The organism is uncultured Psychrobacillus sp. (genome assembly GCF_938022135.1).
Classification (GTDB): domain Bacteria; phylum Bacillota; class Bacilli; order Bacillales_A; family Planococcaceae; genus Psychrobacillus.
Genome location: NZ_CALIED010000012.1, coordinates 1 through 44,816, shown reverse-complemented (window position 1 = coordinate 44,816; position 44,816 = coordinate 1). Strand labels below are relative to the sequence as shown.

Annotated in this window: 46 protein-coding genes, 1 tRNA gene and 1 riboswitch; of the genes, 19 read left to right on the top strand and 28 right to left on the bottom strand. The window is 37.6% G+C overall.

From position 1 onward, the window contains the following. The first annotated feature begins 66 nt into the window (after nt 1–66). Together Q0371_RS02795 and Q0371_RS02790 are read left to right on the top strand one after the other, a co-directional pair. Nucleotides 67–137, top strand: a tRNA-Gly gene (locus Q0371_RS02795). A gap of 136 nt (nt 138–273) precedes the next feature. Next, on the top strand, nt 274–960 hold the full coding sequence (locus Q0371_RS02790; protein WP_169360065.1) for a hypothetical protein: 687 nt from the start codon (nt 274–276) through the stop codon (nt 958–960). 192 nt (nt 961–1,152) lie between these two features. On the opposite strand, the gene Q0371_RS02785 is transcribed toward Q0371_RS02790, so the two are convergent. After that, nucleotides 1,153–2,151 (bottom strand): Gfo/Idh/MocA family oxidoreductase, encoded by a 999-nt coding sequence (locus tag Q0371_RS02785; protein ID WP_298467978.1) that lies wholly within the window; start codon nt 2,149–2,151, stop codon nt 1,153–1,155. A 164-nt stretch (nt 2,152–2,315) separates the two neighbouring features. Here Q0371_RS02785 and Q0371_RS02780 point away from each other — a divergent pair, with 164 nt between their 5' ends. Further along, on the top strand, nt 2,316–3,191 hold the full coding sequence (locus tag Q0371_RS02780) for a radical SAM/SPASM domain-containing protein (RefSeq protein WP_298467975.1): 876 nt from the start codon (nt 2,316–2,318) through the stop codon (nt 3,189–3,191). 576 nt (nt 3,192–3,767) lie between these two features. Here Q0371_RS02780 and Q0371_RS02775 read toward each other — a convergent pair. Beyond that, entirely contained in the window at nt 3,768–4,130 is a 363-nt protein-coding gene (locus Q0371_RS02775) for a hypothetical protein (protein ID WP_298467972.1), read from the bottom strand. 133 nt (nt 4,131–4,263) lie between these two features. Next, entirely contained in the window at nt 4,264–4,845 is a 582-nt protein-coding gene (locus tag Q0371_RS02770) for a hypothetical protein (RefSeq protein ID WP_298467969.1), read from the bottom strand. Nucleotides 4,846–5,275: 430 nt separating this feature from the next. Here Q0371_RS02770 and Q0371_RS02765 point away from each other — a divergent pair, with 430 nt between their 5' ends. Further along, entirely contained in the window at nt 5,276–5,686 is a 411-nt protein-coding gene (locus Q0371_RS02765; RefSeq protein WP_298467966.1) for a (deoxy)nucleoside triphosphate pyrophosphohydrolase, read from the top strand. A 5-nt stretch (nt 5,687–5,691) separates the two neighbouring features. Beyond that, a complete protein-coding gene (locus Q0371_RS02760) occupies nt 5,692–8,580 on the top strand; it encodes a DEAD/DEAH box helicase (protein ID WP_298467990.1) in 2,889 nt (962 codons plus the stop codon). Nucleotides 8,581–8,658: 78 nt separating this feature from the next. On the opposite strand, the gene Q0371_RS02755 is transcribed toward Q0371_RS02760, so the two are convergent. From Q0371_RS02755 to Q0371_RS02715, 9 genes are all read right to left on the bottom strand, one after another. Further along, nucleotides 8,659–9,009: a hypothetical protein gene (locus tag Q0371_RS02755; protein ID WP_298467963.1), complete on the bottom strand. Its 351-nt coding sequence runs from the start codon at nt 9,007–9,009 to the stop codon at nt 8,659–8,661. 85 nt (nt 9,010–9,094) lie between these two features. Beyond that, complete coding sequence (locus Q0371_RS02750) at nt 9,095–12,256, bottom strand: DEAD/DEAH box helicase (protein ID WP_298467960.1); 3,162 nt, start codon at nt 12,254–12,256, stop codon at nt 9,095–9,097. A 144-nt stretch (nt 12,257–12,400) separates the two neighbouring features. Beyond that, nucleotides 12,401–13,324 carry an ABC transporter substrate-binding protein gene (locus tag Q0371_RS02745; RefSeq protein WP_298467957.1) on the bottom strand — a complete coding sequence of 308 codons (924 nt, stop codon included), beginning with the start codon at nt 13,322–13,324 and terminating at the stop codon, nt 12,401–12,403. A gap of 70 nt (nt 13,325–13,394) precedes the next feature. Next, nucleotides 13,395–14,384 carry an iron ABC transporter permease gene (locus tag Q0371_RS02740; RefSeq protein ID WP_298467987.1) on the bottom strand — a complete coding sequence of 330 codons (990 nt, stop codon included), beginning with the start codon at nt 14,382–14,384 and terminating at the stop codon, nt 13,395–13,397. A 26-nt stretch (nt 14,385–14,410) separates the two neighbouring features. Next, nucleotides 14,411–15,439, bottom strand: coding sequence for an iron ABC transporter permease (locus Q0371_RS02735; protein ID WP_298467984.1), 1,029 nt, complete (start codon nt 15,437–15,439; stop codon nt 14,411–14,413). Next, the gene (locus Q0371_RS02730; RefSeq protein WP_298467954.1) at nt 15,439–16,236 is read right to left on the bottom strand and encodes an ABC transporter ATP-binding protein; all 798 of its coding nucleotides are present in this window, start codon (nt 16,234–16,236) and stop codon (nt 15,439–15,441) included. Before Q0371_RS02730 ends, Q0371_RS02735 begins: the two co-directional genes overlap by 1 nt. A 205-nt stretch (nt 16,237–16,441) precedes the next feature. Then, the gene (locus Q0371_RS02725; protein ID WP_169360074.1) at nt 16,442–16,780 is read right to left on the bottom strand and encodes a DUF2185 domain-containing protein; all 339 of its coding nucleotides are present in this window, start codon (nt 16,778–16,780) and stop codon (nt 16,442–16,444) included. Then, nucleotides 16,773–17,309 (bottom strand): ankyrin repeat domain-containing protein, encoded by a 537-nt coding sequence (locus Q0371_RS02720; RefSeq protein WP_298467952.1) that lies wholly within the window; start codon nt 17,307–17,309, stop codon nt 16,773–16,775. Before Q0371_RS02720 ends, Q0371_RS02725 begins: the two co-directional genes overlap by 8 nt. A 7-nt stretch (nt 17,310–17,316) precedes the next feature. Further along, nucleotides 17,317–18,834, bottom strand: coding sequence for a T7SS effector LXG polymorphic toxin (locus tag Q0371_RS02715; RefSeq protein ID WP_298467949.1), 1,518 nt, complete (start codon nt 18,832–18,834; stop codon nt 17,317–17,319). 518 nt (nt 18,835–19,352) lie between these two features. Between Q0371_RS02715 and Q0371_RS02710 the strand changes: the two genes are divergently transcribed. The 6 genes from Q0371_RS02710 (at nt 19,353) to Q0371_RS02685 (ending at nt 25,041) form a co-directional block, all read left to right on the top strand. Next, the gene (locus Q0371_RS02710) at nt 19,353–20,507 is read left to right on the top strand and encodes an ABC transporter substrate-binding protein (RefSeq protein WP_298467944.1); all 1,155 of its coding nucleotides are present in this window, start codon (nt 19,353–19,355) and stop codon (nt 20,505–20,507) included. 69 nt (nt 20,508–20,576) lie between these two features. Continuing rightward, nucleotides 20,577–21,461 carry a branched-chain amino acid ABC transporter permease gene (locus Q0371_RS02705; RefSeq protein ID WP_169360078.1) on the top strand — a complete coding sequence of 295 codons (885 nt, stop codon included), beginning with the start codon at nt 20,577–20,579 and terminating at the stop codon, nt 21,459–21,461. A 7-nt stretch (nt 21,462–21,468) separates the two neighbouring features. Beyond that, a complete protein-coding gene (locus tag Q0371_RS02700) occupies nt 21,469–22,449 on the top strand; it encodes a branched-chain amino acid ABC transporter permease (RefSeq protein WP_298467940.1) in 981 nt (326 codons plus the stop codon). After that, the gene (locus Q0371_RS02695; RefSeq protein WP_251556410.1) at nt 22,421–23,194 is read left to right on the top strand and encodes an ABC transporter ATP-binding protein; all 774 of its coding nucleotides are present in this window, start codon (nt 22,421–22,423) and stop codon (nt 23,192–23,194) included. The genes Q0371_RS02700 and Q0371_RS02695 overlap by 29 nt, the downstream gene beginning before the upstream one ends. Further along, on the top strand, nt 23,187–23,897 hold the full coding sequence (locus Q0371_RS02690) for an ABC transporter ATP-binding protein (protein WP_169360093.1): 711 nt from the start codon (nt 23,187–23,189) through the stop codon (nt 23,895–23,897). Before Q0371_RS02695 ends, Q0371_RS02690 begins: the two co-directional genes overlap by 8 nt. A gap of 19 nt (nt 23,898–23,916) precedes the next feature. Further along, on the top strand, nt 23,917–25,041 hold the full coding sequence (locus Q0371_RS02685; protein WP_251556409.1) for an alpha-hydroxy-acid oxidizing protein: 1,125 nt from the start codon (nt 23,917–23,919) through the stop codon (nt 25,039–25,041). Nucleotides 25,042–25,269: 228 nt separating this feature from the next. Here the strand turns inward: Q0371_RS02685 and hpaB are convergent, their stop codons facing one another. Beyond that, nucleotides 25,270–26,703 (bottom strand): 4-hydroxyphenylacetate 3-monooxygenase, oxygenase component, encoded by a 1,434-nt coding sequence (gene hpaB, locus Q0371_RS02680; RefSeq protein ID WP_298467932.1) that lies wholly within the window; start codon nt 26,701–26,703, stop codon nt 25,270–25,272. 190 nt (nt 26,704–26,893) lie between these two features. On the opposite strand from hpaB, the gene Q0371_RS02675 reads away from it, so the two are divergent. Further along, nucleotides 26,894–27,232 carry a hypothetical protein gene (locus Q0371_RS02675; protein WP_169360083.1) on the top strand — a complete coding sequence of 113 codons (339 nt, stop codon included), beginning with the start codon at nt 26,894–26,896 and terminating at the stop codon, nt 27,230–27,232. Between the two features lie 79 nt (nt 27,233–27,311). Here Q0371_RS02675 and Q0371_RS02670 read toward each other — a convergent pair whose 3' ends face one another. Both Q0371_RS02670 and Q0371_RS02665 read right to left on the bottom strand, forming a co-directional pair. Further along, nucleotides 27,312–27,938 (bottom strand): hypothetical protein, encoded by a 627-nt coding sequence (locus Q0371_RS02670; RefSeq protein WP_298467929.1) that lies wholly within the window; start codon nt 27,936–27,938, stop codon nt 27,312–27,314. Between the two features lie 171 nt (nt 27,939–28,109). Continuing rightward, complete coding sequence (locus Q0371_RS02665; RefSeq protein ID WP_169360094.1) at nt 28,110–28,994, bottom strand: SDR family oxidoreductase; 885 nt, start codon at nt 28,992–28,994, stop codon at nt 28,110–28,112. A 165-nt stretch (nt 28,995–29,159) separates the two neighbouring features. Here Q0371_RS02665 and Q0371_RS02660 point away from each other — a divergent pair, with 165 nt between their 5' ends. After that, entirely contained in the window at nt 29,160–29,339 is a 180-nt protein-coding gene (locus Q0371_RS02660; RefSeq protein ID WP_240949733.1) for a hypothetical protein, read from the top strand. A gap of 60 nt (nt 29,340–29,399) precedes the next feature. Here the strand turns inward: Q0371_RS02660 and Q0371_RS02655 are convergent, their stop codons facing one another. The 10 genes from Q0371_RS02655 to Q0371_RS02610 all read right to left on the bottom strand — a co-directional run bounded on the left by Q0371_RS02655 (nt 29,400) and on the right by Q0371_RS02610 (nt 38,147). Continuing rightward, nucleotides 29,400–30,221 carry an SDR family oxidoreductase gene (locus tag Q0371_RS02655; RefSeq protein WP_298467926.1) on the bottom strand — a complete coding sequence of 274 codons (822 nt, stop codon included), beginning with the start codon at nt 30,219–30,221 and terminating at the stop codon, nt 29,400–29,402. Nucleotides 30,222–30,232: 11 nt separating this feature from the next. Then, entirely contained in the window at nt 30,233–30,931 is a 699-nt protein-coding gene (locus Q0371_RS02650) for an SGNH/GDSL hydrolase family protein (protein WP_298467923.1), read from the bottom strand. 1 nt (nt 30,932) lies between these two features. Further along, nucleotides 30,933–31,526, bottom strand: coding sequence for a TetR/AcrR family transcriptional regulator (locus tag Q0371_RS02645; protein ID WP_298467920.1), 594 nt, complete (start codon nt 31,524–31,526; stop codon nt 30,933–30,935). 159 nt (nt 31,527–31,685) lie between these two features. Beyond that, the gene (locus Q0371_RS02640) at nt 31,686–32,156 is read right to left on the bottom strand and encodes a GNAT family N-acetyltransferase (protein ID WP_298467917.1); all 471 of its coding nucleotides are present in this window, start codon (nt 32,154–32,156) and stop codon (nt 31,686–31,688) included. Nucleotides 32,157–32,179: 23 nt separating this feature from the next. Further along, nucleotides 32,180–32,524 carry a hypothetical protein gene (locus Q0371_RS02635; RefSeq protein WP_298467914.1) on the bottom strand — a complete coding sequence of 115 codons (345 nt, stop codon included), beginning with the start codon at nt 32,522–32,524 and terminating at the stop codon, nt 32,180–32,182. Between the two features lie 106 nt (nt 32,525–32,630). Further along, nucleotides 32,631–33,110 (bottom strand): hypothetical protein, encoded by a 480-nt coding sequence (locus Q0371_RS02630; protein ID WP_298467912.1) that lies wholly within the window; start codon nt 33,108–33,110, stop codon nt 32,631–32,633. A gap of 448 nt (nt 33,111–33,558) precedes the next feature. Beyond that, nucleotides 33,559–34,752, bottom strand: coding sequence for a glycine betaine/L-proline ABC transporter ATP-binding protein (locus tag Q0371_RS02625; protein WP_298467910.1), 1,194 nt, complete (start codon nt 34,750–34,752; stop codon nt 33,559–33,561). Then, complete coding sequence (locus Q0371_RS02620; protein ID WP_169360910.1) at nt 34,749–35,609, bottom strand: ABC transporter permease subunit; 861 nt, start codon at nt 35,607–35,609, stop codon at nt 34,749–34,751. Before Q0371_RS02620 ends, Q0371_RS02625 begins: the two co-directional genes overlap by 4 nt. 63 nt (nt 35,610–35,672) lie before the next feature. Next, complete coding sequence (locus Q0371_RS02615) at nt 35,673–36,668, bottom strand: ABC transporter substrate-binding protein (protein WP_298467905.1); 996 nt, start codon at nt 36,666–36,668, stop codon at nt 35,673–35,675. A gap of 519 nt (nt 36,669–37,187) precedes the next feature. Then, entirely contained in the window at nt 37,188–38,147 is a 960-nt protein-coding gene (locus tag Q0371_RS02610) for a D-glycerate dehydrogenase (RefSeq protein ID WP_298467902.1), read from the bottom strand. Between the two features lie 153 nt (nt 38,148–38,300). Next, nucleotides 38,301–38,409, top strand: a riboswitch (TPP riboswitch). A 75-nt stretch (nt 38,410–38,484) separates the two neighbouring features. On the opposite strand from Q0371_RS02610, the gene Q0371_RS02605 reads away from it, so the two are divergent. Genes Q0371_RS02605 through Q0371_RS02590 form a run of 4 tightly spaced genes read left to right on the top strand, consistent with a single transcriptional unit; the run spans nt 38,485 to nt 41,751 of the window. Beyond that, nucleotides 38,485–39,075: a YkoF family thiamine/hydroxymethylpyrimidine-binding protein gene (locus tag Q0371_RS02605; RefSeq protein ID WP_169360907.1), complete on the top strand. Its 591-nt coding sequence runs from the start codon at nt 38,485–38,487 to the stop codon at nt 39,073–39,075. Next, nucleotides 39,068–39,649 carry an ECF transporter S component gene (locus Q0371_RS02600; protein ID WP_298467898.1) on the top strand — a complete coding sequence of 194 codons (582 nt, stop codon included), beginning with the start codon at nt 39,068–39,070 and terminating at the stop codon, nt 39,647–39,649. Before Q0371_RS02605 ends, Q0371_RS02600 begins: the two co-directional genes overlap by 8 nt. Then, nucleotides 39,642–41,006: an ABC transporter ATP-binding protein gene (locus Q0371_RS02595; RefSeq protein WP_298467895.1), complete on the top strand. Its 1,365-nt coding sequence runs from the start codon at nt 39,642–39,644 to the stop codon at nt 41,004–41,006. The genes Q0371_RS02600 and Q0371_RS02595 overlap by 8 nt, the downstream gene beginning before the upstream one ends. Beyond that, nucleotides 40,996–41,751, top strand: coding sequence for an energy-coupling factor transporter transmembrane component T (locus Q0371_RS02590; protein WP_298467892.1), 756 nt, complete (start codon nt 40,996–40,998; stop codon nt 41,749–41,751). Before Q0371_RS02595 ends, Q0371_RS02590 begins: the two co-directional genes overlap by 11 nt. Nucleotides 41,752–41,794: 43 nt before the next feature. On the opposite strand, the gene Q0371_RS02585 is transcribed toward Q0371_RS02590, so the two are convergent. The 3 genes from Q0371_RS02585 to Q0371_RS02575 are packed head-to-tail and all read right to left on the bottom strand — an operon-like array spanning nt 41,795 to nt 43,632. Then, complete coding sequence (locus Q0371_RS02585; RefSeq protein ID WP_298467889.1) at nt 41,795–43,093, bottom strand: serine hydrolase; 1,299 nt, start codon at nt 43,091–43,093, stop codon at nt 41,795–41,797. Between the two features lie 9 nt (nt 43,094–43,102). Further along, complete coding sequence (locus Q0371_RS02580; protein WP_298467887.1) at nt 43,103–43,408, bottom strand: hypothetical protein; 306 nt, start codon at nt 43,406–43,408, stop codon at nt 43,103–43,105. Nucleotides 43,409–43,410: 2 nt separating this feature from the next. Beyond that, the gene (locus tag Q0371_RS02575) at nt 43,411–43,632 is read right to left on the bottom strand and encodes a helix-turn-helix transcriptional regulator (protein WP_251555110.1); all 222 of its coding nucleotides are present in this window, start codon (nt 43,630–43,632) and stop codon (nt 43,411–43,413) included. Between the two features lie 139 nt (nt 43,633–43,771). Between Q0371_RS02575 and Q0371_RS02570 the strand changes: the two genes are divergently transcribed. Next, on the top strand, nt 43,772–44,272 hold the full coding sequence (locus Q0371_RS02570) for a DUF1697 domain-containing protein (RefSeq protein WP_298467884.1): 501 nt from the start codon (nt 43,772–43,774) through the stop codon (nt 44,270–44,272). A gap of 105 nt (nt 44,273–44,377) precedes the next feature. Then, nucleotides 44,378–44,746 (top strand): VOC family protein, encoded by a 369-nt coding sequence (locus Q0371_RS02565; RefSeq protein WP_169360900.1) that lies wholly within the window; start codon nt 44,378–44,380, stop codon nt 44,744–44,746. Nucleotides 44,747–44,816 lie beyond the last annotated feature (70 nt).

Genomic DNA, 44,816 nt, shown 5'->3' with positions numbered 1-44,816 from the left:
GCAAAGGACTGAAAATCCTTGTGTCGGCGGTTCGATTCCGTCCTGAGCCACCATTTATATTAATATGCGGGTGTAGTTTAGTGGTAAAACCTCAGCCTTCCAAGCTGATGATGAGAGTTCGATTCTCTTCACCCGCTTCATATGAAAAAGACCTATTGATGCAAAGATCAATAGGTCTTTTTTTGCGCTTTTTTATTCTCTATTCATCCTAGGAATAAAAAGACCAGATTGGGATAAGATAGTAGAAGAATATGATGAGAGGCGGTAATGACTATGACTACAGAATGGTTTGACAGAGTAACAGAGGAACTACAGGATCATTTGAATTCGATCTGCGAGCAATATGACCAAGTCGGCCATATGAATATTAATCGTGCCTCTAAGCATCCTAGAATCGAATTTTTTGTTACTAGTACGGATGAGGAAGAACGAGACTATTTTTGCACTATACTTTTTGACCCTTACAATGAAGAATTTTATGTGGAAAGCTTTGACGTTCAGTTGAACCAGCCAACCAGAATAATGTTAGATGATATTACGGATATAATAGAAGCAGTTCATGAAAGCTTCCACGAGTTTCTGGAAGACGATAGTGATATTGAATGGATCTACATGGATGAGGAAGATGGACTTGACGATTACGTTATCGATGATGAGGATGATGACGATGACGATGATGACGAAATTATGCTAGAGGAAATTGATGTAGAATGGGAAACTCCTGAAATCACTGCATTTTTAATAGATGATAAAATGGAAGTAACATATCAATTCGGAATAGACAGTGCCAATGGTGATGGTGTTCTTCGCAGAAGAAACCGCAGCTGGACTGATACTGAACAAGAGCTAGTGGACGAGAGTACTTTTACATTTACTAAGGATGAGGCAAGTACTATTATAGCTATGATTGCCAGTCATATGGATAAAATGGTCGGATACGATGATATTATAGATATCTAAATTTTATATACATCTTCAATTGGAGCAATCTCTCATTGAAGATGTATTTTTTTTATAACGTCAGGATACGTCTGCATCCCTGCTGATTTTGATTACTTTGTTTATAAGGAAACAGAATGAGTCTTTAAAAAAAGAAGAGCTAAACTCTTACAACTGTTCTAGTAAGAGTTTAGCTTTTCTTTCTGTATTTTGTTAATTTACCATCTGCATAATTTTTCCCGTTTTAATCGACTCCAGGCAGGCCTCCATTACACGCATGTTTCCAATACTAAATTCGCCTGTCACCTCGGGATTTGTATTCGTTAAAATAGCATTGGAGAAATGTTCGACCTCTATTCGATAAAGATCACCAGGAATATTTTCTTCACTTGTCATGTCATCTTGTTGAATCATTATTTTACCTAAGCCGCCGTTTTGGTCAGGACGAAATGCATACAGCACTTTAATCGTTCCTTTAGAACCCACTATTTCATATTCATTTCTCCCAGCCATGTCAAAGCTACAATTAAACGTAGCATGAATACCATTGTCTAGCTGTAAAGTACCGAATGCACTTATGTCAACGTTAGTTTCCTTATCTAGATCTGCCATACAATGCACCCTAACAGGTTCTGCTCCGGTCATATATCGAATGGCATGGATGCAATAACAGCCTACATCGAATAGACTACCCCCACCCATCTCTAGATTCATTCTAAACTCGTTTTGTCTATTTTCCATATAGAACGAGTGGCTGGCAGTTACCAGTTTGATCTCTCCTATAACCCCAGACGAGATGAGCTCTTTCACACGATTATGCTGAGGATGTAGCTGATACATGAAAGCCTCCATGAATTTAACATTTTGTTCCTTACAGACTTCAATAATCTCGATTGCTTCTTGGGACGTAAGCGAAATTGGCTTTTCACAAAGTACGTGCTTTCCTGCCTTGGCTGCTTTAATCACCCATTCCTTATGTAAATGATTAGGTAAGGGAATATAGATTGCATCAATAGTTGGATTGGCGAGAAGCTCTTCATAGCTTTCATAAGCGATATTAATTTCTAATTCCTTTGCAACCTCATGCACTTTACTTCCTCTACTTGCAATAGCCACTAACTCAGCATTTCCAGCTCTTTGGATTGCCGGGATAAGCTGTTCTCTTGCAATTCTCGCCGTGCTTAAAACTCCCCATCGAATCTTTTTTTCCAATAGACACGCCTCCTTTAAAATTATCTCTCATGCTTCATTCGGCAAAATCTGAAGGTTTTCCTTCTACCGTAAAATATACTTTTAGAAAGCTCTCCCCCTAAAATATTTTTCTGTTAAAATGAGTATAGTTGTTTATCAAATAGAACTGGAACGGTGAAGAAAACTTGAAAACTTTTAAAAAGATGTATATAGAAATTACAAGTGTCTGTAATCTTGCTTGTAGTTTTTGTCCACCCACTGCTCGTAAGGCTAACATTATTAAATTAGATGCATTTAATAATATCCTTGACCAAATAAAGGACCATACGAGATATATTTACCTGCATGTAAAAGGAGAGCCACTACTCCACGCTCGTATCGATCAGCTTCTAGATGCTTCTCATGCAAAGGGTTTTAAGGTTAATATCACTACTAACGGAACGTTAATCAAAAAGAATAGAGAGAAATTATTAGGTAAACCAGCACTTCGTCAAATCAACTTCTCTCTTCACAGCTTTGATGGTCATGAAGGATCTGAGAATCGTGAAAAGTACTTAGGAGATATTCTTGAATTCGTACGTGATTCGAGAGAGCATAACACAATTATTTCTTACCGCTTATGGAACCTCCAGCAAGACCAGGTGTCAGACCTAGTACAGCGGAGAAATAGAGAAACATTAGAAATTTTAGAGAATGAATATAACCTAGACTTCAGAATTGAAGAAAAGGTACAACCAGGTAAAGGGATTAAAATCGCTCCAAATGTCTTCTTAAACCAAGATCACGAATTCCAGTGGCCAAGTCTACAGGCTCCAGAGGACGACGGGAAAGGTTTCTGCCATGCTCTTCGAAGTCAAGCTGCTATCCTGGTAGACGGAACTGTAGTGCCCTGCTGTTTAGACGGTGAAGGAGTCATAAACCTAGGTAATATCAACAAAACCCCCTTCTCTGAAATAATTGAAGGTGAACGAGCAAATGCGCTTTACGATGGTTTCACTAGAAGAGAAGCTGTTGAGGAAATGTGTAGAAAATGTGGGTATAGACAGCGGTTTGGGGTCTGATTTAAAAAAAGATATTGGAAAAACTCACTGTAAAAAATGCTCTTAAGATTTATACTTACTCGCTTAATACCTTATCTTATCTAGATAGAGCGCACTTTGGGTAATTAGCAGTCACTTAAAAAAGATGAACTACTTGAAAAGATTTTTGTCCAAACGTATACTAAAAGTAACAACTGCGTACATTAAAAAAGACTGATTGATGTTAGTGCATCAACCAGTCCATTATAATAGTTGGTCCCAAAGGGGATTGGCTTTCATTAGGATTAACCCATCTGAGCTCTCAACTTAAGGATGGGTTATTTTTTATGGTTAAACGACAATATTACAACGACCAATGTTGCAAATGCTACCGCAAACATCAATGCTTCGAATACTGACAAGGCACCACCCCCTCTCTAACGGGAGTGAACCAACCACCCTTGAGCTACCACACTATTATCTCTCTATTACACCACACATATGTTCTATTTTCGTTTTATAAAAAGGTAAAAGAGACCTGTTAAGCGAAAATTCTCTCTTAGCTTTTGTCACTTTTACCTTTACTTTTTTTATATTTTAACAACTCATCCACACAAACTACTCACTAATATAAATCATATAGCTACTGCTAGAGATCTTGGCAAGGTAAATATCCGGATCCTCGTTAATGGAATAGATTTCCGTTCCAGGCGCTAATGCATTGGAGGAAAGATTATTGCTTGGTACAATATCTCGTCCGACATTTTCTTGTACCTCCCCAACCTTCTCTCCAATAGTGAATTCACTACCTGTTGTTTCTCTAACTTCCGTGAATCTATTACCATTTGCTATTAGGATGGAAGGGCTATCTGCATGAACTTGTATTATTTCACTTTGTACGGTCATTTGGTCATACTCTGTACAGCCAGTAATGATTGGTAAAATACAGCATATCAATAAAGCTACCCATGATTTTCGCATTTAAACACCTCTCGCTTAGCTACAAATTACAGCATTTAAAATCTCTGTGTACAGAAGTATAACCAACTTCTTCATTTATATGATTAAATTACCCAATCCTTATTTTTCCACAAATCAATGTAGAATTTAATCTCTAAAAGCCACCATCCTCACCTGGGAAATCTACTGTATCAAATACTTTGTTCGTATCCTCGTCCTTTACATCAATCTTTACTTCATACGTTTCATAATCTTCCCCATTAAAATAATGGTAATAAAGTGTTCTCAATAAAAGACCTAAAAGAGCATAGCCCTGGGCATTGCCGTCTGCTTCATAAAGCTCTCGGTTTACAGTAGCGGTATAGTCATTGTATTCCTTGTTATATTCAATTCCCTTTATCGAGCTAATATCTTCATTCGCTTCTATTTCTTCTACAAACGATTTCAGGTTGCTCTTTAAATCTGCACTGATCTCCTCCTGTGTTCCTCTAGTCATCTCATATTCAACTAGTCGATCTTCCTTATTTATTGTAGTTTTGCTTATCCCAAGTTTGTCCGCCTGTTCAAGTACCTGTTCCTCACTTACGCCATCATAAAAACGAAAAGGAATTGTTACCTGGACCATTTCATCTTTTGATTTTTCATCTTTTGACTTTCCTTCCTTTTTATCAGTCTCATTACTACAAGCTGATAAAAACAAAACAAAAATCATAAGAACTACAGTTAACTTTCTCAATTTAAAATTCCTCCTAATTACATCTATTACTTACTACCCTATTCTACTTAAAAATAACAAAGAGTACCATTTTAGGTGTAAATTCATTACGATTGAACCTAATTCATAATTCCTGCTTTTATAGGCAAACCTAAATAAATCACAGTGCTGTTAACTTACCTGTTTTGTTGATCCCCGAGTCGTTGACTTGTTATAGTCTATACTTAAACGGGCCAAACATTAAATCATAAGTAATAAGTTGACTCAATTAAAACCCATAGTGCTAAAAAAACTTAGCTGTTCTTATTTCTTCATTATTCATGATGTAATTATCTACATTAGCTAAATGACTAGAATAAATAAATTCCCAATCATTTGAAGTAATTTTTTGTTTTATATTTTATAATTAGCTATGAATTTAAATAAAATTAAAATTTAGGATGGATATTTTATGAAAAAATTAATTCATGTCGTAGGAGCAATTATTGAGAACGAAAACGATGAAATTTTTTGTGCATTAAGAAGTTCCAAAATGACACTTCCCAATCTTTGGGAGTTTCCTGGAGGTAAAATTGAGAAAGACGAGACACCAACACAAGCATTATATCGAGAGATACATGAAGAATTTAATTGCACTATTCAAGTAGGTCAAAAAGTTGAAGATACTACATATGAGTATGAAAATTTTATAGTTAGATTAGAAACATATAAAGCAAAATTATTAGATGGTTTTCCAGTTTTATCTGAGCATGCGGATGCAAAATGGATCAAAAGGGAATATTTGCATACACTTAATTTTGCCCCTGCTGATATTCCTGCGGTGAATAAAATTATTAGTGAAAAATTAAATGAAATGATGTGATTATAATAGAACCATTGATTCGTAAGATGAAGAACTCATTGCACAAAGGTTTTATAGATAAGAATAGCCCCGTAACCGGACAATTTAAACCTAAGTTACTTTCAAATAAATCTCATGAAAATGTCTTGTCTACACTTCTTCAAGAAATGAAGACATGCGAAACTTTTATCTTTTCTGTAGCTTTTATTACTGAGGGTGGTTTAGCTACTTTAAAAACTATGCTTTATGATTTACAGCTAAAAGGTATTCAAGGTCGAATTTTAACTTCTACCTTTTTAAATTTTAATCAACCTAAAATGTTTAAAGAGTTATTAAAACTAGAAAATGTAGAAGTTCGGTTGACTGGCGTAAAAGGTTTTCACTCAAAGGGGTACATATTTGAACATAAAGAATATTCCTCTCTAATAGTTGGAAGCTCTAATTTAACCGATAGTGCTTTAAAAGCTAACTATGAGTGGAATGTCTATTTAACATCTCTTGAAGAGGGTGAAATAATTCATCACTTTCGTAATCAATTCGAAGATGCTTGGAATGAATCAATACCTTTAACCTTAGAGTGGATAAACAACTACAATCTGACTTATGTTAACCAGCCTTTTATTAACCATCAAACTACGAATGTACTTCAAGTTAACACTCAATATTTATCAAACCAACTAGCCGATAGCCTTGCAATCCAGCCTAATAAAATGCAAGTAGAAGCACTTGGCCAATTAAGAAATCTTCGTGAAAAAGGGGCTAATAAAGGGTTAATTATTTCTGCTACTGGTACAGGGAAAACCTACCTATCTGCTTTTGATGTTCGAAACTTTGCTCCAAAGAAAATGCTGTTTATCGTGCATAGAGAGCAAATTTTAAAAAAAGCACTACAAGACTATAGAAAGATATTAGGTGGTCACTATGATGACTATGGAATCCTTTCAGGTAATACAAAACAAACGAATGCAAGATACTTATTTGCCACTGTTCAAACTTTGTCATCAACACGTCATTTACAACAATTTTCTAAAGACGATTTTGATTACATTCTAATAGACGAAGTTCATCGTGCAGGGGCAAATTCTTATCAAAGCATTATAAATTACTTTGAACCAGAATTTCTTTTAGGAATGACAGCCACTCCCGAACGTACAGACAACTTCAATATATTTGAACTTTTTGACTACAAAGTAGCATATGAAATTAGACTACAGGCCGCTTTGGAAGAAGAAATGCTTTGTCCATTTCATTATTTTGGGGTAACAGACTATGAAAGAGATGGAGAGATAATTGATGATACTTCTTCTTTACAGCGCTTAGTTTCTGAGGAACGTGTCCAGCATATCTTAGAGAAGATTAATTACTACGGTTATTCTGGAAAGGGAGTACGAGGTTTAATTTTTTGTAGTTCAAAGCAAGAAGCACATGAGCTTTCAAAAGTGTTAAAAACTCATCATATAAGAACAGTTGCTCTTACAGGTGATAATAAACAATCCGAAAGAGAAGATGCTATTAGTAAATTGGAACGCTATGAACTCGATTATATTTTAACCGTGGACATTTTTAATGAGGGTATTGATATTCCATTTTTAAACCAAATTATCATGCTTCGACAAACACAATCTAGCATTATTTTTATTCAACAACTAGGTCGTGGTCTACGCAAACATGACGAGAAAGAATACGTTACTATTATTGACTTTATAGGCAACTATAAAAATAATTATCTTATCCCCATTGCTCTTTCTGGTGATCAGTCTATGAACAAGGATAATGTTCGTCGAAGAACAGTTAACACCAATTACATTCAAGGAGTTTCAACAATTAACTTCGAAGAAATTGCTAAGAAGCGTATCTTTGATGCTATTGATAATAAAAAATTGAAATTGTCTAATATGGAGTTTCTAAAAGCTCCATACTATGAGCTAAAAAATCGTTTAGGTAGGGTTCCTAAGCTAATAGATTTTATTAAAAACAATTCAATAGATCCAGAAGTAATTTTTATGAACAAGAAAAATTACTTTGATTTTTTATCTAGTATTAATGAACCTGTTGTAGAAATAGACGCATATGAACAAGCAGTATTAACAATGTTTTCTCAAGAATTAATAAACGGAAAAAGAATCCATGAAGTTTTATTAATCCAATGTTTGCTGGATCAAAAGGAAATTTCTAAAATAGATTATCTAAAATTATTACAAGATTACGGAACATATATTGATGATGAAACTATTTTTTCAGTAGAAAATTTACTATCTTTAGACTTTTTTGTTACAACAGCACAGAAAAACTATGGTTCAATACCAATTATTTTTATAGAGAATGGTATATATAAACTAAATGAGAAACTACAAAAAAGTATTGAAAAAGATTCATTTAGATCGTTGCTAGAGGATATAATTTTATGTAGTTTTGAAAAAAATAAAAAATACAAAAAATTGAATCCATTTACTTTATATGAGAAATACTCTAGAAAAGATGTATGTAGACTTTTAAACTGGCCTGCTAATGAAGAAGGTACCTTAAACGGCGGACGAGTTAAAATGAATAAATGTCCTATTTTTGTGAATTACCACAAAGCTGACGATGATGAATCAGAAGTTAAATACATGGACGAGTTCTTATCAGCAGATGTTTTTAAGTGGTGTTCAACAAAGAATAGAAAAATTACAGCTAAGGACATCTCTCCCATTGTTAATTCTACCGACTCTAATATAAAGGTTCATCTGTTTGTCAAAAAACATAACGGTGAAGGTAAAGATTTTTACTACCTTGGAGAAGTTGAAGTGGACCCAAAAAGTGCACAAAATGACACCCTTATCGACAAAGGAAAAGAATACAGTGTAGCTACTATGAACATGATTTTAGAACAACCCGTTCAGTATGATATATACCACTATTTAGTAGAAGAATAATAAAAAAAGAGTATCTCTAACTTTTATGTTAAAGATGCTCTTTTTTCATTAATAATTCTTTTACTAATCTCTTATCCTTTATTTCCACCCATAAAACCCTAAAAATTTATCCGGTATTCTTAATTCTAGCTGTTGCTCCAATTCCTTTAAGAAGATATTCATATCTGCTTCATCAAACCATTTCTGACTGTTTTCTAAACTCACATTAGATTTCCCGTAGTTAATAGCACATCCAAAACTGCCTCTATCATAACCTAAAGTAATAATGAAGTATTTGTATGCTTGAAAATCTATCGAGAACGTTTGATGAGGTGTATCCATTAGATTGTAAATTGAAAAATTATCTACTCGATCCCCAAAGTATTCTCTCATTGCTTTCGTAAAGCTTTTTGCTTTGTCCTTTGCGGTTGTTAAATTATCTTTCTGCATACCACATTCCCCCTTCTTCAATTAGTTCTGTAAATCCGCGTTCCTTTTTAAATACTAGTATCTTTTATTACTTTATATTAATAAGTTACTCCCCCATCAAAACCTCTAAAATGTCTTCTTCATTCATTCCAGCTAATATATCTTGTCCGGAATGGATTACTTCTTCTATTAGATTTTGTTTTCTATGCTGGAGCTGTGTAATTTTTTCTTCAATGGTGCCTTTTGCTACCAATCGAATGACTTGGACCTCATTTGTTTGGCCCATGCGGTGAGCACGATCTGCTGCTTGCTGCTCCACTGCTGGGTTCCACCAAAGGTCATATAATATCACTGTATCTGCTCCGGTGAGATTAAGCCCTGTTCCCCCTGCCTTCAATGACACGAGGAATAAGTCACCCTCTCCGTTGTTAAATCGTTCGCATAGACTGACACGATCAACTGGTGGGGTTTGTCCGTCTATATAAAAGTAAGGTGCTCCCTGCTTAATGAGCTGCTTGCGGATGATGGCTAGCATTTGAGTAAACTGAGAAAAGACAAGCACTCGTCTACCAGTCATTCGGCAATCCTCTAGAATCTCCATTAACTGCTCATATTTAGCAGAGCTCCCTTCATAGCCTTCTACAAAGAGGGCTGGGTGACAGCACAATTGTCGTAGTCTAGTTAGCCCAGCGAGAAATTTAATGCGATTCTTCCGAAAGGTTTTTTTCTTTAAATGTTTAAGGGCATCATGCTTAAGCTCTGCTAGGTGTGCGGCATATAGTTTCTTTTGCTCGACCTGCAGTTCGGAATAGATGACCATTTCCGTTTTCTTAGGCAGCTCTTGTAAAACATCCGTTTTCATACGCCGCAATATAAATGGGCGAACTTGTTTGGCGATATGCTCTCTTCTCATCTCACTGAATTCTCTTCTGTTTGGCAATAGACCAGGAAATACAACATAGAAAATAGACCAAAGCTCGTCTAAAGAGTTTTCTATTGGTGTCCCGGTAAGTGCAAATCGATGCTTGGCCTGTAGCATTTTCACTGCCCGAGCTGTTTTTGTCATTGGATTTTTAAAAGCCTGCGCCTCATCAAAAAATACAGTATGAAAGAAAAGATCTCTGTAACACTCTGTGTCCATTCGTAGGGAAGGATAGGAGGTGACGAGGACATCAGCCTCTATCCCAGCTTTCCATGCCGCATTTCTGTCTGCCTTACTGCCATCGATGATTTGTACATCTATATGTGGAGTAAACTTGCCTAGCTCGTTTTTCCAATTATAGAGGAGTGATGCAGGCGTAACGACCAATATGGGCTGTTTTCGAACACGAGATTCTGATAGCACCGATTCAATAAAGGCAATACTTTGAAGTGTTTTCCCTAGCCCCATATCGTCTGCGAGTATACCTCCAAAACCATATGATGCCATCAGTTTAAACCATCTGAAGCCCGACTTTTGGTAGTCTCGTAATACATTTTCTAACCCTAATGGTACATCCTCTTCCAGGTTCTCCGGCTCATTTAGATTCTTAAGGAGCTTAGCAAATCTTTGTCCTGGCTCAAGCAGATCCCCTCGACTTAGTGTCTGTGCAATCTGCATTCCCTTTAAAATAGGAACCTGCATCCCGTCCCGAAAATGTTCACTGCTTACCTCCATGTCCTCCATGAATCTTGCAAGGTCTACAAATTCAGGTGTTTCAAGCGACACTAGATTCCCGTTTGGTATCCGATAAAATCTTCTTTTTTCCTCAATGGCTGTCATCAGCTGTTGAATTTCTTTTTCCTTTATACCGTCTAGCTCAAAGCGAAACTCTAGCCACTCGGTTCTTTCCTTCATCTCAATCCTTATCTTTGGACCTGTATATTCCTTCACTACCCGTAATTTCACAGCAGTAGAAGCGTATACCTGCACCCACTTTTCAACATTTGGCAATACATAATACAGGAAGTTATATTCTTCTTCCTCATCCATTAAGTAAAATCCCCCTGGCGTTTGGGTGAACCCGCAGTCCAACAAGAGCTTCATGATTTCGAGCTCCTTCTCTCTCTGACGCCGTATACCAGGAAAATGGGTGAATGACTCCTCTGTTTCCTCACAGGGATTGACTAGCAGATGGCCGTAATGGAACTCTAAGCCAGCAAGCAGGCGATTTTTCACCCTATCGAGAAACAGCTTCGCCTTTAGAGGAGTTTCTCCCATCCTTTTAGAGATAGGCTCCGCTATGTAGACCTGACCTAGCTTCATCAAGCCTGGTAGAACTGTTTTCATGAATTGGTCGATATTGTTCTCTAGAATGATTAGCTCATGCTTACCAGATTGGTCCAGCATGCTTTTTAGTTCTGCCAGTCTGCTTGTCTCCTCCGGCTGTAGCTTGTATAGCACCCCTTTAGAGAATGCGTAGCCATAGGATCTGTATACGGTCACCATATCGAGACCTTTTACGTTCAACTGATAGTCAGGCTTCTTCGCTTCATCAAATTCAAAACGTATCGGCAGCTCTTGACCAAGCTGAATACCTTCATAGTAAAAATCATCATGTAGAAACTTAACTCTCGGTGCTTTTATGAGTAAAGGGAGAAGTCTATCCCAATCGGTGGCCGACATAAGCAAAATATCATCCTGTATTAATGCCTTACTATTTATGCGCTGACTTTTCATTAATATTTGAAGTACGTCATCCGTTTCCTTTGTAAAGCTAAAGACCTCCGGTGCGTAGGAATAGCCTGGTGAATATTCGAAAGGTCTTCTTCTTTCCATTTCATAGAGAAATTTTGCTACCTGCTTTATTTCTTGAAATGGTTCGGGGCCAACAGCCAACTGTATACCGAATCCGTAAGCCCCTCCCTCCAAAGGAACTGTACAGCACGTGAACTCCATCTCCAGTATCTTTCTTTCATCAAAGTGCAGCTGCTTTCCTGTAGGGGGTGAGGTCTTTTTTTCAAATAGATTTAGCATTCTTTCTGCTAAATAACCATCCATTCGTTGCTTTTCATCGAGTGAGATGAGAGCAGCCGCAATATGCTGACAATAGGTGGAAACAAAACCGACAGGGGGACATGTACAAGAGGCCACAACCTCTCCGACGGAGTCAGCTTTTATAGTGACAATGAAATCCTCTCCTGCCTTTACAGTAGCTTTCATCACCTTTTCATCTTTAGGGCTAGGATGAAGATGCACCTTATCCGCAAGAAAATAAGCCTTACCCTTTTTAAAAGCAGTAATGCCACATAGTTCTTTAATTTTCTTTTCGTTTATCGTACTATTCATCATCTAAAACCCTTTCTCTGTTTCTGTTTCTAGTTAGCTCTATTTTAGCATGATAGGAATGTTTGTGCGCCTTGTGCATTCTTTACGATCAACAGCATAGACAAAAAGAAAAGGACGCCCATTGTTGGACGTCCATCTCTCCTATTATTTAGACTCTAAAATTTCTTGTAAATTTTCTAATGCCAATTTGTTTCCATAAGCTGAATAATCTAACCATGGATTTTCACCTATAACAAATACTTGGTCATTTTTAACAGCATTTAGACTTTGCCAGATAGGATCATTTTGTAGCTCTTCAAAAACTTCCTCACTACCTTCATCAACAGAAGAAACTAGGACAAACATTGTGTCCGCATTGAAATCAGGGAGTACTTCCTTCGAAATATTTTCCCAATTACCATCTATTTGATCTACGCCGTTGGCAGGAGTAAATTTCAAGTCTTCAAATAGGATTGGACCAAGTGGTCGTTCCATCCCATAGACACGAATACCTTTAGCAGATACTCGCACTGCCATTACAGTGCCATCACCAATTTTTTCTTTAGCTAGAGTAGCGACCTTCTCTACTTGAGCATCATAGTCAGCGATAAATTCCTCTGCTGTTTGTTTACGGTCCGTAATTTCAGCGATATTTAGCAGGTGATCCTTCCATCGACCTTCGTCTAGGTTAATCACATGTGTCGTTGCAATTGCTTCGTATTTATCTAAACCATGCTTCTCTGCAAACTCTGCATCGATAAAGATTTCATCAGGTTGCATGGCAATCAAAGCTTCCATATCTGGCTCTTTTGTGAAACCTAGATATTCTGTAGAAGGGAAACGCTCCGGATCAAGTGGTAAGTAATCACTCGTTGTCGTTCCATCTGGAGTAATTCCTAAAGCCATTAAATCTCCCGTTAAAAAGATGGAGATAGAGGCTACTTTTTTATCATATTCATCAGTTGTTACTGTTTCATCAACTGCTGACTCACTTTTTTTATCTGTCGTTGTATCATCTTTTGTCTCTGAACCACATGCGGCTAACAACAATAGCAGCAATGCTGTCATTATAACTAATATTTTTTTCATTGTTCTCTCCTAATCTTTAATTGATAACGATTATCATTATAAATTAGAAAATGCTGAAACACAACGTTTTTTAGTATTTTTTTGCTTTGAATAGCAAGTATAGAAAGTATGGAGCTCCAATCGCCGAGACAATCACTCCTGCAGGAATTGCGCTAGGTTCAAATATAGAGCGGGCTATCGTATCGGATAACACTAAAATTACTACCCCTACCAATCCCGAAATTGGCAATAAATATTCGTGAGCTGGGCCTACTAATCTTCTTGCAATATGAGGTGCCACAAGACCTATGAATCCAATTCCTCCAGTCATCGCCACACTTGCACAAGATAAGGCAACCGCAAGTCCTAACAATTTAATCCGTTCATAATTCACTCTCGTCCCAATACTCATAGCTAAGGAGTCACCTAGAGAAAAGCTATTTAACGTCTTACTTTTCATATATACAATAGGTATAAGCAATATAATCCACGGCAACAGCGCATACACATGAATCCAGTCTCTCCCCCAAATATTACCTAGTAGCCAGCTAGCTGCGAATGAATAAGTTTTTTCATCTAACTGGAGGGATAAATATAAGGTAACTGCATTAAATCCTGCTGCAATTGCTATACCTACTAGCAATAATCTATTAGGCAAAAGGCCTTTCCCTTTTTCATAAGCAAACAACATGATCAACGTGGCTGCCATTATACCCCCTGCAAATGTAAACAAAGGAATCGTAAGAGCAGGCAGTGTATTTAAGGAAGTAAAATATGTCATATAAATCATTAAGCCGACGCCCGCTCCTGCATGTATACCTAAAACACCTGGGTCAGCTAATGGATTTCGGGTAATGCTTTGAAAAATTGCACCTGCTACGCCAAGCCCAAAGCCTGCTAATACTGTTATACAGATTCTCGGTAAACGATAGTCGAATAAAATCATTTCCCATATATCCGTACCTTGTCCAAGCAATGTTTTTATAACATCAAAAGGAGCTATTTTTAAAGAGCCTGTATTCAACCCATATAATATGGTGATCAGAACCACTATCAATAGAACAAATCCAACTTTTCTCATCTTTTGTTTTCTTTTCTGAAACATATTCATAGTCGTCTCTTTTCCCTTCTAGCAATAAATAAAAAGAAAGGAACACCAATCATGGCAACGATAACACCTATAGCAAATTCCTTCGGTGGATCAATGGTTCGTGCAACCAAATCAGCAACTACTAACAAAAAAGCTCCAAGTACTGCGCTCATCGGAAGGACAAATCGATAATCTACCCCGACTAGCTTCCGAGAAATATGTGGAATGACTAATCCTACGAAAGCGATGGAACCAACTGCGGAAACAGAGACTCCGGCCAACAACAAGGCACATAACACAGCAAGCAATCGTATTCTCTTTGTATTTAAGCCTAAATTAGTAGCTATTTCTTCTCCCATAGCCATCAATGATAAAGGCTTACCAAGCAGCATAGAGAACATTAAAACAATAAGCAAAATAGGTGCGATTAATAAAAGCTGCGCCCACTCCACTCCTGCAACTCCACCTGCATACCAAAATGCCAAGTCTTGACTAAGCTCAAAGTAAATAGCTATACCAGAAGTTAAAGAATGAAGCATAGAGGCGATCACGGTGCCAGCCAGTGTGAGCTTAATTGGCGTTAGCCCACCTGGGGAGTTCATACCAAGTAAAAAAATGAGCATGGTCGTACAGGCTGCCCCTAGGAACGAAAGAACCATAAGAGCAGAGAATGGAAGTTGCGGAAAGAAGACAAACGTAAGGGCAACAACAAAGGCTGCTCCAGCGTTAATACCTAGAACTCCGACATCAGCTAAAGGGTTTCTAGTTACTCCTTGCATTAAAGCGCCTGCCACTGCAAAGGCAGCCCCTACTAACGCAGCAGCTAATACTCGAGGAAACCGAACAAACTGAAGAACTTGATAATCTATATTGTCTTGACTACCTTTCCAAAGAGCATTCCAAACCGTTTCCAAGGGCAAGCTTTTTGCACCAAAGGAAAATGCAAACAGCATGCTAACGAGTAACAACAATACACTTATAAAAAAGGTCACATAAAACCTTCTATTGCTTTCCTTACAATAAAGATCCGTTGTTTTATCATCTATCACTTCTCTTCACCTATCACATCCATTGGAATACATATCGGAACCCCTGTTTTTGGTTCAATCCAAATAGTAGCTTCGATTTGAAACACGTCCTTCATAACTTCCTCTGTCACAACCTCGTGGGGATTTCCTTTACTGATCACTTTACCTTCTTTAATACATATAATATGATCTGCAAAACGAGTGGCATGGTTTAAGTCATGTACAACCATCACAATAGTACATTGCTCTTCTCGATTTAGTTTTTGGATAAGCTTTAGAACCTCTAACTGATGACCCATATCTAAAAAAGTCGTGGGTTCGTCTAACAATAAAATATTTGTTTTTTGAGCTAGCGCCAGGGCGATCCATGCTCGCTGCCTTTGACCGCCAGACAGCTCATCTACTGGACGATTTTGAAATTCTATTAAACCTGTAGCTTCCATTGACCATTGGATAATTTCAAAGTCTTGCTTTGTATTTGTACTGAATGCCTTCTGATGTGGATATCTTCCATAAGCAACTAGCTCACTGACCGTCAATCCGTCTGGTGCAATTGGGTTCTGTGGTAATATTGCTAATCTCTTTGCGATCTCTTTAGTAGAGAAGGTATGGATGGCTTCCCCATCCAGCAAAACTTGGCCACTCTGAGGCTCTAGTAAACGAGCAATCGTTTTTAATATCGTTGATTTCCCAGAGCCATTCGCTCCTACCAATGCAGTAACTTTTCCGATTGGAATAGAAATATTTAAATCATCTACAATTATTTTTTTATCGTAGGCTATTGATAGATTTTTTGTTTGAAAGTTATTTATCATATGTATCCTATCTCACTGAATTTTATTGATAACCATTATCATCATTTAACGATATAGACAACTTACTTTAAAGTCAATGACAGATAAGTGTAGGAAATATAAGGAATAAGAGGGTGATCAAGACACACGTCATGACCACCCTCCTATATGGTTGTGCCTATCCATTTTTAAACTTTGTAAACTCCAAAACTAGGAGCATCTAAGCCTACGCTAGAATCTGTTCAATTGACGTTATCTTATCTGCCACCAAATCATAAAAACCGATGTGTATGTTTTCTTCATATACCCAAAAAAGGTCAGTACCATAAGGAGCATCAAAAATTTCTAGCATCTGTGGTGCTAAAGAATAAATAGTTTCAGCATTCACAATGACAAAGTTATCCGGATTGTTTACATATTCATCATCGTCTAACTCCGAGAAAAGATTCCAGCCGTTTAACTGAGGTATAGAACTCGGTTCTCTAAAGCTATATCTGATTGGCACTCCATTCAAGACGTTTTTAGAAACCATGAAGCCGCCATATGCATCATTTTTATTATCCATGCTCATACTCCTTTACTATTTCCAAAAATTCATTTCTCCAAGGAAACTCTTTTGCGTAGTCTACTATTGATTTATTAAAGGTATCCTTAATGTTCACATCAGATCCCTTTTCCACTAAATAAGAATAAATTCCTTTCATATCCTCTGTAGTATTTTTATTGACTGTTATCGCATACTTTAAGGGTATCGAATGGAACTTATCTAAACCGTTTACCTCTACACCATTTTCCACTAGCAGTCTCACAACTTGTTCCATATATTCTTGTGGGCCTTTCATAACGTTAAAAAAGAAAGTATGTAGAGCATTCCTTTTATATAGAGAATCTGTAAAAGAAATATCTACACTATTTTCTAATAGATACTGAATAATCTCCAGCTTATCATTGGGTTTCTCATAATTAAGCATTGCGGTAGACAATAAATTTAACTTGCTATGTGGATTTATCTGATTTACTTCTCCATTATAGAAACTTTTAAAATCCTCAAAGGTTCCTTTTAGTACTGCATCAAACACATTTGTTATTTTCATATCGTTATCATTTCCCTTCGAATTTACGACTCCTATTTGCTCCAGGACTCTCTATCCTAAAGTTTTCGGGATTAAATTGGAACTCTTTCAACTCGTCTAAAGTTATTTCACGATTTCTATATTTTTCAAACATAGGATGATACTCATAACCTTGGCGATGTCCAAAGTCTACTGCACCTCTTCTTGGTTGACCAGGCTTCCAGTCAAGGACCTCCATTGTATTTGGATCACGTAAAATGCCATCAGGTCCAACATTGTCGTCATATACCTTCCGTTCAAATTCTAATTTTTTGTCACCTGATAATTGTGGTCTTCCACGTGGTTTTCCATTTTTTATATATGGTCCATTTTCTATAGGAGGTAACTCATCTACAATTTTAGAAGCATCTCTAACCTTATCTGCTGCCTTTGAAGCATCAGCAGCGTTGTCTATAGCTTTGACTGCTGCCGAACCGCCTTTTACAAGTTTTCCAACAGGAATAGGGATAACAGAGGCGGCAGCTATTCCTTTATCTAAAAAAGATGCATTTGGATCTGTTAATGTTCTGATATCATCCATAATCAGAAAATCAGCGGCCATTTCAAAACCGTTTTTATCCTCTGACTCCTGCGCTTCCTCTACCTTGGATACTATTTCATATTGAATTTGATCGGATTCAATTTTTTGAAACTCTTTTACGATAAGTCCATTGTCATAAGCATGATACCTGACAAACAACATAGTTTCATCCGGTTCCCCTTCAACTGATTTAATTCTACCATTTTCCATAATGCTCAGTATCTCCGGATCAATCTCTGTCCCTATTAATTCGTCTACATTGTCTCCTGCAGTACAAGTAATCATTGGATATGTCTTCGAATCTACTATATCTTTTAATTCACTGTTCAACGTCAATGCTTTCCATTGGTTCGTCTCAAATCTCATATCTGTACGTCCGGATAAAAATAATGATTCAATCATAGAAACCCATTGATTCATTAAATTAATACCTTCCTCTATAGAGGATAAAGCATTTTTTTGAGAGGTATCAAACTCATGAAGCTTGTCTATCGTTTCATCTTTACTTTTTCTTGAATTGCCTACTCCTTCTTGCACCAGACTATCATCTAAGTGAGGAAGGGGTACAATATCGCTAACTTGATTCATAATGTCATTTGATTGGTTAGTTAAATCACTAGTGAGTTGTGAGATACTCGTCAGTCCTGTCTCTATTTCACCCTCCAAATACGTTTCCACTATATAGCCTTCTGTGCTTGACTCCAGTGATTCTAAAGCATTATTTATATTCACTAAGGTTTCTGAAAAATGTTGAGAAAACAATTGAAAGGTTTGATGAAGAGGGAGGTGACACTCTTCATAGAAGGACCTAATCGCTGTTCCACCTTTCCCTTTCAGTACTTCGTCCATATCTATTAATGCCTCGATAGATTGCTGTATAGCAGTCATTTCAGTTCTTAATCTCTCCTGTTGATTCCCAATCCGCTGAAGTCCATTTTCTAATAAGTCTACATCTAATATTTTCATAGTATGCTTTTCCTTTTAGCTCTTCTAACGACCTTACAACCATCCCCTGTTTGCTTGCCTCTGCACATAAAACTCCTCCTTTTAAAAATTAATATTAGTTATAATATTCCATTTTTGTATATAGAGGTAAAGTCAGAACTCTATTATAAACAACAAATAATTCCAAAGTAATTGAATTTTAAGCTTTATTGTGATAAAAGGCTCACGAAGAAGTTGATCTTTGTAAATAAAAGCGTTTGGGCCAATCTTGATCTTTTGGACAGCAAAGTCAGAAGCAAACTTGAATTTATGTAAGATACACCCTACTAGTTTTATACGTAATAGCTTTATTTTTAAATAATTTAATCTTATTAATCTTTTCTTTGAAACCTCTATTTACATGACTAGTTCTATATTTCATATATCAATATATTATTATTTTATTATTTCAATTATTCAAAATATTAACTTTACATTATGGAGTTAATAGTTTTAATATAGATATATGTTTTATAAATCTTTTTTAGGGGGTTTGGGGTATGGGAAATGTTTTTAAAAAGTTATCTATTATTTTTACCGTTACGATGTTAGTTTTCCTGGCAGCTTGTGGAACTGGGGAGTCTACAAATGGAGAAGGCAGTAAGGACGCTAATGGCACGATTTCAGCCAAAATAGGGGTTATTTCTTACATGACAGGTCCAGGCGCAGCTTATGGGGAAGCGATTACAAATGGATTAAAGCTAGCTTTAGAAGAAATTAATGAAAAGGGCGACGTAAAGATTGAGCTTGTTATCGAGGATTCTGTCGGAAAACAAGAGCAGGCATTATCAGTTGGCCAAAAATTAATGAGTCAGGATGACATTGTTGCCATTATAGGACCAACGTTAAGTACGGAAATGAACGTTGTTGGCCCTGAGGCTGATATTAATGGTATTCCAATTATGGGAACATCGACTACAGCCGCTGGTATTCCTCAAATTGGGGATTATGTATTCCGTAACTCTATACCGGAATCTTTGGCTATTCCAGCAGCATTAGAGAAGGCAGTAGACAAGTACGGTGCTAAAAAAGTAGCCATTTTATATGGAAACGATGACTTATTCACTCAATCTGGATTCGATACGATGAAGGCTGAAGCTGAAAATATGGGACTAGAAATATTAACAATCGAGACTTTCCAAAAAGGACAGTCCGATTATAATGCACAGCTTACTAAAATTAAAGATCTTCAGCCAGATTTAATCTTGGCTTCGGCACTATACAACGAGGGTGCAGTAATTATGGATCAAGCGAGAAAAATGGGAATTGAAGTTCCTTTTGTAGGAGGGAATGGTTTCAACTCACCTCAAGTAATTGAGATTGCTGGGGAAGCAGCTAACGGATTAATCGTTGCAACTCCTTGGTTTGCTGATAAACCCGATGAAAAAGTGAAGGCTTTTGTAGAGAAATATGAGACAGCGTATGGGCACAAGCCAGACCAATTTGCTGCACAGGCCTATGATGCTCTTTATATTTACGCAGAGGCACTAAAAAATGCTGGGGAAGCAGATCGTGATGCACTCCGCGATGCTCTAGCTGAAATAAAAGATTTAGAAGGTATTCTTGGGAAGATCTCTTTTGACGAAGAGGGCGATGTAATCATGGACCCTACTGTACTGATCATTCAGGATGGGGAATTTAAATTATTTGAGTAAGTAAATAAAATCTAACGATGATAGGTAAGGGTGAATAGCCCTTACCTTATTTTGAAAGGGTGAGCTTTCATGCTTTTAGAACAAATTATTAACGGTATAACACTCGGAAGCATTTATGCAATTGTTGCCCTTGGATTTACACTGGTCTTTGGTGTACTCGGCATTATTAACATGGCTCATGGAGAAATTTTCATGATAGGTGCTTTTATAGGAGTGTTGGTAACTAGCGTATTAGGATTACCACTTTGGGTAGCATTTCTTTCTGCAGTAATCGTTACCGCAATCTTGGGCTATTTGTTAGAAAAGATTGCACTTCGACCGCTTCGAGGGAAACAGGGTGTTTCACATCTAGCCCCTTTAATCAGCACTATTGGGGTTTCCATATTGTTGGAGAACCTTTCGCATCATTTGTTTGGAGCCGGTAATCATCCGTTTCGACATTCTTTTGCACAAATTCAAATCCAAGTTGGTTCCATCACTATTTATTTAGTGCAGATTTTAATCTTTGCGATTTCTATTACCCTTATGATCGTACTTTCGTATTGGCTCTCTAAAACGAAAGCTGGAAAGGCTCTGCGCGCTACTGCCGAAAACTTAGAGACCGCTAGTCTACTTGGTGTAAATACGAAACGTACTATTACAACAACTGTCATACTTGCCTCTGCCCTGGGTGGAATAGCAGGAATTCTAGTAGGTATGGCCTTTAACTCCGTTAATCCACAGATGGGCTTGTCCATGGGCTTAAAAGGCTTAGCCATTATCATATTAGGCGGTATGGGAAATGTAAAAGGGGCGATGGTTGGAGGATTACTCCTTGGTCTTTCTGAAACAATGATTGTTGCCTACGGAGATTCGGGGTATAGAGATGCCGTTGCCTTCGTTGCTATTATCTTTATCCTTCTCATACGTCCACAGGGTATTTTCGGCAAGAAAACTGCTGAGGTAGGAAGGTGATGATCATATGCTAGGAGAAATTTTAAATCCATACTATTTACAGATTATCTCTTTTATTCTTATCAATATTATCTTAGGGATAAGCATTTACATAACGCTTTCCTCCGGGCAATTATCTTTAGGAAATGCAGGTTTCATGGGTATCGGAGCCTATACTTCTGCACTCCTAACGATCAACTTTGAGGTCCCTCTTTATTTAAGTATTGTTTTGGGAGCAGTAGTTGCAGGAGCTTTCGGAATTTTAATTGGTATTCCTGCATTAAGATTGAGTGGAGTTTATCTAGCTATTGCAACACTCGGTTTTGGAGAAGTACTTCGAGTAATTTTTGTGAACTGGGACTCCGTGACCAAGGGCTCGATTGGCTTGTCTGGTATACCTCATCTTGGTAGAGAGCTGTTTCAATTTTTTAGAGATTTAGGATTTGATCCCGATATGCTTGGACTTAAAAACAATCAAGCTATTTATTTAATAGTAGTACTTGTTTTATTGATCATCACTATATTTATTGTTTGGTTTTTTATCAGACAGAACAAGTCACGTGTTGGTAGAGCATACGCTGCCATTAAAATGGATGAAAAAGCGGCAGAAGCAATGGGTATTAATATCACTTATTACAAAGTATTGTCCTTTACACAAGGTGCAATTTTGGCTGGCTTTGCTGGTGCTCTTTACGCTCATGTATTAGCTTATATCAGTCCTGCAGACTTTGCGTATCACCGTGCCATTGATATTTTAATCTTCTCCATTTTTGGTGGAAGCGAGGTTATATGGGGAGCAATATTCGGAGCAACCTTTATGACATTGCTTCCAGAGGCATTACGATTTATTAGTGAATATCGATATATGATTTACGGGATTATTCTAATTGTATTGATGGCTTTCCGCCCACAAGGAATTATAGATGTTCCCGTATTAAATTGGCTAAAACGAACATTTACATTTAAAAGGAGGGATTCCAATGGTATTAGAGTTAAAAAATATAACTAAAAACTTTGGTGGAATCTCAGCCTTAACGGACGTTTCATTCCAAATCAACGAAGGAGAAATTTTCGGATTAATCGGACCAAATGGGGCTGGTAAAACAACTATGTTCAATATAATAACGAATATGTTCGCCCCAACCTCTGGAGAAATCTTATTTCTAGGGAAAAATATTTCAGGTATGAAACCTCATAAAATCACAGATAAGGGAATCTGTCGTACGTTTCAAAACATCAGGTTGTTTTCTCAAATGTCCGTTTTGGAAAATGTATTGGTAGGTGCCCATTGTCGAAATAAATCCGGGGTTTTAAAAAGTGTACTTAGAACAAAGTCACAAAAACAAGAAGAGAAAGGTAATTATGAGGCGGCTTTGGAGCTGTTAGAGTTAGTGGGTCTCTCCCCATACGAAGAAACAATTGCAGAGAACTTAGCTTACGGTCAACAGCGAAGATTAGAAATAGCCCGTGCCCTGGCAAGTAATCCAAAGCTATTATTATTAGATGAGCCTGCAGCTGGTATGAATGAAACAGAAACAGAGAACCTATTTGAGTTGATAAAAAAAGTTCAAAAGCGTGGAGTAACTGTTTTACTGATTGAGCATGACATGCCTTTTGTGATGAAGCTTTGCGACCGAATTGCAGTTTTAAATTTTGGGAAGAAGCTTGCGGAAGGTACTCCTATTGAAATTCAAAATAATCAGGATGTAATAGAAGCTTACCTCGGATCAGAGGAGGATGAAGAAATTGCTTAAGGTAACAGGAATTGAAACATTTTATGGAAAAATACAAGCTCTTAAAAATGTAAACCTTGTCGTAGAGCAGGGTCAGGTTGTCACCCTCCTCGGTGCAAACGGTGCTGGGAAAACGACAACGATGAAAACAATTACTGGCCTACTAAAGCCTCAAAAAGGAACTGTTGAGTTTTTAGGTGAGAACATTACTGGCATGAGACCTGACCAGCTTGTCAGAAAAGGTATTGCCCTTGTCCCTGAGGGAAGGGCTATCCTTTCTAGCATGACCGTTCTAGAGAACCTGGAAATGGGAGCTTATCACAGGAATGATAAGGACATAAAAAAAGATTTGGAAAATGTTATGGAACAGTTCCCTATTTTAAAAGAACGGGAGGATCAGTTAGGCGGTACCTTATCCGGTGGGCAGCAGCAAATGCTTGCCATCGCAAGAGCACTGCTATCCAAACCGAAGTTGCTATTGCTAGATGAACCTTCTATGGGGCTAGCACCATTAATAGTTGCCGATATCTTTAAAATGATTCGTGAAATTAAAGCTAGCGGTACGACTGTATTGTTGGTGGAACAAAATGCAAAGCAGGCACTCAAGGTTGCGGATTATGGCTATGTCATGGAAACCGGAAAAATCATTATTAACGGAGAAGCAAATAGCTTACTAGAAGACCCAAGAGTTGTTGAGGCATATTTAGGTAAGAAAACGAGTTAGTATTTAAGGAGGAGCTTATATGACCCGTTCTATTTCACAGCTGGAGTTACCACATTCAATTTCTCTTTTAGAAGAATTGGCCTCTAAATCTATTGAAAAAGGACCGTTTACATACGTCCATAGTGGTGCTGGTAATGAAAGCACCCTTCGTGCCAATGAGGCAGCCTTTGAGGATTGGTGTATCGTCCCTCAATATTTAAATGATGTGAGCAGTCGAGACACCTCCACTACTTTGCTGGGAACTACCTTCCCTTCCTCTTTTGCACTAGCACCAATCGGGGTTCAAAGTATTTTCCATCCTGAAGGTGAACTGGCTTCCGCACGTGCTGCTGCAGCATGTGGAGTCCCTTTTATAGCTAGTACATTATCCTCTTATCCTTTAGAGGAAATTGCCGCTAATCTAGGAGACACCCCTCGCTGGTATCAGTTGTATTGGTCCAATGATGAGGAAATGGCGATAAGTATGGTTCGTCGCGCAGAAAAAGCAGGTTATTCTGCTATCGTCATTACGATTGACACCTCCCTTCTTGGAAATAGAGAGCGTGATTTGAACAATCGCTATTCTCCTTTAAAACTGGGAAAAGGGGCTGCTAACTACTTATACGACCCTGTCTTTCAAGGTCGATTTACTAGCCCCCCTTCCGCTGACGATCCGGAGGTCATTAAAAGTATTGTTGATATTATCTTTAATCCTTCATTAACCTGGGAAAATCTTAAAACCATTAAGGAGCATACGAAGCTTCCCATTTTACTGAAAGGCATCCTTCATGAGGAAGATGCAAGAAAAGCTTTACTCCACGGAGTCGATGGAATTATAGTCTCCAATCATGGAGGAAGGCAGCTGGATGGCTGTATTTCGTCATTAGAGGCACTCCCCTCCGTCGCGGAAGTTATTCAGGGGAATATTCCAGTGTTATTGGATAGTGGTATCAGACGGGGCTCTGATGTCATTAAAGCAAAGGCTCTTGGGGCAGATGTAGTTTTACTTGGCAGACCTTTTATCTATGGTTTGGCCACTGCCGGCGAGCAAGGAGTAGAACATGTATTACGTAACATGATTAATGATATTGATGTTACTTTAGCATTATCTGGTTGTGCATCGATGAACGAGGTTAATTCATCGCTTATTAGAAGAAAGAAATAAAGAGAAAAGGCAAGGATGCAGAAATAAGCATCCTTGCCTTAATTATGTGATGAGTGAGTGGAACCGACCGATTATTTGCCTGAACCGACCGGTTTTCTGTGCGAACCGACCGATTATTCGCGGCGACCGACCGATTTTCTCACTGGACCGACCTATTATGCACCATAACCGACCGATTCTCTTTTTGTTCGGTATTACTACAAGTCTGTTTCTAGATTCATTCCCCTATCACTTCAATATATCTTTAATACGTTGAACATAAGGCTCTTTATCATAGGCAAAGTAGAGCTGGCTTGCTACGCGGATTGGATCCCCAAAGAAAAACCGCTCATAAATAGTTTGTCTTGTTCCGAAGGGACTCATCGTAAGATCCCAAGCAAGGCGGAATAGCTTTACACGTTCTTCAGCTGGGGCTGCCTTTGCCTGCAAGTATTGGTCGAGGTCCTTTCTAATCGGTGAGTTAAAATCATTTTCTGTTGGAATGGTCATTAAACCACTAGCACCTAATAGCTGTACGATTTCCGCTAGTCTTGGGTAGACCTTCGGATAAACAGTGATAGCAGCATGCAATGTAGCTCTATCTGGCTCCATTAAACCAAATCGATTTATTTTCGCATCTATCTCTGATTTCATTAACAACGCTTTTAAAGATTCTAATGCTACAATTACCTCTGCCGCCTTTTCCTGAACATGCTGGTATTCTGCTATATTAATAGTTTTAATAATAGACTGGACAATTCCTAAGACAAATTCAGTTTTAATAACCTGTCTAGATATTACCTGGTGTAGGGTGAACGGTTGGAAGGAGCTACTAATCATAAAATCATTGGCCGTCATTGGGTCATCATAAATAAATACACGGTCCCACGGGACTACCGCATCATCAAAAACCACAATGGTATCCATTTCATCATATTTGGAGCTCAGCGGATAATTAAAGGAAGAATCTCCTCCAACTAATGACTCCCGACATATAAATTTTACGCCCTTCGTGTTACTTGGGATAGAGAAAAAATAGCCCTTCCCTTCATCTATAACTGGTCCCATGGAGTATACTAATATTTCATCCGTCATACCTCCTTGCGTTGCAAGCAGACGAGCACCCTTTATAATAATTCCTTCCTCATTTTCACCGATGACCTTAGCTGCAATTGGTTCTTTTTCATCTTCTAAATAGTAGAAAGTTCGATTTACCTGTGGCTCAATGAAACTGTGAGTTAAAGTTAAATCATTTTCTCGTACATATTCAAAGTAAGATTGGAGATACTGAGGAAAACAGCTATTTTTACCTTCCAGTAATTTTGCGGAAGACGCATAAGCCATTAAGGTTGTATTCATATAATCTGGACTTCTTCCCATTAGACCATTGGTCGCTCGAGCCCATTCCTGAACCATCATCCTTTTTTTCACTAAATCTTCTTTTGTTTTTGGTTCTAGAAAAGAAAGCCCAACAGAATCTCCAGTAGTTGGAGAAGGATAGGTTAATATATCTTTTAAATTTGGGTCATGCTGCATATCAAATAATGCTGCTTGGCTCTTCATGACCCCTTTGAAAGCGGGGTGTTCGGAGATCTTCCCCGTTACTCTTTTTCCGTCAACCCAAATTTCCGAGTTCAACTGATCTATCCGATCTATATATTGTTTTCCTGTAATAGCAGGCATAGGCACTCTCCTAAATGATGCTTCATAATAATTCTTATCAGCTTATACTATTACGATTTTTCTTGAAAGGTGACAGTTTGGGAAGAGCTATCATTTGACTTCATATATTCAGTATTTTAGGATAATTATTTAAGGGATAACTTTTATTCCAAAAATGCATCATATAAAAATTTATAAAGGAGCCTGCAAAGTGAAGAAATTATTAATAGCTATAGTAGGATCTGTTATAATAACGGGTTGTTCCAGTCCTCAAGAGGAAGAGGTAGTACCCGTTGAATTAATAGAAGAGTTACCAGAAGAAAATCAAGTCCTCAATGATTTACCCGAGTATCCTATTTTAAATAATATTATTGATTTGCAAGTATACTTAGCAAATATTGAAACTGATAACGAAGAAACTCGAGTTATCTTTTTTGAAGATAAAGATGGCAATAAAGTATATAAAAGTGTTTTCGTCAAAAACGAGAGTTACTTAAAAGTTATAGAGCTAGAGGATGGAGAAGGAATTCTTTACAATGAGGTCATATAAAAACAGCCCCTAGTCTGAATTAGGGACTGTTTTTTTGTGCACTATAATCCTGTAAGAGTCAGGATAGAGAAGAAGATGATTACTCCTCTTCTACCGTCTCTTTCTTCTCTTCTCCATCAACAAAATAGCTAATTGTATTTTCTGCTGGATCTACCTCGATAGGTTGGTCCACATCTACATCCATTCTTGTAGCTATTACTTCATCATCTTCTTTGGAGTATTTATAGGTTGCTAATGTTTTGTTTTGATCGTCACTTTCTTGAGTAACAAGTACTTCAGTACCGTTACTGAAAGTTAGTTTGTCTTCTAATATTTCTATTTTCAAGCTATTATCAACCGGTATATTTTGAGAGATAGCCCATTTTTCTTCGCCCTCATTGTACTTTCCAATAAGCAAACCTTGAGGCTCCTCTTTAGCTTGAGTATAAGGAATAACTACCTCGGGGATTGTATCCTCATCAAATTGGACGATTACAGCTTGTCCAAATTCTGGCTCCGTTAAGTCATTTTCCTCCCACCACTTACTTTGGTTAGATAATGCTAGCCATTCTTCATCCGTCACCTCGAGTGAAAATTCCTCATCTTCTACGACTTCTTCTTGCTTGTTTTCTTCAGTTTGGTCTTTTTCCTTCACTGTCGTCTCCTCATCAGAGCAGGCTGCAAGCAACAGAGTAAGAGCAGTGACACCTAAAATTCTCTTTTTCATAACAAATACCTCCTTTAAAACTGAATGCCCCTAAGACTATTACAAAATTCGACATTCATTTTATCTATATAACCTAAACACATGGATGATAAACTCAGTAAAGGAAAAATTAGTATTTCTATATACAAACTCAAAAGACCAAATCACAAGGACATGGTCTTAATAGAACTTTTAAGAAGAAGTGATTTGTCCACCATTAACATGAAGGGTTTGACCAGTGACAAAACGTGAATCATCTGAGGCTAGATAAACAAAGGTAGGTGCTAGCTCGAAAGGTTGACCTTGTCGTTCCATCGGATTGCCTGCTTGCGTAACCTCATCTGCTGAAAAGCTAGCAGGGATCAACGGTGTCCATATTCTGCCTGGTGCAATTGCATTTACTCGAATACCTTGGCTTACTAGGTTATTTGCAAGGGCGCGAGTAAACCCTACATTTGCGGCTTTAGTAGCCGTATAATCCATTAAATGCTTATGTCCTTCATATGCAACGACTGAAGCAGTATTAATAATAGAGCTCCCGGGCTTAAGATGTGGTAAAGCTGCTCGCGTTGTGTAGAAATGGGAATAAATATTAACTTTAAACGTATCGTCAAATTGCTCATCTGTAATATCTAAAAGACTTAGCTGCTGGAATTGAATTCCTACATGATTACATAAAACATTTAACTGCCCAAAAGCTTGAACAGTTGCATCTACTATATACTTACAATGCTCCTTGTCTCGCAAATCTCCCGGCAACAGTAAGCAACGTTGACCAAGTTCCTCTATTCTATTTTTTGTACGATAGGCATCTTCGTGCTCATCAAGATAAGCAATGGCGACGTCTGCTCCTTCCTTAGCAAAGGCTATAGCTGCAGCCGCTCCCATCCCACTGTCTCCTCCTGTTATTAAGACCGCCTTGCCAAGTAACTTACCCGTTCCAGTATAGTTAGGATTCTCTATAATTGGCCTTGGATGCATCAGACTTTCCAGACCAGGCTGCCTTAACTGACGCTGCTCCGGCACCGTAATTGGAACTTCCTGAAACTTTGTTATTTTGCCGTAGTTTGGATTCATAGGGTACTTTTGATTGTGCTCATGTTGTTCGGACAATAATATCTCCCTTCTTGTTTAATCTTCGAACTACTTTATGTGAACTTACCTGTATCGGTGATAATAATCTACGTGCTGTGCCTACTTTTCGATAAAAGAATAAATTATTAATTAAAAGGAGGAATGCAGTTGAACAATCATTTGTTAATACTTAACCAAGGGGCAGAAACACTACTCACAAATTACTCCGATGCAAAGGTAAATGTACAATATAACTCTAACTCCAAGCCCTTTGAACTACCCGAAATTGGAGCAAGACCCCCATTTTATTGCCATCCAAGCTTTGAAGCCTATTATCCGCTTCTTTAATAGCTATAAACCACAAAGCCCTTCTTCATGACGAGGAAGGGCTTCTTGAAGTCTTTAACATTATGATATTCGAGCTCTCCTTCCAACTTTACAAACATAGTCCATTAGCTTACTATGCGCGTATGGGAACAATGAAAAAAAGATATCCATTGTTCTTCGCATAGGCATCGGACAAATAATGGGGGCATTTTGATGAACACCATTTATGGCAATCTTAGCTAGCTTTTCAGGAGTCATTAACTTTTGCTTTTTCAACTGCTGAATCATTTTATGCTTATCCATATTAATAGCCTTAGCATTTGAAAAGATCGGTGTATCTACAAATGTGGTGGGACAGAGTACACTTACTTTCACGCCATGTTCCTTTGCCTCGTAATGCAAGGAAGTCGTGAGACCTACTATCGCATGTTTCGTTGCAGAATATGGTGCAGTCAGAGGAGAGGGGCCTAATCCTGCTGCCGAGGAAGTATTTACGATATGACCAAAGCCTTGCTCTTTCATGAGCTTGTAGCCAATCTGTGTCCCATGAATGACTCCCCATAGATTGATATCTATAATATGGTTCCAGTCTTCTATTGAAACATCATACAACTCACCATACATAGTAATTCCAGCGTTATTGAACAGATAATCCAGTCTACCATGTTCGTTAAAAGTATCCCGAACCAACTCTTCCATACTTACATGATCAGCTACATCCACATACTCATACCGCGCACAGTTCTGTTGTCGATTAAGCTCATCCTCCACAACTTTACCTTCTATCTTATTTACATCTGCTATTATGACAAATACCTGTTGAGTGATGAGTTCTTCACAAATTGCTTTACCAATTCCGGAAGCTCCACCAGTAACAATCGCAACTTTTCTTTTTGTGTCCATAGATTCCCCCCTTAAGAAACTTCCATAATTGAACTATCACCAAGTGTACTTCTGATCACAGTGGCATACTCATCTGCAACAATTCTTGCTCCAGTGCTGTTCAAATGTATTCCGTCTAAGGTAAGTTTTAAACCGCGCTCGTTTGATAATCGATCAATCCTTGCTTCACTTTTGTAGAAAAATACATCGAACATAACTCGAAATGGATTAGTTGAAATATAAGTGGAGCTGTTCCTGTTAGCCAATTCTTTCTCAAAAATCGTTTGGAGATTCATATAATCTATTAGCTCTTTTTCACTTAAAGACTGGATAAGAACAGATAATTCTTTAATTTCCTTGTTAGTCTGATTTTCAATATGTTCACCTACTATAGAGGGTGAAACCGTCACCACCTTCTTGGTAGAAGGCATCACTATTTTTAAAACTTGCTCATAAAGCTCTATAAATTCATCATGATTTTCAGCTACTGGCTGCGCTTGAACCTTCAAAAGCTTTGAATACACGTCATTCGTACCAATCCAAAGAAAGGACAAATCAAAATCAGCATCTAAACCAGTTTTTATCAGACGACTATATAGACTTTTTACAGTCTCCCCTGGTTTTCCAAGATTCACAAACGAATCGCTCGGAAACTTCTCTTTTAAAATATTTACAAACGAAACGCCAGGTCGTCCCTCAGTTAAGCTGTCACCAATTAATGCAACTTTCATATCAGTTTCCCCTTTTCTTTATTGAACTTAAAAATATAGTGATTGCTTGTTCAAATAAAGGCTCAAGTGACTGTAATGGCTGTGTATTGGTCAATTGACATAATCCCCCGAGCCAAGTTCCTAACAGAGCAGTCCATTCATCAACATTTCCTTTTTCGAACTCATCACATTCAATTCCTTCTATAAAGATTGAACGATAAGAGCTCATCGGCACTACCGCAAGTTCATATAACTTTTGGACCGATTCCAATGATGATTTAGGATTAGCTGCTAACTCCTCTCCAGCTTTAAGCAATGGAGTTTGATAATTGTACAAAACATGCTTGGCCATTCCGTACCATTTTTCAGTGGCTGATGAATAATTTTGTTCAACATCCGTCCATTTTGAATACCAATCATGCATGGAATTCTGTGCTAATAGGACAAACAACTTCTCTTTGTTTTCAAAATGATAGTAAATGTGACCTTTACTAAATCCAGAAGCTTTAGAAACATCTGCGATTGAGGTCTGATTGTAGCCATGTAATGAAAACAATTCAAAAGCCTTTTCCTTAATGATACGTTTTGCCTCTTCGCTGTCATAACGCCTACTCACTACAAAATAATCTCCTTTCGTCAATTTGAACGACCGTTCTAATTTTATTGTATGATTAATTCCTCCAAAATAAAAGTTTATTTTCTGAATTTTTAGCTTTATTTTACAAAATAAAAAAGAGCAACAATGTAGAGTTACCCTTCTAATAGAAATAATAATTCAAGTTTGTATGTCTCCATTTATTTTGGATACCCATTCGTATTGAATGTCAGGTAAATTTTCTTCGTTTTCATGTCCTCTACTTATCACTTCAAAGCCATGTTTTTCATAAAACTGCTGTGCATTTTTATTTACCTCAAATGTGTACAATGTTAATTTCCCACTAGATTTCACTTTTGCTTTATCTAGTAATGCTCGACCTATACCGATTCCTTGATACTCTATGTGAATATATAGTTGGCTTATTTCCCTGTCATTATAGGCAATCATCCCAACTACTTCTTCATCCATTAACGCTAACTCTATTTGAAATTGTTCCGTTAAAATATGATTTAAAAAATAAACGTGTCTTTCGAAGTCGTGAATTTCTTTTTGGCCAATAGCCTGTTCCTTACTTTTCCGCCACATATCCACTGTTTTTACGGCGTACTTAGGGTTATACGGAATAATTTTGATCTTATGGTGTAGCATATATTACCTCCTTAAACATAAAATTATTCTTCACAAAAATTATCTATATTTGAGTGGATGTAGTATCCAGCCATGGTGACTTTTCCATTGCTAAACAAATTGAAAGATTTTGTCTCACCTTCATTATTTTCGAGTGTAGAGAGATGATCAAAATCATCAAACTCCATCTCTTGTGAACCTTCCCTCTTTGATTTGTTGATTTCCCTAATCACTTTTTTAATGGTTTTTTCGTTATCAATTTCAATTATTTCACCATCTATACATTCAATTGTGAGTTTAATCATCTCACCATTTAATAAGGGTTCATTGAATTGACTACAGGAGCATAAGAACAATATACATAGGCAATAGAGTGACATTCTCTTCATTTTTTCATCTCCTAAAGACTTAAAATGACTTCTAAATAAGTTATAGTGTCCCATAAACACCCAAATTCAGACCTTAAACATGAAATGCGCCCTGTTTCTAGTACCACTATTGGATCCATTCCATCACAAACAATTTTTGTTCTTTCGCATTTGAAATAGCCAGTATATAACTATTATCCTCTTCCAATTTATAAAAATATTTATCCTCTTCTTCAAAAGTCACAGGATTCTCTTGAAATAACATATTAAACTGCTGTGTATCCTTATTAATATTAGCCACATCTTTTTGAAATTTTTTAAGGAGTCCAGATACAGTGTCAAAGGAATCTTCATTAATTGAAATCCAACCATCTTTGTCCTCTAATTTCTTTTCAATAGATTTATAATGAAGTACATGAAATACTTCTCCCTCGCTAGGAAATCCATTTCTTGTATGAAAGACTGTTTCTATCTTGATTGGCCTTGGGATTCCTATCTCCCAATTCAACTTCCATTCGGTATATTGGGAAATATAATTCCAATTCACTGTTATTAAAACTATTATTAATAAAGGAACTGGAATCCAAATAAGTAATTTCTTTTTCACCTAAACTCTCCTTTAATATGAATGATAATTCTATTGTATTCACCAAAATATATAGTCATTTTCTTAATTATCTCGAGTTAAACCCCATACTCCATGAACAAAAGCTAAACAGCCCAGTTAAAAAGAAGGATAACAGAATAACCTCTATTGAAACTACATTTTCACTACTAAATACTAGCCAAGCAAATATGCCAAAGTAGAAGGCAATGAAAGCCAATATTGTTCTGATGTAGTTCCTTACTATTTTTTTCAGGCTTTTATTCATGGATAACTCTCCTTCTGACCAATTCTCAAACAACACTATGTTTACATGTTAAATTTTAACATAATTAACCAAATACTATTCCATTTATTACACATGTTGTTTTCATTTTTCATCTTTAAATGGCCAATATAAAAAGCCCAAAGACATGTAATTGTCTTTGGGCTTCCTTGATATTTATATTTCTTACGTTTCTTCGATCGGATCACTTATTAAACTTGCCAATACATGTACTCGTAAAATAATTCCTTTCATTGTACCTTCCTCGTCTGTAACAACGAGGGGATACTTGGAATCAAGTACCTGTTGTATTAAATCTTGTACATATTCTTCTGGATGTACAGTCTTTACTTCCTTCGACATTGCTTCTTGCAAGGTTTTCTTTTGTTTCATCCCTTCAATAGCCTGGTCGATGGTAATAATACCTTGTAGCTGTCGCTTTCTGTCAACTACAAACGCACTCGAGTTACCATTCTCTCTCATTACCTGGATTGCAACATTTAGTCCATCCTTTAAGGATACTAATCCATTTGGCTTAGACATGATATGCTCAGCTTGAAGAATTTTAGTACGATCGATATCGCGTATGAATTCGGAAATATAGCTGCTAGCCGGATTTTCTAGAATTTCTTCTGGCGTACCAATTTGCTCTACTTTCCCGTTTTTCATAACAGCCACACGGTCACCAATTTTAAATGCTTCGTTGACGTCATGTGTAATAAAAATAATTGTTTTTTGCAGACGATTTTGGATATCTAAAAGCTCTAGCTGCATTTCTCTACGGATTAGTGGGTCAAGTGCACTGAAGGGCTCGTCCATTAATAGGATGTCTGGATCGTTCGCAAGGGCTCTTGCGATGCCTACTCGCTGACGCATACCGCCAGAAAGCTCATCTGGATATTGGTTTTCATATCCTTTAAGACCGACCGTCTCTAAATGCTTCTGAGCAATTTCCTGACGCTCCTTCTTGGACATACCTCTAATTTCTAATCCATACTCTATATTTTCTAATACTGTACGATGACTAAACAGTCCAAAGTGTTGAAATACCATTGCTATTTTCTTTTGACGATAGAATTTTAACTGTGTCTTATTGTAATCGACCACATTTTCCCCATCGACATAAATAGCACCTGAGGTAGGTCTATTCAATAAATTCAAGCAACGGATTAGGGTAGATTTGCCACTTCCAGAAAGCCCCATGATGACGAAGGTCTCTCCTTCCATGATTTCCATAGAAGCATTGTACACTCCAACAGTATGCCCTGTCTTAGCTAATATCTCTTCCTTTGGTACACTCTTCTCTACCATTGGGATAATTTTTTTAGGGCGTGGTCCAAATATTTTGGAGACATTTTCTAATCTTAATTTTACTGTCATGCTACATCCCTCCTATGTTTCTGAAGGCGATTTGCAATTCCTCCGGTAACTCGGTCGATGATGATCGCTAGAAAGACGATACTAATTCCGGCTTCAAAACCAAGGGATATGTCAATTCGGTTAATCGCAAAGAGTACTCGCTCTCCAAGTCCCTGTGCCCCAACCATAGAACCAACAACAGCCATTGCAAGAGCCATCATCGTTGTTTGATTGATACCAGCCATAATTGTAGGTAAGGCTTGTGGTAGTTGAACTTTCATGAGCATTTGAGAGGAAGAGGAACCAAATGATTGTGCAGACTCTACAATTTCTTTATCTACACTTCGGATCCCTAATTCTGTTAAACGGATTACTGGTGGTAAAGCATAAATGATTGTCGCAATAACTGCTGGTACATTTCCTAGTGGAAAGAAGAAAATTACTGGTATTAAGTAGACAAAGCTCGGCATTGTCTGCATTGCGTCTAATATTGGGCGCATGATTCTGGACATGGACTTACTAAAAGCCATTCCAACGCCTAGCGGAATGCCTATTACAAGAGACAAAATTACGGAGATTAGAACGATGGAAATCGTGGTCATCGTTTCCGGCCACAAATCAAAGGAGCCTATTAAAAAGATAAATGCCCCATAAAGCAATCCTCCATAAATATTATTAAAATACCACCCTATTAAAAAGATGATAACAATAAATAACCACCAAGGTATTGCTAATAGACCTGCCTCTAAGCCTTTAATCATAGAGGAAGAAATAATAAAGATAAAATCAAAGAATGCATCAAAGTTCGCGGCTAAAAAATCCACGAATTTTTCTACTACATCCCCGATTGGAAAACGTACATCTGGAAATTCTGTCATATAGTAGGACTGCAAAACATACAGTCGCAGGTCACCTCTCTTTTAGTTAGATTGAGTTATGAATTATTTTAAAGAAGCTTTAACTTTTTCTGCCACTTCTTCTGACACCCAAGCTGTCCAAATATCTTCATACTCTTTCATCCACCAAATAGCGGCTTCATCTGCTTCCACATCATTTTCTTGCATGTAATCTAAAGCACTTTCTGTTAAATCATTGCTAGTTTCATAGTTACTTAAAAAGTCTACTACTTCCTTAGCTTGTGTTGGTAAATCTTTATGAACAGCAACTACTACATCATTCGGAGGAAATTCAGTTCCCTTCGAATCATTCCATGTTGCTTCATCGTATGGTGCGTCTTCTAATAGAGTTAAATCGTAGCTTGCTGTTACCCACGTTGGTGACCAATAATAACCTACCCACGGCTCGCCTTTTTTATATGCGCCAGCTAAATCTGCAACAATGGCAGAATCAGAGCCAGGTGCTAGATAGTTATATTGTTCGTCAAGGCCATATGTTTCAAGTTTCGTCCCCAAATACTCACTTACTACCCAACTGGATGGAGCACCGACCACTCGGCCTTTACTGCTATCTTCGGGATCTTGGAAAATTTCTGGATACTTCTCTAAGTCTTGAACTGTTTTTAAATCTGGAGCGATTGGTTCAATACCTCGTTCTGGATCTCCTTCTATCACGTAAGTTGGAACATATAATCCTTGCGCGTTGTCAGCGAAATTAGTAGCTACCTTTATGATATCTCCACTTTCAATTGCTTTTTCATAGACATCTTTAATGTTATCGGTCCATACTTCCATATAGACATTTATGTCGCCCTTTTCAAGTGACTGCATGGTTGCCGCCGTTGTTCCACTTGTTACTTCGGTTTCATAACCATAACCTTCTTCGACGATTGTTTGAGCTATGCTATTGTGTAGGCGAATACTATCCCACCCCGCATCAGCAAACTTAATCACCTCAATATTGTCCTTGCTTGTCTCACTGCCACAGGCTGCAAGTACTAAAAGCATACAAAGTGAAAAAAATAACATAATCTTTTTCATTAGTTTGACTACCTCTTTTCATTCAGTTTTTAAATTAGACGTTCGATCGCTCCTCCTTCAAAATCTATAAATAATTGCTAAAATCCTAAACAATTAAACTTCCCTGAATTTGGAAATTAAAGGACGTCTAATTTATAACTACTAATATTACTAAAAAAATTTGTATATTGCAAATTCACTTAATAAATGATTGTTATTATTCTATCTTTATCTGAATATTTTGTATCATATTTCTAGTTATTTATCATTAAGTAAATAGTAAACCCTAGACAATCTATTCATATAAATAACGAGGTAATTATTAATTATTTATGATAATTTTTTTTTTGTTCGAGGGGGGCTTTGTCTAGGAGAAAGTAAGCAGATAAATAGAGGAGATTTTGAATTTATCACCATTCGGGGGGTTTAACTCCATTCGTAGTGATTTATACGCTCATTAAGGTTTTAGCACTGTTTATGGGATTTTATTATAAAACTAAAAAAAACCATGAACGCTATGTTCATGGCATCTCTTACACTTTAAACCACTCTGTTTTCTGGCACCCGTTCCTCTAATGCATCTTCAATGGCCGTAGCATTGATCTGCATCATAGCAAGTCTTGTATAAATACTGGCACTACCGATATGGGGTAGGACAGTCACGTTAGGTAAGGTTAAAAGTGGATGATCTAATGGGACTGGCTCCGTTTCAAAAACGTCTAGACCCGCAGCCCAAATGCTTTTGTTGACTAGGGCATCATAAAGCGCCTGCTCATCAACTATTCCTCCTCGTGCCACATTAATAAGAGCTGAGGTTTCCTTCATCATTTCCAGTTCTTTTTTCCCAATTAAGCCTCTAGTTTCTGGAGTGAGAGGAGTCAATATTACAACAAAATCTGACTCCTTTAGTAGTGTCTCAAGCTCCACATATGTAAAGTTATACTGTTGCTCAGATTCTAATTTTCTTGTTCGATTATGGTATAAGACCTTCATATCAAACCCTTTTGCCCGGCGTGCGACTGCTTCACCGATTCTCCCCATGCCTATAATTCCTAAGGTTGACCCATAAACGTCCATGCCGGTTAGTTGCATCGGTGTCCAAGACTTCCATTTCCCTGCACGAATATCCTGCTCCGCTTCTGTAATACGACGAGCAGTTGCTAGTAATAAGGCAAATGTTAAATCAGCTGTAGTTTCCGTTAACACACCTGGTGTATTGGTTACAATAATCCCTTTTTCTTTTGCAGCCTCGATATCAATGTTATTATAGCCGACCGCAAGATTAGATATAATTCTTAGATTTGGTAGGCTTTCTATCAGTTCCCGGTCCACTTTATCCGAGAGAACGGTCCACAAAGCATTACAATCCTTTGCCTCTTTTTTGATATCCTCGTACTTCATTGGAATTTCATCGCTATGCCACATAATGACTTCAAATTTTTCTCTTAGTGGTTGTACAATCTCTTCTGGTAACTTTCTAGTAATAAATATTTTATACATCCAATTCCCCCTAATGATTTTCTGATAATTTAAGCATCGCTGATTTGAGAAAAGAATTCAACTGTATTTACAATAATATTTTTATACGCTATACTGTGGTCACATAAAAAAACAGATTGTGTAAATCTTACATAATTGGAAAACTACATACCGTTTCTGCACTAGGGGTGCCCACTTTGGCTGTGATGAGAGCTTTTTAAGCTCCGATCCCTTATTACTCGATCAGGATAATACCTGCGTGAGGAAGTGCGGTGACTTTCCTTTTTTTCATAAGGTTAGTGGCTGCATCTTCACGGATGTAGCTTTTTTTTATGAAAAATTTTAAGGAGGGTTTTGAATGGAATGTGGTTTAAGTCCGATTGTAGGGTTTCGTTTCTCCCTACATCCAATGAGCAATGAGTTTATCAGTATTATTAAGGGGGCGTTACAGGATACAGACACATCCAATGTGTGGATGCATACGGATGACGTATCGACTGTGATCAGGGGAAAACAAGCTCATGTATTTAATGTGGCAAAATCAATAGCTTTAAATGCAGCAAAAACTGGGGTACACGTGGCTCTATCAGGAACATTTTCAGCGGGCTGTCCAGGTGACACAGCAGCTGACGTTTATTTAGAAAGAGGGGATGAAGTTGCTAATATGGATGCAACTAAACAATATGTGTCCTCTCAATTCGCCTTATATCCAATGAACAATCCAAACTATATGGATGTTATCTACAAAGAGATTCAGCATGCGAAAGACGCTGGTGTATTCAATGAGTCCATGCATTATGCAAGCGGTATCCATGGAGATATCCATGATGTATTTGCCTTCTACGAAGCTACCTTTAGCAGAGCCAGATCAGAGGAGCACAAGCATTTAGTAATGACTTTATCGATGAGCATTAACAGTCCTTCTCATGGAGATAATCTTCATGCTTAAATCATGGAAGCTAAAAGAGATTATTTTAATGTCTATCTTTGCGGTAGTATTTGGGATTGTGTATTTACTATTCCTTCACGTAGGAAATATTTGGTCAGGGTTTATTGGCCCAATCGCATATGAATGGATTTTTGGAGTATGGTTTATCGTTTCTATCATCTGTATGTATATCATTCGCAAACCAGGAGCTGCTGTAATCTCTGAAACTATTGCAGCCGCAATAGAGGTGCTTTTAGGTAATGCTGTTGGACCACGACTTATCCTTTCGGGTGTCATTCAAGGATTGGGTGCAGAGGCAGTATTCGCAGCTACCAGCTATAAACGATTTGACCTTTGGGTATTAATGCTTGCTGGTGCAGGGTCTGCAGTTTTTAGCTTTGTGTATGGTTATTTTTTAGGTGGATTTACAGTTTATACTACTGGGTACGTCCTTTTTATGCTTGTCGTTCGTATTTTTAGCGGGACACTGATTGCTGGTGTAGGCGGCAAAGTCATAGCTGATGGCTTGCTTGCAACGGGTTCATTAAGAGGATATTCTATTTCACGCTCTAAAAAAGGTGACGCACGTGTCTAATGTGATCCGTCTCGAAAATGTTTCTTTTTCATTTCCTGATGAAGAGATTCCTATATTATCAAATTTTTCGATGTCTATTGAACAAGGAGAGCGTGTTGTGATTACCGGTCCAAGTGGCTGTGGGAAAAGTACATTGCTATATTTGTGTAACCGCCTCTACCCTGACAATTGCGATGGAATAGTTTCCGGGAAAATAGAGCTTTTTGGGAAGGACAGCGATTCTTATCGACCAGGCGAGGTCAATCATCGTATCGCTACCGTCTTTCAGGATCCGGATGCGCAGTTTTGTATGCCAACCGTTGAGGAGGAGCTTGCCTTTACTTTAGAGAATTTACTAGTGGCGCGAGAGGACATGGATTCAAGAATTTCAGAAGTATTGGAGGCAACCAGGTTAACCGCTTATCGACATTCCATCATTCAGTCACTTTCTGGAGGAATGAAACAAAGAGTAGCCACGGCTTGTGCGCTCATTATGAAGCCAGAGGTTTTATTGTTAGATGAGCCGATTACGCACTTAGATCCTTATACTGCAAAACAATATATTGAATGGTTGGATACACTGCAGCAAAGCTCTGGATTAACGATATTAGCAATTGAACACAAGCTAGACCTTTGGGAAGATTTCTTTCATCGTCGAATTAGATTAAAAGAAGACAGAAATTCGCTTATAGACGATGTTAAACGGGATAATAGGGTCCAACAGGAACTATCCCTACAAGTAGAAGGAGTTAGCACCCATAGTTTTCTTCAACCAAGCTCGTTTTCTTTACACAAAGGAGAGGTTGCAGTACTAGCGGGACCAAACGGCAGTGGAAAATCTACATTATTAAAGGCTCTTTCAGGTGTTCTGCCAGCTGAAGGCAACGTCCTGCCAAGCTTGTTAGGCTATGTACCACAGTCACCAGAATTTTTGTTTGTTACAGGAAGAGTAAAAGAGGAGGTCTCTTTTGGCGGAGGATCAAACACAGAAGAATTGCTGGAACGACTTGATTTATCTAGGATCTCAGAGGCCCATCCATTTTCTATCAGCCATGGACAAAAACGTCGCCTAGCTATAGCCGTTATGCTTTGCCAGAACCGGGAAGTGATTTTGATGGATGAACCAACTTCTGGTCAGGACTCTGCTAATCTGACAGAACTTTTAAAAGTCGTAGATGAGCGTTCTAGGGCAGGTACTACTTTTCTAATCGTTACCCACGATATGGAATTTGCGTATAAGGTAGCTGATTCCATCTTATTGATGAGGAACGGAGGAGTGACAGGGAAATATAGTGCGACCAGCTTCTGGGATAAGAAAGATTTAATGCTAGAACATCAATTACTTCCTCCTAAGCGAGGTCCTGTCTATGCGTGCTAGCCTTCATAGGATGAATCCGTCCGTTAAGTTTGTGATCGTAATGATTTGCATGCTTTCACTAGCATTCTTTTTCGATCCATGGACACCACTAGTTTTTTGGTTCAGCATTATGGTGATGCAAATATTCTTAAGCAATATATCCTGGAAAAACTGGTCCTTGCTGATGCTTCCTTTCGTAATCGCAGCTTTTGGTTACCTTTGGACCACTCTTCTATTTGCAGAGAGCGGGACTGGAACTGTTCTTTGGTCCATCCGTTCTGTCGATATAACGGAAAGCCAATTGAACCATGCCTTATCCTTAAGCTTTCGGGTGTTGGCCTTTTCTAGTCTAAGCCTATTATTTGCTCTAACAACCGACCCAATTATATTTATACGGAGTCTAATGCAGCAGTTGAAGCTGTCTCCTAAAATTGCTTATGGTATTATGGTTGGTTATCAATTTTTACCGCTTTTAAAGGACGAGTTTATACAAGTTCAACAAGTACAGAAACTGAGAGGACTAAGCGACGACTCCAATGTTTTTAAAAGACTGATTGGTTTACGTCGCGTATTGATTCCTATGCTTTCTGGGGCTGTTCGTAAGGCTGAAAGAGTGGCGTTCGCAATGGAAGCAAGAGGCTTTACGGGAGAACCTAGAAAAGTCTTTTATCATGAAGTGCCTATTGAAAAGAAGGATTTTATACTAGCGTTCTTGTTTATTTGTGTTTTACTAATTAGTTGTAGCACTAGTATGTGGCTACCATAAAGAAAAAGAGTGTCTCCAGACCTGGATGACACTCTTCTTTCATTTATGGCAACTCGCTTTCTACTAACTCTATATAGTCCTGGTCATCTATTAATTTAAATAGGAAGTGATCTATACTTTTTTGCAGAGAAAGGCTTTGTAACAACGATAAATCATCTAGCATGATTACCATCTCCATCCGCTCCCCTTGCTTTGTCTCAACATAAATAACTTGATTTAAAACAAAGGCTGTCGAACCTCCCTTGGCACCGATATGATCAAACTTTTCCTGATTACTTTCATAGGCGAGAGGCCACTCCAATATGTCTCTTAAAGTACTAGTGACATTTGATGAAAACTCATTGTTCGATATACGAGAAACAATTTCTCCGTAGGCCTCTGCAGAAGCTCCAGTCAACCGATCTGACCATATGCGTTGAATGTCCATAGAAATATCAGAAACATCCGTTACTGCGAATTGTTTAGATTTTAACAGTTGACTGACTTCTTTAGCTAATGAACGATATTCTTCCATGGACATATTATTCAATCTATTTATTAATGCCTTTTTGCTTAGATTTTCCTTTTCCTTAAGGTAACTGGATATAGCTAAAGCGCCTACAATCGGATAGATTTCTTCATGATTCTCAATATCCAACACTTCCAGCCTATTGTTAATTGCGTCTAGCCCGAGCAGTTCCATGAGATATTCCGTGTTAGCGTTCGAGCTGAACTTAATCATTCCTTTTGCCACTTCCTGTAGCGTTGGTTTTTCTGTTTCTAAGCTATCTAACCAGGCTTCATGGGCTTCCCCATCGGTGTTTGGAATATAATAAACATCTAAATCCTCTAAGCCTATTCTAGTTGTAGGATTAATCTTTCCCTCTTCTACTTGGAAGGCATATTCCATCGCAACCACAATTTTTACGACACTTGCGAGAGGACGATTCTCCTCCACATTGTAACTAACAAGGACATTACCATCCTTTGAAAAATACAGAGATGAAGTATCGGGATATTCTATAAGATGCTCTAAAACAGTATTAGACTCAGGACTTCCCAAAATATCGTTTAATAGCCAATATAGTACCCCCCCTATAACAACAAAAAGGGAAGCATATATGATTAACCTTTTTTTCGTATAGGTTTTTTTGTCCAAGAAAATTCCAAGGATAATAAGTAGGAGGATTCCTATCCATATATTAAAACCAAAAAATAAATGTGCTAGGATAACCGTCAACAATACTACCATATTTATAATAATGGATGAAATTTCCCATTTACCTATGTTTTTTACATCCTTTAGAGGAAGTAGGGTGAAGAACGCATAGATTCCAATACCAATCCACATATAAATGCTCATCGTATCCTCCTAATACTTTCTTTTTAAAACGATTATGTTAATAGCGTGCCAAATCATTAATCCCGTCAATAGAAACCATATTGCTAGCTTGTATGATTCGTAGCCTATTTCACTTATATATGAGTCATATAGCTCAATCACGAACCATCCAAAGGGGGCAAACGGAAATATGATGCTGTAGGATTTGTGAGCGATTGCGTTGCCCCTTTCATCCTTTCCTTCACTACTCCATTCAAATTTGAAGCTTATATAGCAAGCAATAAAAAAGATAATTACATAAACAAGCCTTAATATAGCAAATACAACCTCCGTCACTTCTACTCCCCCTCTTTCTTATATTGAAATACATCCGTTAAATCCACTTCAAATAGCAATGCAATGTCAAAGGCTAGCTTTAACGATGGATTGTACTTGTTCTTCTCAAGCGAAATGATTGTTTGCCGACTTACTCCCAATAAATCCGCCACTTCTTTTTGGGAAAGACCCTTTTCTGCTCTTAACACTAAAATCCTATTGGTTATATGTCTCTTACCTTCCATGTTCTGTCACCTCACACAAATTGTAATATATTTTTTACTTAAAGTAAACTATTTTTTACATTTTGTTAGAATTATATTACATATTCCACTATTCAGAAAAGAAATGTATGATTAATGTAAAAATAGTGGAGGTCATAACATGTCGTCAGTAGCTCTATTAAGAGGGATCAACTTAGGAAAGCTCAACAAAGTAGATATGAAATCGCTAAAGCTTCTTTTTGAAGAGTTAGGCTTTCAAAATGTGCGTACGTATATTCAAACGGGAAATGTTATTTTTGATGGTGGAGGTTGTAGCGAGGAAAAACTGGAAGAAGCATTAAGGAATACCTATGGTTTCGAAATACCTGTTGTAGTGAGCCCCAAAGCAGAACTGGAGGAAATAAGTAAAAATCCAGTTTTCTTAAATGACCAAACCTTCGTCATGTTTCTGCGAAAAGAAATTACAAACGATGAGCTTTCTATTTTAAAGGGAATTGTAGAGGATGATTTTACTGTCCTACATAATCGAAACTTGATCATCCACCATACTAAAAATTATCATCAAACTAAATATACAAACAACTTTTTTGAAAAGAAGCTTCAAATGGTATCTACAGCTAGAAATAAAAATACGGTAAATAAAATATTGGAGCGAATGTAACCTTTTTAACATAAGAATTACTTATGCCTTTTCATGATTTATATAAATTTTTATTATCAAAAAATTCACATTATAATTAAGTTAATTCATAAGGGGGTATGGACCATGTCATTTACATTTAAAAGAATTGATCACATTCAATTAGCTGCTCCAAAGGGCTGTGAGGAAGAGGCACGCAGCTTCTTCACGGGAATATTAAGATTAAAAGAAATAGAAAAACCACCACTTCTAAAAAAGAAGGGTGGCGTATGGTTCGAGCTGGGAAGCTATCAAATTCATATCGGAGTTGAAGAGCCTTTCTCTCCAGCAAAGAAGGCACATCCGGCTTTTGAAGTTGAAGACCTTGAAGCGCTAAAAATGCATTTAACCGATCAACAGGTAAGCTTTAAAGTAGATACAGAACTACCAGGGGCTAATCGCATATATATTAACGATCCATTTGGTAATCGTATCGAGATATTAGAATGGATTTAAGAAAAGGATAAACAAAAGCTTTGTTAAAGTTATTGGTTGATTTTGACTAACAATTCTTTTTAATAGTGAC

What these genes read in the sequence shown, in the direction of transcription:
- Q0371_RS02570 (WP_298467884.1), top strand. Translation starts at nt 43,772, where the DNA reads ATGTCGTCAGTAGCTCTATTAAGAGGGATCAACTTAGGAAAGCTCAAC.
- Q0371_RS02590 (WP_298467892.1), top strand. Translation starts at nt 40,996, where the DNA reads ATGCGTGCTAGCCTTCATAGGATGAATCCGTCCGTTAAGTTTGTGATC.
- Q0371_RS02615 (WP_298467905.1), bottom strand. Translation starts at nt 36,668, where the DNA reads ATGAAAAAGATTATGTTATTTTTTTCACTTTGTATGCTTTTAGTACTT.
- hpaB (WP_298467932.1), bottom strand. Translation starts at nt 26,703, where the DNA reads ATGCCTGCTATTACAGGAAAACAATATATAGATCGGATAGATCAGTTG.
- Q0371_RS02700 (WP_298467940.1), top strand. Translation starts at nt 21,469, where the DNA reads ATGCTAGGAGAAATTTTAAATCCATACTATTTACAGATTATCTCTTTT.
- Q0371_RS02565 (WP_169360900.1), top strand. Translation starts at nt 44,378, where the DNA reads ATGTCATTTACATTTAAAAGAATTGATCACATTCAATTAGCTGCTCCA.
- Q0371_RS02685 (WP_251556409.1), top strand. Translation starts at nt 23,917, where the DNA reads ATGACCCGTTCTATTTCACAGCTGGAGTTACCACATTCAATTTCTCTT.
- Q0371_RS02730 (WP_298467954.1), bottom strand. Translation starts at nt 16,236, where the DNA reads ATGATAAATAACTTTCAAACAAAAAATCTATCAATAGCCTACGATAAA.
- Q0371_RS02575 (WP_251555110.1), bottom strand. Translation starts at nt 43,632, where the DNA reads ATGGAAGGTAAGAGACATATAACCAATAGGATTTTAGTGTTAAGAGCA.
- Q0371_RS02600 (WP_298467898.1), top strand. Translation starts at nt 39,068, where the DNA reads ATGCTTAAATCATGGAAGCTAAAAGAGATTATTTTAATGTCTATCTTT.
- Q0371_RS02605 (WP_169360907.1), top strand. Translation starts at nt 38,485, where the DNA reads ATGGAATGTGGTTTAAGTCCGATTGTAGGGTTTCGTTTCTCCCTACAT.
- Q0371_RS02625 (WP_298467910.1), bottom strand. Translation starts at nt 34,752, where the DNA reads ATGACAGTAAAATTAAGATTAGAAAATGTCTCCAAAATATTTGGACCA.
- Q0371_RS02665 (WP_169360094.1), bottom strand. Translation starts at nt 28,994, where the DNA reads ATGAATCCAAACTACGGCAAAATAACAAAGTTTCAGGAAGTTCCAATT.
- Q0371_RS02750 (WP_298467960.1), bottom strand. Translation starts at nt 12,256, where the DNA reads ATGAATAGTACGATAAACGAAAAGAAAATTAAAGAACTATGTGGCATT.
- Q0371_RS02650 (WP_298467923.1), bottom strand. Translation starts at nt 30,931, where the DNA reads ATGAAAGTTGCATTAATTGGTGACAGCTTAACTGAGGGACGACCTGGC.
- Q0371_RS02720 (WP_298467952.1), bottom strand. Translation starts at nt 17,309, where the DNA reads ATGAAAATAACAAATGTGTTTGATGCAGTACTAAAAGGAACCTTTGAG.
- Q0371_RS02740 (WP_298467987.1), bottom strand. Translation starts at nt 14,384, where the DNA reads ATGAGAAAAGTTGGATTTGTTCTATTGATAGTGGTTCTGATCACCATA.
- Q0371_RS02790 (WP_169360065.1), top strand. Translation starts at nt 274, where the DNA reads ATGACTACAGAATGGTTTGACAGAGTAACAGAGGAACTACAGGATCAT.
- Q0371_RS02585 (WP_298467889.1), bottom strand. Translation starts at nt 43,093, where the DNA reads ATGAGCATTTATATGTGGATTGGTATTGGAATCTATGCGTTCTTCACC.
- Q0371_RS02710 (WP_298467944.1), top strand. Translation starts at nt 19,353, where the DNA reads ATGGGAAATGTTTTTAAAAAGTTATCTATTATTTTTACCGTTACGATG.
- Q0371_RS02640 (WP_298467917.1), bottom strand. Translation starts at nt 32,156, where the DNA reads ATGCTACACCATAAGATCAAAATTATTCCGTATAACCCTAAGTACGCC.
- Q0371_RS02620 (WP_169360910.1), bottom strand. Translation starts at nt 35,609, where the DNA reads ATGACAGAATTTCCAGATGTACGTTTTCCAATCGGGGATGTAGTAGAA.
- Q0371_RS02670 (WP_298467929.1), bottom strand. Translation starts at nt 27,938, where the DNA reads ATGAAAAAGAGAATTTTAGGTGTCACTGCTCTTACTCTGTTGCTTGCA.
- Q0371_RS02755 (WP_298467963.1), bottom strand. Translation starts at nt 9,009, where the DNA reads ATGCAGAAAGATAATTTAACAACCGCAAAGGACAAAGCAAAAAGCTTT.
- Q0371_RS02695 (WP_251556410.1), top strand. Translation starts at nt 22,421, where the DNA reads ATGGTATTAGAGTTAAAAAATATAACTAAAAACTTTGGTGGAATCTCA.
- Q0371_RS02765 (WP_298467966.1), top strand. Translation starts at nt 5,276, where the DNA reads ATGAAAAAATTAATTCATGTCGTAGGAGCAATTATTGAGAACGAAAAC.
- Q0371_RS02715 (WP_298467949.1), bottom strand. Translation starts at nt 18,834, where the DNA reads ATGAAAATATTAGATGTAGACTTATTAGAAAATGGACTTCAGCGGATT.
- Q0371_RS02635 (WP_298467914.1), bottom strand. Translation starts at nt 32,524, where the DNA reads ATGAAGAGAATGTCACTCTATTGCCTATGTATATTGTTCTTATGCTCC.
- Q0371_RS02725 (WP_169360074.1), bottom strand. Translation starts at nt 16,780, where the DNA reads ATGGATAATAAAAATGATGCATATGGCGGCTTCATGGTTTCTAAAAAC.
- Q0371_RS02775 (WP_298467972.1), bottom strand. Translation starts at nt 4,130, where the DNA reads ATGCGAAAATCATGGGTAGCTTTATTGATATGCTGTATTTTACCAATC.
- Q0371_RS02705 (WP_169360078.1), top strand. Translation starts at nt 20,577, where the DNA reads ATGCTTTTAGAACAAATTATTAACGGTATAACACTCGGAAGCATTTAT.
- Q0371_RS02745 (WP_298467957.1), bottom strand. Translation starts at nt 13,324, where the DNA reads ATGAAAAAAATATTAGTTATAATGACAGCATTGCTGCTATTGTTGTTA.
- Q0371_RS02610 (WP_298467902.1), bottom strand. Translation starts at nt 38,147, where the DNA reads ATGTATAAAATATTTATTACTAGAAAGTTACCAGAAGAGATTGTACAA.
- Q0371_RS02655 (WP_298467926.1), bottom strand. Translation starts at nt 30,221, where the DNA reads ATGGACACAAAAAGAAAAGTTGCGATTGTTACTGGTGGAGCTTCCGGA.